Origin of the sequence: Hyalangium gracile (genome assembly GCF_020103725.1) — a bacterium.
Lineage (GTDB): Bacteria > Myxococcota > Myxococcia > Myxococcales > Myxococcaceae > Hyalangium > Hyalangium gracile.
Window position 1 is genome coordinate 115344 of record NZ_JAHXBG010000003.1, and the last position, 56450, is coordinate 171793.

43 protein-coding genes, 25 tRNA genes and 1 pseudogene (2 of these 69 cut by a window edge) are annotated in these 56450 nt (G+C 67.3%); 50 read left to right on the forward strand and 19 right to left on the reverse strand.

Translation table 11 applies throughout. The features are described from left to right. Nucleotides 1-534 carry the 3' portion of a murein transglycosylase A gene (mltA, locus tag KY572_RS07075; RefSeq protein ID WP_224241651.1) on the forward strand. Its footprint begins 663 nt before the window's first position, so the window shows 534 of its 1197 coding nt (coding positions 664-1197); the start codon falls outside the window, past its left edge; the stop codon is at nucleotides 532-534. Nucleotides 535-555: 21 nt separating this feature from the next. Here the strand turns inward: mltA and KY572_RS07080 are convergent, their stop codons facing one another. From KY572_RS07080 to KY572_RS07090, 3 genes are read right to left on the reverse strand one after another with little or no spacing between them, the layout of a single operon-like run. Beyond that, nucleotides 556-1443: an alpha/beta fold hydrolase gene (locus KY572_RS07080; protein WP_224241652.1), complete on the reverse strand. Its 888-nt coding sequence runs from the start codon at nucleotides 1441-1443 to the stop codon at nucleotides 556-558. A gap of 6 nt (nucleotides 1444-1449) precedes the next feature. Further along, the gene (locus KY572_RS07085) at nucleotides 1450-2571 is read right to left on the reverse strand and encodes an alpha/beta fold hydrolase (RefSeq protein ID WP_224241653.1); all 1122 of its coding nucleotides are present in this window, start codon (nucleotides 2569-2571) and stop codon (nucleotides 1450-1452) included. Nucleotides 2572-2589: 18 nt separating this feature from the next. Then, on the reverse strand, nucleotides 2590-3030 hold the full coding sequence (locus KY572_RS07090) for a hypothetical protein (RefSeq protein ID WP_224241654.1): 441 nt from the start codon (nucleotides 3028-3030) through the stop codon (nucleotides 2590-2592). Between the two features lie 174 nt (nucleotides 3031-3204). Here KY572_RS07090 and KY572_RS07095 point away from each other — a divergent pair, with 174 nt between their 5' ends. Further along, nucleotides 3205-9213, forward strand: a complete 6009-nt coding sequence (locus KY572_RS07095; protein ID WP_224241656.1) for an Ig-like domain-containing protein — start codon at nucleotides 3205-3207, stop codon at nucleotides 9211-9213. 50 nt (nucleotides 9214-9263) lie between these two features. On the opposite strand, the gene KY572_RS07100 is transcribed toward KY572_RS07095, so the two are convergent. Both KY572_RS07100 and add read right to left on the reverse strand, forming a co-directional pair. Then, nucleotides 9264-10043, reverse strand: coding sequence for an SDR family oxidoreductase (locus tag KY572_RS07100; protein ID WP_224241657.1), 780 nt, complete (start codon nucleotides 10041-10043; stop codon nucleotides 9264-9266). 72 nt (nucleotides 10044-10115) lie between these two features. Continuing rightward, nucleotides 10116-11276 carry an adenosine deaminase gene (add, locus tag KY572_RS07105; RefSeq protein WP_224241658.1) on the reverse strand — a complete coding sequence of 387 codons (1161 nt, stop codon included), beginning with the start codon at nucleotides 11274-11276 and terminating at the stop codon, nucleotides 10116-10118. Nucleotides 11277-11333: 57 nt separating this feature from the next. Between add and KY572_RS07110 the strand changes: the two genes are divergently transcribed. The 3 genes and pseudogenes from KY572_RS07110 to KY572_RS07120 all read left to right on the forward strand — a co-directional run bounded on the left by KY572_RS07110 (nucleotide 11334) and on the right by KY572_RS07120 (nucleotide 13589). Further along, nucleotides 11334-12407: an outer membrane protein assembly factor BamB family protein gene (locus tag KY572_RS07110; protein ID WP_224241659.1), complete on the forward strand. Its 1074-nt coding sequence runs from the start codon at nucleotides 11334-11336 to the stop codon at nucleotides 12405-12407. Between the two features lie 101 nt (nucleotides 12408-12508). Then, nucleotides 12509-13057: pseudogene (locus KY572_RS48080) on the forward strand (acyltransferase family protein); the annotation flags it as partial. Between the two features lie 43 nt (nucleotides 13058-13100). Next, nucleotides 13101-13589 (forward strand): acyltransferase family protein, encoded by a 489-nt coding sequence (locus KY572_RS07120; RefSeq protein ID WP_224242135.1) that lies wholly within the window; start codon nucleotides 13101-13103, stop codon nucleotides 13587-13589. A 28-nt stretch (nucleotides 13590-13617) separates the two neighbouring features. Here KY572_RS07120 and KY572_RS07125 read toward each other — a convergent pair whose 3' ends face one another. Further along, nucleotides 13618-15945 carry an ATP-dependent helicase gene (locus KY572_RS07125; RefSeq protein ID WP_224241660.1) on the reverse strand — a complete coding sequence of 776 codons (2328 nt, stop codon included), beginning with the start codon at nucleotides 15943-15945 and terminating at the stop codon, nucleotides 13618-13620. Between the two features lie 213 nt (nucleotides 15946-16158). Between KY572_RS07125 and KY572_RS07130 the strand changes: the two genes are divergently transcribed. The 4 genes from KY572_RS07130 (at nucleotide 16159) to KY572_RS07145 (ending at nucleotide 19119) form a co-directional block, all read left to right on the forward strand. Then, on the forward strand, nucleotides 16159-16629 hold the full coding sequence (locus tag KY572_RS07130; protein ID WP_224241661.1) for a PaaI family thioesterase: 471 nt from the start codon (nucleotides 16159-16161) through the stop codon (nucleotides 16627-16629). Nucleotides 16630-16749: 120 nt separating this feature from the next. Next, nucleotides 16750-17391, forward strand: a complete 642-nt coding sequence (locus KY572_RS07135; RefSeq protein WP_224241662.1) for an RNA polymerase sigma factor — start codon at nucleotides 16750-16752, stop codon at nucleotides 17389-17391. Then, nucleotides 17384-17914, forward strand: a complete 531-nt coding sequence (locus KY572_RS07140; RefSeq protein WP_224241664.1) for an anti-sigma factor — start codon at nucleotides 17384-17386, stop codon at nucleotides 17912-17914. Before KY572_RS07135 ends, KY572_RS07140 begins: the two co-directional genes overlap by 8 nt. 11 nt (nucleotides 17915-17925) lie before the next feature. Further along, nucleotides 17926-19119 (forward strand): AraC family transcriptional regulator, encoded by a 1194-nt coding sequence (locus tag KY572_RS07145; protein ID WP_224241666.1) that lies wholly within the window; start codon nucleotides 17926-17928, stop codon nucleotides 19117-19119. Here the strand turns inward: KY572_RS07145 and KY572_RS07150 are convergent. Then, complete coding sequence (locus KY572_RS07150; protein WP_224241668.1) at nucleotides 19113-19793, reverse strand: zf-HC2 domain-containing protein; 681 nt, start codon at nucleotides 19791-19793, stop codon at nucleotides 19113-19115. The genes KY572_RS07145 and KY572_RS07150 overlap by 7 nt on opposite strands. Before the next feature lie 535 nt (nucleotides 19794-20328). Then, entirely contained in the window at nucleotides 20329-20997 is a 669-nt protein-coding gene (locus KY572_RS07155; protein WP_224241669.1) for an RNA polymerase sigma factor, read from the reverse strand. Nucleotides 20998-21460: 463 nt separating this feature from the next. On the opposite strand from KY572_RS07155, the gene KY572_RS07160 reads away from it, so the two are divergent. Both KY572_RS07160 and KY572_RS07165 read left to right on the forward strand, forming a co-directional pair. After that, nucleotides 21461-22168, forward strand: coding sequence for a metallophosphoesterase (locus KY572_RS07160; RefSeq protein ID WP_224241671.1), 708 nt, complete (start codon nucleotides 21461-21463; stop codon nucleotides 22166-22168). Between the two features lie 260 nt (nucleotides 22169-22428). Then, a complete protein-coding gene (locus KY572_RS07165; protein WP_224241673.1) occupies nucleotides 22429-24192 on the forward strand; it encodes a vWA domain-containing protein in 1764 nt (587 codons plus the stop codon). A 205-nt stretch (nucleotides 24193-24397) separates the two neighbouring features. On the opposite strand, the gene KY572_RS07170 is transcribed toward KY572_RS07165, so the two are convergent. Next, nucleotides 24398-25111, reverse strand: a complete 714-nt coding sequence (locus tag KY572_RS07170) for an endonuclease V (protein WP_224241675.1) — start codon at nucleotides 25109-25111, stop codon at nucleotides 24398-24400. 596 nt (nucleotides 25112-25707) lie between these two features. Further along, entirely contained in the window at nucleotides 25708-27138 is a 1431-nt protein-coding gene (locus tag KY572_RS07175; protein ID WP_224241677.1) for an alpha/beta hydrolase-fold protein, read from the reverse strand. A 257-nt stretch (nucleotides 27139-27395) separates the two neighbouring features. Here KY572_RS07175 and KY572_RS07180 point away from each other — a divergent pair, with 257 nt between their 5' ends. The 35 genes from KY572_RS07180 to KY572_RS07350 all read left to right on the forward strand — a co-directional run bounded on the left by KY572_RS07180 (nucleotide 27396) and on the right by KY572_RS07350 (nucleotide 42747). After that, nucleotides 27396-27641 carry a hypothetical protein gene (locus KY572_RS07180; RefSeq protein WP_224241679.1) on the forward strand — a complete coding sequence of 82 codons (246 nt, stop codon included), beginning with the start codon at nucleotides 27396-27398 and terminating at the stop codon, nucleotides 27639-27641. Between the two features lie 14 nt (nucleotides 27642-27655). After that, entirely contained in the window at nucleotides 27656-28237 is a 582-nt protein-coding gene (locus KY572_RS07185; protein WP_224241681.1) for a HesA/MoeB/ThiF family protein, read from the forward strand. Between the two features lie 206 nt (nucleotides 28238-28443). After that, on the forward strand, nucleotides 28444-28653 hold the full coding sequence (locus tag KY572_RS07190; protein ID WP_224241683.1) for a hypothetical protein: 210 nt from the start codon (nucleotides 28444-28446) through the stop codon (nucleotides 28651-28653). A 96-nt stretch (nucleotides 28654-28749) separates the two neighbouring features. Next, a tRNA-Tyr gene (locus KY572_RS07195) sits at nucleotides 28750-28836 on the forward strand. Nucleotides 28837-28927: 91 nt separating this feature from the next. Next, a tRNA-Lys gene (locus tag KY572_RS07200) sits at nucleotides 28928-28998 on the forward strand. Nucleotides 28999-29008: 10 nt separating this feature from the next. Further along, nucleotides 29009-29079 (forward strand) — tRNA-Gly (locus KY572_RS07205). Nucleotides 29080-29086: 7 nt separating this feature from the next. Then, a tRNA-Gln gene (locus KY572_RS07210) sits at nucleotides 29087-29158 on the forward strand. A gap of 5 nt (nucleotides 29159-29163) precedes the next feature. After that, nucleotides 29164-29239 (forward strand) — tRNA-Asn (locus KY572_RS07215). A 3-nt stretch (nucleotides 29240-29242) separates the two neighbouring features. Beyond that, a tRNA-Cys gene (locus KY572_RS07220) sits at nucleotides 29243-29313 on the forward strand. Nucleotides 29314-29326: 13 nt separating this feature from the next. Continuing rightward, nucleotides 29327-29399 (forward strand) — tRNA-Glu (locus tag KY572_RS07225). Between the two features lie 15 nt (nucleotides 29400-29414). Beyond that, nucleotides 29415-29490, forward strand: a tRNA-Pro gene (locus KY572_RS07230). A 9-nt stretch (nucleotides 29491-29499) separates the two neighbouring features. Beyond that, nucleotides 29500-29573, forward strand: a tRNA-Pro gene (locus tag KY572_RS07235). A gap of 12 nt (nucleotides 29574-29585) precedes the next feature. Beyond that, nucleotides 29586-29656 (forward strand) — tRNA-Ile (locus KY572_RS07240). Between the two features lie 17 nt (nucleotides 29657-29673). After that, nucleotides 29674-29745, forward strand: a tRNA-His gene (locus tag KY572_RS07245). Between the two features lie 93 nt (nucleotides 29746-29838). Further along, nucleotides 29839-29911: transfer RNA gene (locus tag KY572_RS07250), tRNA-Phe, on the forward strand. An 18-nt stretch (nucleotides 29912-29929) separates the two neighbouring features. Further along, a tRNA-Trp gene (locus tag KY572_RS07255) sits at nucleotides 29930-30000 on the forward strand. A 1-nt stretch (nucleotide 30001) separates the two neighbouring features. Beyond that, nucleotides 30002-30074, forward strand: a tRNA-Thr gene (locus tag KY572_RS07260). A gap of 21 nt (nucleotides 30075-30095) precedes the next feature. Further along, nucleotides 30096-30167: transfer RNA gene (locus tag KY572_RS07265), tRNA-Gly, on the forward strand. 4 nt (nucleotides 30168-30171) lie between these two features. Next, a tRNA-Ala gene (locus tag KY572_RS07270) sits at nucleotides 30172-30243 on the forward strand. 15 nt (nucleotides 30244-30258) lie between these two features. Further along, nucleotides 30259-30329 (forward strand) — tRNA-Ala (locus tag KY572_RS07275). A gap of 15 nt (nucleotides 30330-30344) precedes the next feature. After that, nucleotides 30345-30419: transfer RNA gene (locus KY572_RS07280), tRNA-Arg, on the forward strand. Nucleotides 30420-30430: 11 nt separating this feature from the next. Next, nucleotides 30431-30505: transfer RNA gene (locus tag KY572_RS07285), tRNA-Arg, on the forward strand. A 6-nt stretch (nucleotides 30506-30511) separates the two neighbouring features. Beyond that, nucleotides 30512-30586, forward strand: a tRNA-Arg gene (locus KY572_RS07290). 96 nt (nucleotides 30587-30682) lie between these two features. Beyond that, a tRNA-Val gene (locus KY572_RS07295) sits at nucleotides 30683-30755 on the forward strand. Nucleotides 30756-30761: 6 nt separating this feature from the next. Beyond that, nucleotides 30762-30835 (forward strand) — tRNA-Leu (locus tag KY572_RS07300). Nucleotides 30836-30850: 15 nt separating this feature from the next. Further along, nucleotides 30851-30925: transfer RNA gene (locus KY572_RS07305), tRNA-Leu, on the forward strand. Nucleotides 30926-30948: 23 nt separating this feature from the next. Then, nucleotides 30949-31023 (forward strand) — tRNA-Leu (locus tag KY572_RS07310). 21 nt (nucleotides 31024-31044) lie between these two features. Beyond that, a complete protein-coding gene (locus KY572_RS07315) occupies nucleotides 31045-31587 on the forward strand; it encodes an HNH endonuclease (protein WP_224241685.1) in 543 nt (180 codons plus the stop codon). A gap of 253 nt (nucleotides 31588-31840) precedes the next feature. Further along, nucleotides 31841-31925, forward strand: a tRNA-Ser gene (locus KY572_RS07320). 162 nt (nucleotides 31926-32087) lie between these two features. Continuing rightward, nucleotides 32088-34901: an AAA family ATPase gene (locus KY572_RS07325; protein ID WP_224241687.1), complete on the forward strand. Its 2814-nt coding sequence runs from the start codon at nucleotides 32088-32090 to the stop codon at nucleotides 34899-34901. Nucleotides 34902-35014: 113 nt separating this feature from the next. After that, the gene (locus KY572_RS07330; RefSeq protein WP_224241689.1) at nucleotides 35015-36655 is read left to right on the forward strand and encodes a ribonuclease J; all 1641 of its coding nucleotides are present in this window, start codon (nucleotides 35015-35017) and stop codon (nucleotides 36653-36655) included. Nucleotides 36656-36672: 17 nt separating this feature from the next. Further along, on the forward strand, nucleotides 36673-37170 hold the full coding sequence (locus tag KY572_RS07335; protein WP_224241690.1) for a YajQ family cyclic di-GMP-binding protein: 498 nt from the start codon (nucleotides 36673-36675) through the stop codon (nucleotides 37168-37170). A gap of 2 nt (nucleotides 37171-37172) precedes the next feature. Next, a complete protein-coding gene (locus KY572_RS07340) occupies nucleotides 37173-38276 on the forward strand; it encodes a DOMON domain-containing protein (protein ID WP_224241692.1) in 1104 nt (367 codons plus the stop codon). A gap of 35 nt (nucleotides 38277-38311) precedes the next feature. After that, complete coding sequence (gene rimO, locus KY572_RS07345; RefSeq protein WP_224242126.1) at nucleotides 38312-39691, forward strand: 30S ribosomal protein S12 methylthiotransferase RimO; 1380 nt, start codon at nucleotides 38312-38314, stop codon at nucleotides 39689-39691. 773 nt (nucleotides 39692-40464) lie between these two features. Then, nucleotides 40465-42747, forward strand: a complete 2283-nt coding sequence (locus KY572_RS07350) for a pentapeptide repeat-containing protein (RefSeq protein ID WP_224241694.1) — start codon at nucleotides 40465-40467, stop codon at nucleotides 42745-42747. A 61-nt stretch (nucleotides 42748-42808) separates the two neighbouring features. Here KY572_RS07350 and KY572_RS07355 read toward each other — a convergent pair whose 3' ends face one another. The 6 genes from KY572_RS07355 to rplU all read right to left on the reverse strand — a co-directional run bounded on the left by KY572_RS07355 (nucleotide 42809) and on the right by rplU (nucleotide 47872). Beyond that, on the reverse strand, nucleotides 42809-44221 hold the full coding sequence (locus KY572_RS07355; protein ID WP_224241696.1) for a hypothetical protein: 1413 nt from the start codon (nucleotides 44219-44221) through the stop codon (nucleotides 42809-42811). Between the two features lie 6 nt (nucleotides 44222-44227). Then, on the reverse strand, nucleotides 44228-45013 hold the full coding sequence (locus KY572_RS07360) for a LolA family protein (protein WP_224241698.1): 786 nt from the start codon (nucleotides 45011-45013) through the stop codon (nucleotides 44228-44230). A gap of 78 nt (nucleotides 45014-45091) precedes the next feature. Further along, nucleotides 45092-45772 (reverse strand): TrmH family RNA methyltransferase, encoded by a 681-nt coding sequence (locus KY572_RS07365; RefSeq protein ID WP_224241699.1) that lies wholly within the window; start codon nucleotides 45770-45772, stop codon nucleotides 45092-45094. 4 nt (nucleotides 45773-45776) lie between these two features. Beyond that, nucleotides 45777-47087, reverse strand: coding sequence for a GTPase ObgE (gene obgE / locus KY572_RS07370; RefSeq protein WP_224241701.1), 1311 nt, complete (start codon nucleotides 47085-47087; stop codon nucleotides 45777-45779). A gap of 151 nt (nucleotides 47088-47238) precedes the next feature. After that, nucleotides 47239-47505 (reverse strand): 50S ribosomal protein L27, encoded by a 267-nt coding sequence (gene rpmA / locus KY572_RS07375; RefSeq protein ID WP_224241703.1) that lies wholly within the window; start codon nucleotides 47503-47505, stop codon nucleotides 47239-47241. Between the two features lie 58 nt (nucleotides 47506-47563). Then, nucleotides 47564-47872, reverse strand: coding sequence for a 50S ribosomal protein L21 (gene rplU / locus KY572_RS07380; RefSeq protein ID WP_224241705.1), 309 nt, complete (start codon nucleotides 47870-47872; stop codon nucleotides 47564-47566). Between the two features lie 259 nt (nucleotides 47873-48131). On the opposite strand from rplU, the gene KY572_RS07385 reads away from it, so the two are divergent. Next, nucleotides 48132-48521, forward strand: a complete 390-nt coding sequence (locus tag KY572_RS07385) for a hypothetical protein (RefSeq protein ID WP_224241707.1) — start codon at nucleotides 48132-48134, stop codon at nucleotides 48519-48521. Between the two features lie 10 nt (nucleotides 48522-48531). Here KY572_RS07385 and KY572_RS07390 read toward each other — a convergent pair whose 3' ends face one another. After that, nucleotides 48532-50475, reverse strand: a complete 1944-nt coding sequence (locus KY572_RS07390; protein ID WP_224241709.1) for a protein kinase domain-containing protein — start codon at nucleotides 50473-50475, stop codon at nucleotides 48532-48534. Nucleotides 50476-50724: 249 nt separating this feature from the next. On the opposite strand from KY572_RS07390, the gene KY572_RS07395 reads away from it, so the two are divergent. The 3 genes from KY572_RS07395 (at nucleotide 50725) to KY572_RS07405 (ending at nucleotide 54518) form a co-directional block, all read left to right on the forward strand. Then, entirely contained in the window at nucleotides 50725-51681 is a 957-nt protein-coding gene (locus KY572_RS07395) for an isopenicillin N synthase family dioxygenase (RefSeq protein WP_224241711.1), read from the forward strand. Between the two features lie 232 nt (nucleotides 51682-51913). Further along, nucleotides 51914-52312, forward strand: a complete 399-nt coding sequence (locus KY572_RS07400; protein ID WP_224241713.1) for a hypothetical protein — start codon at nucleotides 51914-51916, stop codon at nucleotides 52310-52312. 289 nt (nucleotides 52313-52601) lie between these two features. Continuing rightward, complete coding sequence (locus KY572_RS07405; protein WP_224241714.1) at nucleotides 52602-54518, forward strand: leukocidin family pore-forming toxin; 1917 nt, start codon at nucleotides 52602-52604, stop codon at nucleotides 54516-54518. 61 nt (nucleotides 54519-54579) lie between these two features. Here the strand turns inward: KY572_RS07405 and gatB are convergent, their stop codons facing one another. Then, nucleotides 54580-56025: an Asp-tRNA(Asn)/Glu-tRNA(Gln) amidotransferase subunit GatB gene (gene gatB / locus KY572_RS07410; RefSeq protein ID WP_224241716.1), complete on the reverse strand. Its 1446-nt coding sequence runs from the start codon at nucleotides 56023-56025 to the stop codon at nucleotides 54580-54582. A gap of 21 nt (nucleotides 56026-56046) precedes the next feature. Then, nucleotides 56047-56450: the 3' portion of an Asp-tRNA(Asn)/Glu-tRNA(Gln) amidotransferase subunit GatA gene (gene gatA, locus KY572_RS07415; protein ID WP_224241717.1), read on the reverse strand. The gene runs 1057 nt beyond the window's last position; 404 of the gene's 1461 nt are visible here — the last part of the coding sequence; its start codon lies off the right edge, out of view — the gene reads right to left on this strand; it ends in the stop codon at nucleotides 56047-56049.

A 56450-nucleotide genomic window follows, 5' to 3' on the forward strand; every position in this document is an offset into this window, starting at 1 on the left:
GGCACGCTCCGGCTGCCGGACGGCACGGAGCGGCGCATCGGCTATGCCAGCTCGAACGGGAGGCCCTACCGCAGCATCGGCTCGCTGCTCATCCAGGAGGGCGCCATCCCGCGCGAGGCCATGTCGATGCAGGCCCTGCGCGCGTGGCTCGCGGCGAACCCGCGGCAGTGCAACCGCGTGCTCGACTTCAACGAGTCCTACGTCTTCTTCCGCTTCCTGGAGAGCAGCGCGGTGGGCTCGCTGGGCAGGCCGGTGACCACGGGGCGCTCCATCGCCACGGACGCGAAGCTCTTCCCGCGCGGCGCGCTGGCGTTCCTGCAGACCGAGCGCCCCGTGCGGCAGCCCGACGGGACGGTGGCGTGGAGGCCCCTGTCCCGGTTCGTGCTCAACCAGGACACGGGCGGCGCCATCAAGGGCGCAGGACGGGTGGACGTCTTCTGGGGACGCGGGCCCGACGCCGAGCTGGCCGCAGGGATGATGAAGCAGAAGGGGCGACTGCTCTTCTTCGTCCCGCGCCGCACCGTGGCCCGGTAGCGGGTCATCGGAGCCCTGCTGTCACTCGGGCCGAGCGAGCGGCGTGAGGATCTCCTTCCAGTGGGTGAAGATCGAGAAGTGCCCCCCACCGGGGAGGAAGTGCTGCACCGTCCGAGGGATGCGAGAGGCCAGGTAGCGGCCCATCTGCGGCGGGACGATGCTGTCTGCCTCCCAGTACCAGAGGTGCACCTCCGGGCGGATCTCCTCCAGCCGGAAGCCCCAGGGCGAGACGAGGATGTGGGCCTCGCGCCGCATGCCCCGCACGCCCTGCCGGGTGGCCTCCATGCGCCAGCCCTGCACCTGGGCGGCGATGGCCGGATTCGACAGCGTGGCCCGGTCATCGGGCGAGCAGTGCGCCATGACTCCCGCGAGCGCGCGCCGGGGGTTGCTGCGCACCGATCGATCATGCAGGGCCATGATGGGGTGGAGCAGCCACTCGGGCCAGGCGGCCAGCGTGTACGCGTTGCGGTAGTCGCGGTTGACGCCCTTCATGGCTCCGGGCCTGTCGAACGGCGCCGCTCCCGAGACGATGGCCGCGCGAGTCACCCGCTCGCCCAGGCGCCAGGCACAGGCCGCGGCGTAGGGCCCCCCCGCGGACACGCCGAAGAGGGCGAAGCGCCCCAGCCCCAGCATGTTGGCGAGCTGCTCGAGGTCCGCGGGGCAGTCCAGCAGCGTGCGCTCGGGCTGGTAGTCGGAGAGGCCATACCCCGGCCGGTCCGGGGTGATGAGCCGCACGCCCAGGCGATACGTGAGGCTGTCATCCGGGTGCCGCATGTAGCGCGAGCCCGGGTTGCCATGGAGGAAGAAGATCGGCGCGCCCGAGGGATCTCCCGACTCGACGAAGGCGAGCCTGCGTCCGTCCTTGAGGCGGATGGAGCCTTCGCGCGGCGGCATCATCGGCATCTTCATATCGCGTCAGGACTCCATCGGCCGCGAGCGAGCGGCAATCCACTCCGAGATGGCGGGCCACACCTTGGTGGGGCTCTTGCTCGAGGCCGACAGGCCGATGTGGCCCACGGGGAAGCGCAGCGTCTGGGCGTCCTGGGAGCCCACCAGCCCGGGCAACGGCTCGCTCATGGGCGGCAGGGCGATGGTGTCCTGCTCGGCGATGACGTTGAGCAGTGAGGCGCGGATGCGGCGCAGGTCCACGCGCTCGCCCCCCACCTCCATGCGGCCCTGGCAGAAGAGGTTCTGCTGGTAGCAGTCCTTGATGTACTGGCGGTAGACCTCGCCCGGGAACGGGACGGCGTCGGCGCCCCAGCGCTCCATGGCGAGGAACGTGGTGACGTACTCGGGCTCGTCGATGTGGCGGCACACGTCCAGCCACCGCGTCATGCGCTGGACGGGGGCGGCCATGAGGAAGCCACTCTCCAGCACGCGCGAGGGCACGTTGCCGTAGGCATCCACGAGCGAGTCCACGTCGAAGTGGTCCGGCTGCGTCCACAGCGCGTACACACCGCCCTGGCTGAAGTCCACGGGGGTGGCCTGCGCCACGAAGTTGCGCACCCCCTGGGGGTAGAGGCTGGCGTAGGCCAGGGCGAGCGTGCCGCCCATGCAGTAGCCGTAGAGCGTCAGCTCCTCGCTGCCGCTGGCGCGCAGCGTCCACCGCACGGCCTGGCGGACGAGATCTCCCAGCAGGTCCGCCCAGGACAGGTGCTGCTCGTCCGGCCCGGGCACGCCCCAGTCGATGGCGTAGACGTCGAAGCCGGCGCGGGTGAGGTACTCGATGAGGCTGCGGCCGGGCAGGAAGTCCAGGATGTACCAGCGATTGATGAGCGAGTAGGCGAAGAGGATGGGGGTGCGCCAGCGGCGGTGGGGCGCGGAGTAGCGCAGCAGGCGCATGCTGCCGCGCGTATAGACGACCGAGTGCGGAGTGGGGCTGATGGGCGGCTCGCGCACGCCGGAGGCCTTCTCGATGATGGGCCGCAGGTACGGATAGGGGTTGAGGGGCCGCTCCTGGACGACCTGCGCGAGCGATCGGGACAGCTCGACCTGGCCCGAGACGAAGGAGCGGAAGCGCTGGAAGGTGCTCGACATGGGGCGATCTCGAGAGGCTCAGCTGCCGTGTCGGCGGGTGACGGGCTCGGGCGGAGGAGACTCCTGGAGCGAGTCGGAGCCCCGGGAGGTCCGCTCCTGGCGCTCGAGCAGCTCCACGGCCATCTCGAGCTGCGAGCCGAGCGCCTCCACCTGGTGGCTCAGGCGGCGCACCTGATCGCGCATGGTCTCCATGTCGGAGACCGCGGGCAGGCGCAGCGCCTGGAGCACCCGCTCCTGCAGGGCGTGGCGGCGGATGCGCAGGTTGAACCCCTGACGCATGACACCACCGCTGATGCGCAGCCAGGTGGGGCTCTCTCCCAGCTTCGAGGTCACCTTGGTGAGGCCGCGCTCGGCCTTGGAGAAGACCCGGCCGGAGCGGGTCTCCGGGCTGGTCAGGCGTCCGACGAGCTTGAGGCCACGGGCCAGGAGCCCCTTGCGAGGGCGGGAGGGGTTGCTCATGGCGCACAATCTAGCCAATTGGCGGCGAGGGCACTGCCCCCTCTCACCCAGCCTGCACGCCTGGTCACGCCTCCCGGCGATCCCCCTACCCCCCTCCCTCCTCAAGAGCCACTTACGCCCACCTGCTCTCGCGTGACATGGTCTGGCCCCCTCTCAGTCCCTGCCGAGCCTGTCTTGAGCCCCTCTCCGTCGACCCGATCCCTCCTGCTCGCAGCCCTCCTATCGCTCGGAGCCGCCTGCCGCGAGCCGGCCTCTCCTCCCGCCACCCGGACTCCGCCCCCCCGCGTCTCCTCCGATGCCACGGGCGCTCCGTTCGATCTCGGCTCGGTCCTCCACCGGGTCCACTTCGCCTATCGGCAGGAGGGCGACACCTGGACCGCCGGGCACAGCACGTGGTCCGCACGGGTCACCGAGGCAGGCCTCACCTTCACTCCCCGCCACGCCCCGCCGACCGGGCTCCTCACGGGGGCTCCGGTCACCTTTGGCGCGGCGGTCCTCTCGCGCGGCGGAGTCGGGTTGGACAGCACCGCCAAGGGTGGCTCCGTCTCGCGGGAAGGCGCGCTCACCCTGGCGCGAGGCGCGGTGGAGGAGCACCTCCAGAACGGCGAGGACGGCATCGAGCAGCGCTGGCGCTTCACCCGTCAGCCCCAGGGCCAGGGAGACCTGCTCCTCCGGGTGCCGGTCCGCGGGCTCCGTCTCGCGGGAGAGACGGTTCGGGGCGTGCACTTCGCGGACGCTTCGGGGCTGGGCGTCCGCTACAGCCATGCCACCTGGACGGATGCCTCCGGACAGCAGCGGGAGATCCGCGCTCGCGCGGTCGCGGAGGGCGTGGAGTTCCAGGTCCCGACCGAGGTGCTGGCCAGCGCGAGCTTCCCGGCCATGCTGGCGCCCACCATCTCTCCGGAGTTCGGGCTGGACACGCCGGTGACGGCTCCGGGCGGTGGAAGCCAGACCGCGCCCGCGGTGGCCTCCAACGGCACGGACTACCTCGTGGTCTGGACGGACGACCGCGGCGGTGACGTGGACATCTACGGCGCCCGCGTGAGCCAGGACGGAGCGGTCCTGGATGCGCTCGGCATCGCCATCAGCACGGCGATCAACGCGCAGCAGGCTCCGGCGGTGGCCTTCGACGGCACGAACTACCTGGTCGTCTGGAGCGACGGCCGGCGCGGCAGCGGCAATGACATCTACGGGGCCCGGGTGAGCCCCGCCGGCTCGGTGCTGGAACCCAGCGGTCTGCCGCTCGCCACCTCCACGGTCTTCACGCTGCAGATGCGCGCCCCGGCGGTGGCCTTCGACGGCATGAACTACCTCGTGGTCTGGGAGGAGAAGACCGGCTTCAACGGGCTCACCAACCTCAATGGCCTGCGCGTCAGCCCCGCGGGCACGCCCCTGGGCAGCCCGCTGCTCGTGTCGAGCGCGACCGGGAACCAGCTGGCGCCCGCGCTGGCCTTCGATGGCACGAACTTCCTGGCGGTCTGGCAGGACGAGCGCGCGGGACAGGGAGACATCTATGGAGCGCGCATCTCGTCGGCGGGCACCCTGCTCGACTCGACGGGCATCGCCATCAGCACGACGCCGCAGCTCCAGGCCAACCCCACGGTGGAGTTCAACGGCACCTCCTACCTCGTCGTCTGGGAGGACTACCGCAACGCCTCCACGGGCACCGACCTCTTCGGCGCTCGGGTGGCGCTCAACGGCACCGTGCTGGACTCCGCCGGGCTGCCGCTCTTCGCGCTCGCGTCCAACCAGACCCAGCCCGCGCTCACGCGCCAGGGCACCCAGTACCTGCTGGCCTGGCAGGATCTCCGCTCGGGCTCCAACGACGTCTACGCCGCCCGGCTCAATTCGGCGGGGGTGGTGCAGGATGCGGCGGGCCTGCCGCTGATGGTGGCGCCGGGCGAGCAGTCCACGGTGGCGGTGGCGAGCAACGGCACCACCCCCCTCGTCACCTGGGGCGACGCGCGGACGCTCGACATCGTCGGCACTCGCGTGAGCGCGGACGGCACGGTGCTGGACCCGAGCGGTGTCACGATCAGCCTCGCCACCAACAGCGAGACGAGCCCGGCGGTGGCCTTCGATGGCACCAACTACCTGGTCGTCTGGCAGGACAACCGCGGCAGCGGGTTCGATCTCTACGGCGTGCGAGTCAGCGCGAGCGGCACGGTGCTGGATGCCACGGGCCTGCTCATCTCCGGCTCGACCGGCCACCAGCGCAACCCGGCGGTGGCCTTCGATGGCAACAACTACCTGGTCGTCTGGGAGGACACGCGCAACGGCCCCTCGAGCGACATCTTCGCGGCGCGGGTGAGCCCGAGCGGAACGGTGCTGGATGCCAACGGCCTGCCGCTCTGCCAGCGCTTCAGCCCGCAGGAGCACCCGGCGGTGGCCTTCGATGGCAACAACTACCTGGTCGTCTGGGCCGACGCCGGCACCAGCGCCGCCCGAGACATCTACGGCACGCGGGTCAGCAGGACGGGCACGGTGCTCGACACGGCCTTCGTCGGGATCAGCACGGACGCGAGCGACCAGGCCACGCCGGCACTGGCCTTCGATGGCACCAACTACCTGGTGGTGTGGAACGACTGGAGGAACAACTCGACCGCGGACGTCTATGGCGCGCGGGTGACGCGAGCAGGCGCGGTGCTCGACGCGACGGGAGTGCTGCTCGCCGGAGGCACCGAGGCCCAGGCCGATCCGGCGGTGGCGTTCGACGGGACGAACTACCTGCTGGTCTGGTCTGACTACCAGTCCTTCCCCAGCTCGAACCTGTACGCGCGGCGGGTGCGGACGGCGGGGACACCGCTCGACTCCTCGCCCATCACGGTGTCCTCCGCGCCGGGCCATCAGCAGCGGCCCTCGGTCGTGTACGACGGAGCGAGCTTCCTCGTCGCGTGGCAGGACGAGCGCGGTGGCGCGGGCGTGGACCTGTACGCCGGGCGCGTCTCCCGTACCGGTGCGGTCCTGGACGGCGAGGGCTTCATCCTCTCGGCGGGCACCGCGGACGAGACCTCGGTCACGCTCGCTTCCGGAGGTACGCAAGGCCTGCTCGCGGTGTACCAGGTGACGGACGCGTCCCTGGGGAGCAACGTCCAGCGGCTGAAGGCACGGCGGCTGTCGCCGGGGGACTCGACCAACACCCCGCCCACCGCGCAGTCGCAGAGCATCTCCACGGAGGAGGACGTGGCGCTCGCGCTGGAGCTCACGGGCAGCGATCCCGAGGGCGCGACGCTCTCCTATACGGTGGTCACGCCGCCCTCGCGCGGCGCGCTCACGGGCACGGCCCCGAAGCTCACGTACGTGCCCGGGCAGAACTACAACGGCTCGGACAGCTTCACGTTCACGGTCTCCGACGGACAGGCCACCTCGGCTCCCGCCACCGTCTCCATCACCATCACCCCGGTGAACGACACCCCCGTGGCCTCCGCGCAGTCCGTCACCACCCCGGAGGAGACGGCGAAGGCGATCGTCCTGTCCGGCTCGGATCCAGAGAACGACCCCGTGACCTTCACGGTGGTGTCGGGCCCCAGCCACGGCACGCTGACGGGCACCCCGCCCAACGTCACCTACACGCCCGCGGCCAACTACTCCGGGCCGGACAGCTTCACCTTCGCGGTCTCCGACAGCACGGGGACGTCCGCTCCGGGGACGGTCTCCATCACGGTGACGCCGGTGAACGATCCGCCAACGGCCATGGCCCGCTCGCTGAATGGTCCGGAGGACACGCCCATCCCCATCACGCTGTCGGGCGCGGATGTGGACGGAGATCCGCTCACCTTCGCCATTGTCACGCCGCCCGCGCACGGCGCGCTGACGGGCACCCCGCCCAACGTCACCTACACTCCTGAGGCGAACTACTTCGGTCCCGACAGCTTCACCTTCACGGCCTCCGATGGCGTGGCGACCTCGGCCCCGGCCACCGTCTCGCTCTCCATCAGCCCGGTGAATGACGTCCCGGTGGCCTCGCCTGGCTCGCTGAGCACTCCGGAGGACACGCCGCTTCCCGTCACCTTGGTGGCCTCGGATGCGGAGGGAGAGCCGCTGACGTTCGCCATCGCCTCGCTGCCCGCGCACGGCGCGCTGACGGGCACCCCGCCCAACCTCACCTACACCCCCGCGCCGAACTACGTCGGGCCGGACAGCTTCACCTTCACGGCCTCCGATGGCACGAGGAGGTCCGCTCCGGCCACGGTCTCCATCACGGTCACGCCCGTGAACGACGCGCCCGTGGCGAACTCCCGCTCGCTGAACACGCCGGAGGACACGGCGCTCACGCTCACGCTCTCGGGCACGGACGCGGAGGGAGATGCGATCACCTTCGCCGTGGCCACGCAGCCCTCGCACGGCACGCTGACAGGCACTCCGCCCAACCTCACCTATATGCCCGAGCTGGGCTACCACGGCGCGGACAGCTTCACCTTCACCGCCTCGGACGGCATGGCGCCCTCCGCCCCGGGGACCATCTCCATCTTCGTAGCCTCGGTGAACGCCACCCCCACCTCCTCGAGCAGCTCGGTCACGACGGTGGAGGACACTCCCGTGGGCATCACGCTCAACGGCGCGGACGAGGACGGAGACATCCTCTTCTTCACGGTCACGGTTCCGCCCGCGCACGGCACGCTGAAGGGCACTCCGCCCAACCTGACGTACACGCCGGCGCTGAACTACTCCGGCTCGGACAGCCTCACCTTCACGGTGACGGACGGTCAGGCCACCGCGGCGCCCGCCACCGTCTCCATCACCATCACCCCGGTGAACGACGCGCCCGTCACCACGGCCCAGTCGCTCAGCACGAGGGAGGACACGGCCAAGGCCATCACCCTCACCGCCGTGGATCCGGAAGGAAGCCCGGTCACCTTCGCCCTGGTGTCCAGCCCCAGCCACGGCACGCTGACGGGCACCCCGCCCGACCTCACCTACACCCCCGCGCCGAACTACGCCGGGCCTGACAGCTTCACCTTCACGGCCTCGGACGGGCAGGCGACGTCGCCCGCCACCACCATCTCGCTGACCGTCACGGAGAACAATGACCTCCCGGTCGCGCTGGCGCAGACGCTCACCGTCGCGGCGGGCAGCCCGACGGCCATCGCGCTGGATGGAAGCGACGTGGACGGAGAGGAGCTCACCTTCGCCATCGTGTCCCACCCCGAGGCGGGCAAGCTCACCGGCACTCCGCCGGACATCCTCTATACGGCGCCTGCGAGCTTCCGTGGCACCACTCGGTTCACCTACTCGGTGAGCGACGGCAAGGCGATCTCCTCGGCCGAGGTGCAGCTCACCGTGGAGGAGCGCTCGCTCACGGTCAGCGCGGCGGTGGACACCCTGCGTCCGGCGCAGGGCCAGCAGGTGCGCTTCTACGCCAACGCCGTGGACGCGGCGGGGGCGGACATCGCGCTCCAGTGGGACTTCGGCGACGGCCAGACGTCCCAGGAGGATCTGCCGGTCCATGCCTTCGCGGCTCCGGGCACCTACGAGGTCAAGCTCAAGGCCTCCACGGCGACGGAGGAGGCCTCCACGGTGCTCCGCGTGCGGGTGCGCGCCGCTGCCCCCATCCTGCTCGCGGCGGACGCTCCCGCCACGGCCCCCATCGTCGGTGTCGAGGGCTCCGCCTTGTCCTTCGGCATCAGCGATCCGCAGTCCGGGACCACGTACACCTGGGACTTCGGAGACGGCACGCCCGCCGCCACCGGCGCCACCGCCTCGCACACCTGGGCCGATAATGGGAGCTTCACGCTGAAGGTGACGGCCACGGATGGAAGCAGCACCCGTCAGGTGGCCTCGCGGAGCGTGCTCGTCCACAACACGCTCCCCGTCCCGCTGCCGCAGGAGAAGCTGTCGGCCACCGCCGGCCAGCAGGTCTCGGTCCAGCTCTCGGGCTCGGATGCGGCGGGCGCCAGCGATCCGCTCCGCTGGGAGCTGGTCACCGGAGAGGGCTCGCTGACTCCCGATGGCGCCTTCACCTGGACGCCCTCGCAGGACGGGCTGGCCACCGTCATCACCAAGGTCATCGACGGGGACGGCGGCGAGTCACGCTTCGCCTTCCAGGTCTCCACGGGAGACGGCCCCTCCGAGCCGTCCGAGGGCTGCGGCTGCGGCGCGAGCTCTAGCGGTACCTCGGGAGCCCTCGCGCTGGGGATGCTGCTCCTGGCGCTCGTGGCCTCGGGGCGCAGGGCCCGGAGCTGAAGCGGCGCGGGGCTCGGAATCCCCCCTGGATTCCGAGCCCACCGCACGGCTCACACCACTCCGGACAGGCCTCCATCCACGTTGATGGCCGTGCCGGTGACATAGGACGCGCGCGCCGAGAGCAGGAAGGCCACTACATCGGCGAACTCCTCGCTCCGGCCAATGCGCCCGAGCGGCACGCCGGCCTCCCGGCTCCGCTCGGCATAGAACTCGTCCACGGGCTTGCCCGAGGCCTCGGCCCGGCGATTCCACTGCCCGCTCTGGATCATCCCCACGAGCACGGCGTTGACGCGGATGCCATCCGCGCCCAGCTCCTTGGAGAGCACCTTTGTCAGGGACATGCCGGCGGCCCGGGACACGGAGGAAGGCGTGGTGTTCTTCCCGGGCTCCTTGGCCTTGATGGAGAGCACGTTGACGATGGAGCCACCGCCGGCCGCGCGCAGGTGAGGCACCGTGAGGCGCACGGTGCGCATCGCGGCGAACACCTTGAGCTGGAAGTCCTCCTCCCACTCCTGCTCGGTGACGGAGAGGAAGGGCTTGGCGGAGGCGGAGCCGGCGTTGTTCACCAGGCCATCCACGCGGCCCCAGCGCTCGTGGGCGGCCTTGACGAAGCGCTCCAGGTCCTCGGCGCGAGACACATCCGCGGGCAGGGCGAGCACCTCACCGCCCTGGGCGCGCAGGGTGTCGGCGGTGGCCTCCAGCCGGCGCAGGTTCCGGGCGCACAGCGCGACGCGCGCACCCTCCCAGACGAGCCGATTGCACACGGCGGCTCCGAGTCCATCCGAGCCACCCGTCACGAGCACCACCTTGCCAGCGAGCTCCAGGTCCATATGAGCGCTCCCCCTCCTACGGTGAGAACCGCCTCCTTATATATGGACCCGCGAGCCCGCCGGGCGGGGAACTCAGGCCGGCTTCTTCACCGCGGTGGGACGCTTCTCGAAGGCGGCGAGCGTGGTGGCGATCTCCTGGTTCACGGCGCGCAGCATGTCCTGCTTCTCGCGGAACGGCAGGAAGGCGCTCTTGAAGCCGGAGACGATGACGGTGGTGAGATCCTCCAGCGCCAGACCCAGCTCCTTGTGAGCCAGCCACAGCTCCTTGGTCACCGTGGTGTCGGTGATGAGCCGGTTGTCGGTGTTGATGGTCACCCGGAGGCCGTAGTCGAAGTAGAACTTGAGCGGGTGGGCGGAGAGGCTCGTCACCGCGCCCGTCTGCACGTTGGAGCTGGGGCACACCTCCAGCGGGATGCGGTGATCGTTCACGTAGTTGAGCAGATCGCCGTCCTCGCGCAGCCGGGTGCCGTGGCCGATGCGGTGGGCGCCCAGGTAGTGGATGGCCTGGGAGATGGACTCGGGGCCGAAGGCCTCGCCCGCGTGCGCGGTGCAGTTGACGTTGTTCTTGAGGATGAGCTGGAAGGCGTCCTTGTGGTCCTTGGCGGGGAAGCTCGCCTCGGCGCCGGCGAGATCGAATCCGATGACGCCGCGGTTCTTGTACGCCACGCTCAGCTCGGCCAGGCGCATGGACGTCTGGGGGTTGATGTGGCGGATGCCGCAGACGATGACGCCGCACTTGATGCCCGTCTCGCGCTTGGCGGCGCGCAGGCCCTCGAGCACCGAGTCGATGACGGTGGTCATCTTCAGGCCCTTCTGCAGGTGCAGCGCGGGCGAGTAGCGGACCTCCAGGTAGCGCACGTTCTCGGCTGCGGCGTCCACGGCCAGCTCATAGGCGGAGCGGAAGAGCGCCTCGGCCGTCTGGAGCACGGAGAGGGTGACGTCGAACGCCACCAGGTACTCCTCGAGGTTCTTGCACATCTGCCCCATGTGGATGGCCTGGGCCAGACCGTCCACGGTGTCCGCGGGCAGCTTCACCTTCTGCTGCTCGGCCAGCTCGAGGATGGTCTTCAGCCGCATGGACCCATCCAGGTGGCAGTGGAGGTCCGTCTTGGGCAGAGCGTGGAGCAGCTCTTCCGTCACTTCGATGGCCGGGGGTGGGGAGATGTCGGTTCGCCGGGCCGCGGAGGGAATCCCGGTAGCGCTGGGGAGCTCGTCGTCTCGAATGGAGGCCATGATCGCGGTTCCTTGCTTGCCAACCCTCGTGCGGGTCGGAAGATGCGTCCCTAAACCATGCTGCCGCGCGCCTGTCCATGTACCCGCCTGCTGCTCGTGCTCCTGGTGACAGGGACGGCGGCATGCCAGCGGGCCACGGAGCCGGTGTTCACCTTCTCCACGGACGCATCCTCCCGAGCGGGGATGGTGGCGCTGGAGGACGGCGTCCTGGTGGGCAACGAGGCAGGCGCGCTGGTGCGGCTGAACCGGCGCGGAGAGCAGGTGTGGAGGGTGAAGTTCGGCCAGGAGGTGGCGGCGCGGCCCACGGTGGTGGGTGACAGCGTCATCGCCGGGACGGTGGGAGGGGAGCTGGCCCGGCTGGGGCTGGCGGACGGGGCGGACCGCTGGCGCCTCACTGGGGAGCCGCCGGTGCTCACGGCGCTCGTCTCTGACGAGGCCTCCGTGTACGTGCTGGGACAGGACGGGGCGGTGCGAGCGCACGCGCTGGACACGGGGCAGGTGCGCTGGAGGCGTCCCGCGCCGAAGGCCGAGGAGTCTCTCATCGACCCGAGCCAGCGGCTGCCGGCGCCGGTGTTGTCGGGAGGGGTGCTGGTGGTGCCGCAGGGGGAGGCGGGGCTCGTGGGGCTCTCCACGGAGGATGGCAAGCTCCGCTGGCGGCGACCGATGACGCAGGTGCTGGGCATGGCGCGGGAGGGAGACACGCTGTACGTGTCCATGCGCAACGGGCGAGTGGCCGCACTGGGCGTGGAGGACGGCTCGCCTCGGTGGGAGCAGACGCCGGCGCCTGTGCTGACCAGTCCGCCGACCTACGTCCAGGGAGTGCTCTGGGTGGGCACCGAGCCGCCGCAGCTGCTGGCGATCTCCCCGGCGGATGGAAGGCGCCTCTCGGGGATCGACCTGCCCTCCACGCTCGTGACGCAGGTGGCCGTGCACGGCGAGCACCTGATCGTGCCTACGAGCGGGCGTGAAGGTCTGCTGCTCGCCCTGCGGAGACAGGGAGGAGCGCCCGTCTTCTCGGTGCGTACGGACACGGCGCTGCGGTCGACGCCAGTGGTGCTCGGAGACCAGGTCTTCGCGCTGGGGCTGGACGGACGAGTGCTCTCCTGGAACATCCGAGCACCGGAGCGCTGAGGACTCCAGACGGGCTCTGTTCTATCCTCCGCGGCCGTCCTGGCCACGGCGAGGACGGAGCGTCCGGGCGAGCAGCCCCCGCATCCATCGGACGGGCAGAGATGAGTCAGCAGGAAGGGATCCAGAAGGAGCGAGTGGCCGGGCTGGACAGCCTGCGCTTCATCTGCGCGCTGCTCGTGGTGCTGGGCCACGGGGTGCATCCGCCGCTCATGGCGGGAGCGGATCCATCGTCGCACCGGCTGGTGTGGCTGGTGAACGGGCTGGTCAACAACCTCTACAACGGGCCCGCGGCGGTCATCGTCTTCTTCGTGCTCTCGGGCTTCTGCATCCACTGGCCCTACCGGGACGGCAGGCCGCTCAAGGTCGGAGAGTTCCTGGGCCGCCGACTGCTGCGCATCTGCCTACCGCTCTTCGTGGCGGTGGGAGGGAGCGTGGCGTTGGGGGTGCGGCTGCTCGACTTCAACGACTCGATCCTGTGGAGCCTGTTCGCGGAGATCATCTACTACGCGCTCTATCCGGTGATCCTGCCGCTGGCGCGGCGCTTCGGCTTCACGAGGCTGGTGGTGGCGGCGTTCGTGCTCGCGGCGGCGGTGGTGGTGACGCAGCCCAACGAGTACGGCAACTACGCGGTGTACGGGCTGAAGCTGAACTGGGCGCTGGGGCTGCCCTGCTGGCTGCTGGCTGGCGGCGCGGATGCACTCGGGAGCGGAAGCCCGGCCCGAGCCGTCGACCCGGGAGATCTGGCTCTGGCGCCTGGGCATCTACGGGCTGACCGTCCTCCTCAGTGGCCTGCGCTTCCACAGCCCGCTGAAGTACCAGTACACGCTGAACTTCTTCGCCATCGCGGTGGTCGCCTATCTGGCTCGGGAGATCGCCGCCTGCCAGCGCAACGCTCCCTCGGAGTGGCTCGAGCGAGCGGGAGCCTGGAGCTACTCCCTCTACCTGACGCACCCGCTGGCGCTGATGGTCTACGCACTCTTGCAGGTGCCAAACCTGGGCTACTTCTTCAGCTGGGCCGTGAGACTGGGCTCCGTCCTCGTGCAGGCCTACATCTTCTATCGGCTGGTGGAGCGCCCTGCCCACCTGCTGGCGCGCCGGATCGGCGGGGGGGCGTTGAGGCCTCGGTTGGCGGGAGCCTCGGCACTGGCGCCCGAGGTCTCCTCCTCGGCGCCACCGACCTGATCGCGGCTTCCACGACCAGACGAGGCGCTCAGCCCGGCATGAGGAAGCGGGCGATGACGCGCTTGAGGCCCACACTGCCGCCGAACTCGACCGTCACCTTGGCGTTGGGGCCAGTGCCGTCGGCGGAGATGACGCGACCCACACCGAACTGCTCGTGACGCACGCGCATCCCGCGCACATCTCCGCCCATGCCGTCCATGTCCGGGGCCTGGGAGTAGGAACGATCGATGCGAGGACCATCACCGTCGTCATGAGAAGGGCGGCGGCGAGGCGCCACGGGTGAGGGAGCGGGCCGCTGGACCTCCTGGGCCTCGGGCTCGATGCCAAAGAGAGTGGGCGGCACGTCGCGCAGGAAGCGCGAGGGAGGGTTGTAGCGCAGCTCTCCGAAGAGGGAACGGCACTGCGCGAAGCTGATGAAGAGCCGCTTCCGAGCGCGAGTGAAGCCCACGTAGCAGAGGCGTCGCTCCTCGGCCATCTCCTCGCCATCCTCGGGGTCCTCGACGGCGAGGGAGCGCGAGTGGGGGAAGACGTTGTCCTCCATGCCGGTGAGGAACACGGCATCGAACTCGAGACCCTTGGCCGCGTGCAGCGTCATCAGCGCCACACGGCCCTCCCCCACCTCGGCATCCGCCTCGCCCACGAGGCTGATCTGCTCCAGGAAGGCCTGGAGCGGGGGGACCTCGGCGGTGAGGGATGCCGCCTCCAGCTCGGGCGGCGGGGGCTCGGCACCTTCAGCTGGCGCCGCAGACGCGGCAGCCACCGCGGCGGCCACGCGATTCAGATCGAACTCCTGCGAGGCGCCGAGGAACTCGCGAAGGTTCTCCGCGCGGGTGAGGGACTCGTCACTGCCCTCGGCGGTGAGCGACTCCACGAGCTTGGTCTCCTGGAGCATCTGGTCCACGGCGCTCGCGGCATCCTTGGCCTCCTGGGCGAAGGAGTTCAGCGATGACACCAGCGCGTGGAAGCCCGCGAGGCGGCGAGCGGCGGCGGCATTGAGCGCGGGGATGCGCTCGGGGCGGGAGATGGCCTCGAAGAGGCTGATGCCCTGCTGGTCGGCGTAGTCCGAGAGGCGCTCCACGGTGGTGTCACCGATGCCGCGGGCCGGAGTGTTGATGACGCGCAGCAGGTCCGCATCGGAGCGCGGGTTGACCATCAGGCGCAGGTAGGCGGCGGCGTCGCGGACCTCGGCGCGATCATAGAAGCTGCGACCACTGACCAGCGTGTACGGCACGCGAGCCAGGCGCAGGGCCTCTTCGAGCACGCGGCTCTGGGCGTTGGCGCGATAGAAGACGGCCATCCCCGAGTACTTGATGAAGCCCTCGCGCTGCAGCGCATGGATCTGCCGGGCCACCTCCTGGGCCTCGGCGCGCTCGTCGCGGTTGATGAGAAGCTGGAGGTGCTGGCCCCGGGGCCGATCGCTCCAGAGCTTCTTGGGCATGCGCCGCCGGTTCTTCGAGATGACGGAGTGCGCGGCCTCGAGGATGTTCTGATCGGAGCGGTAGTTCTGCTCCAGCTTGACGACCCTGGCGCCGGGGTACTGCTCGGGGAAGCGGAGGATGTTGTCCACGCTGGCCCCGCGCCAGCGGTAGATGGACTGGTCATCATCGCCCACCACCACGAGGTTGGCGCTCGGGGGAGGCGCCAGCAGGCGCAGCAGCTCGTACTGGACGGGGTTGGTGTCCTGGAACTCGTCCACGAGCACGTGGGTGAAGCGGTGGCGGTACCGCTCCAGCACATCGGGGCGCTTGCGGAACAGGGTGACGAGCAGCAGCAGCAGGTCCCCGAAGTCCACGGCGTTGGCCGCGCGCAGCAGGCGCTGATAGGCCTGGTACACCTTCTTCACCACCATGCCGCGCAGGTCATCCACGTCCACCTGCATGTCCTCGGGCATGCGGGCGGCGTTCTTCTCCTGGTCGATGCGGTGGAGGATCTCACGCGGCTGCATGCTGGGCTCGACGCGAGCATCGCGCATGGCGCGCTTGACGAGTCCCAGCTGATCTCCATCGTCATAGATGACGAAGCTGCGAGTGAGGCCCACGGCCTCGGCCTCGCGGCGGAGGATCATCGCGGCGGACGAGTGGAAGGTGCTGACCACCAGCTCATTGGCCTGGGCGCCCAGCAGCTGGGTGAGGCGCTCGCGCATCTCGCGCGCGGCCTTGTTGGTGAAGGTGACGGCGAGGATGCGCCAGGGGAAGACGCGGCGGACCATGACGAGGTGGGCCACGCGGCGGGTGATGACGCGCGTCTTTCCACTCCCGGCCCCCGACAGGACGAGCAGGGGACCGTCCCCATGAAGGACGGCCTCCTTCTGGGGCGGGTTGAGGTCTTCGAGGAGGGCTTGTTCGTGCGGATTCACGGCGGCTCTGGAGGACGGAAACCCTCTCTTCTAACGCCTTTCCACGCTCCGGGAAGGAGGTTCTGCACGGCGTGCGGGCGATTGCCTCCTTGAAAGGGAGGCCCTCGTGCGTCGCCATCCCGCGAAGACTCTGACAGACTTGGGAACGCGGGGAGCACGCCCCTCTTCGCTCCAGGCGCCGGGCCACGAAGCTCTCGCATAGAGTGGTCGCCCATGTCCGACACCCCGTCCCGCCCCACCCAGGAGCAGCTCGATCGCTTCGCGGAGCTGTTCAACCAGAGCCTCACCCTGAGCCACCTCGGCATGCGCCTCTCGTTCTCCGAGGGCCGCAAGTGCATCGTCACCATCCCCAAGGTAGGCCCCGAGCACCGCGGCGGCCTGGGCACCTCGGCCATCAACGGCGGAGTCATCGCCGCCCTCTTCGATATCTCGATCGGCTGCACGGCGGCGCTGCTGGACCCCACGCGGCGCTGCGCCACCCTGCAGCTCTCCATGAGCTTCCAGCGCCCCCTCACGGGCCACGCCGTCCGAGCCGAGGCGGAGATCGACTCCTACGGCAAGAACACCCTGTTCGCCTCGGCCCGGGCGCTGGACGCCGAGGACCGCGTCTGTGCGCGGGCGCAGGGTGTCGTCCGTTTGTCTACAATCCCCTGGGCGTCGGGCGAGAGTCCCGCGGTCAACTGAGCCCACCTTGACCTACACCCTCTTCCACCGTGTCCGATATGCAGGGGCGGACCGGACGTTCTCGGAGGCGCCAGGGAGGAGTTGGAGCCTGGTAGACCACCGAAAACATAGGAAGAACCCATGGTGGGAGCGGCTGTGCAGGGCTTGCCGATGATTGGCCGACAGCGAGAGGACGCCGAGCAGCCTGCCGAGCGAGCCAAGGCGGGGGAGGAGGACCTCTCCCAGAAGGCCTTGGCAGGAGACCGGCGGGCCTGGGATGCGCTCATCGCGCGCCACCACCGTCGGGTCGTGGTATCGCTGCTGGCGAAGGGCATCCGGGTGGACCGGGCCCACGAGCTCGCCCAGGAGGCCTGGACGCGGCTCATCCAACAACAGCAGCGTGGACTGCTGACGGAGCTGCGCCTGCCCAACCTCGCGCTCACCCAGGCGGCCTTCCTGGCCGCGGACGATGCCCGGCGAGCCCGGCGCGAAGCCATTGCGGGCAACGTGGAGGAGCTGCCCGAGCGGCAGCACCCGGTGGATCCGTCCGTGTCGGCGGAGCGGCGCCTGTTGTCCGAGGAGCAGCTGTCGCGGGCGCATGAAGCCCTGGCGGGGTGCTCGCAGAGCGCCCGCAGTGTGTTCCTCCTGGCGTGTGATGGCCAGGAGCTTCCCCATGCCGAAGTCGCGGCGCGCGTCGGCCTGTCCGTCCAGCGCGTGCGACAGATCCTGTGCGAGGTGCGCAAGAAGCTGCGCTCCGCGCTCGAGGAGGAGAAACATGTCTGAACCGCACCTGACTCCGAGTGACGCGGAGCAGTACATCCTGGGTGCGCTGGACCCGGAACTTGAGCGCAAGCTCGAGGCGCACACCTTGGTATGCGACGCGTGCGCCCGGCTGCTGCAGCAAGAGGCGATGCTGGAGGAGCAGCTGCGCGAAGTAGCCAGCACGGCGCCTCGAGAGGACAACGTCATCCGTCCGGCGCGCTGGCAGGTCCGGCGCATGGCGGCGCTGGTGGTGGGACCGGCCCTCGCGGCGGCCGCGGCGCTCGCGCTCGTCGTGGCGCAGCCGAGACAGGTCTCCCGTCCGGCGCCCACGGGCCCGACGTCGCTCGTCCTGGAGCTGCCCGCGGAGCTGCCGAGCGCGGTGGTGGCCTGTCCGGATCTGACCACCCAGGAGTCGTGCGCCGAGGCGGCGGCGGCCCGCGGGCTGCTCGTGCAGTACCCGCTCGGGATGGGCGAGGTTCCTCGCTACGAGGGAAGCCTGGGGATTTCTTCGGGGGCGCTACCCTCCCGGCCCGCGTCGCTGTGAGGAGGCGCGCCATGACTTCCTGGATGAGACATCTCCGTGCGCTCCTGCCGCTGCTCGTCCTGAGCGCGGCGGTAGCCCGAGCGGACGAGGCCATCTCGCCCAAGGTGGGGGACTCCAAGAACCTGCCGGTGGGCTGGTTCGTGACGCAGAGCGCACCCAACCTGTACGAGGCGGGAGTGGACACGAAGTCGCCGTGCGAGGGCACGCGCAGCGCGTTCCTGCGCTCGCGCACGGACACGACGACGGGCTACGGCACCTTCATGCAGGCGTTCGGCGCCCAGGACTTCCGGGGCAAGCGGCTGCGTTTCTCGGCCACCCTGCGCGTCAAGGACGTGGATGGCTGGGCGGGGCTGTGGATGCGGGTGGAAGGCTCTGATCCGAAGAACCCGCTGGGCTTCGACAACATGCAGTCCCGAGCGTTGGCGGGGACCACGGGGTGCAAGCGTTACGACGTGGTGCTGGACGTGCCATCGGAGTCCTCCGCGATCATGGCGGGGCTGCTGCTGAGCGGAACGGGCCAGGCGTGGCTGGACGGGGTGCGCTTCGAGGTGGTGGATCGCTCGGTGCCGGTGACGGATCTGCTGGCCGCGCGTCCGCCGGCGCCGAAGGGTGGCCCTCACGGACTGGAGGACGCCGCGGCGGTGGTTCCGACGCCCCGCGAGAAACAGCTCGCCACGGGCAAGGTGGGAGAGATCTGGTTCAACCTGGGCCGCGTGAACATGGACAAGAGCTACACGCGGGGAGCGGACGGCGTCTGGAGGAACATCCTCGATGAGGAGGTCACCGAGAACGGCAACGAGGTGCGTGGCGAGTTCGAACACCGACCGCTGGCCCTGACGGTGAAGCGAGCAGGGACGCGAATGCTGATCGAGGGCACCTGGGGCATCGATCCGGTGCGCATCCAGCTGGATCCGGATCGGCTCACCATGAAGTGGGGCATCTACGAGCGCGACCTGCAGCGCGTCACGGACTACAAGGATGACCTCAACTGCTTCCGTTACGAGCGAGTCGAGGGCCTGCGGAAGACCGATCGGCTCGACGTGTGCGGAGCGGCGCTCAGCAGCGAACCACGGCCAACTCAGCTGGCCTTGGCCTTCCTGGGTAACGGCTTCCGCCGGGCGAAGCCACCGGGAGGACTACCGCCGCCGCTGCCTCCGATGACGCCCCGGGACGCGATGCGGGCGGGGACGAACATCTCTCAGTAGGAGAAGTCGCGCTCCAGGGTCTCGCCGCCCGCTTGAACGGTGAGGTGAGCCGAGCGCGCGCCGCCGGCCTCGGCACCGAGCTCGAAGGAGATGCCCTCGGGGCCCTGGCTGGGCTTGAGCGAAGGCTTGCCGGGAGTGAGGAACACCGCGGCGGTGACGGAGCGACCGGAGAGCGGCTGCACCAGGAGCCTCACACGCTGGCGCTCACGAACGAGGAGCACACGGAAGTCGCGCCGCTCCTCCAGAACCTCACGCTGCTCGGGGTGACGAGCACCGGGCCGACGTGGCACGGGAGCTCGGGAGGTGCGTGCCGCGGAGGCGCCAGCGCCCTCGGCCTCCATCTCCAGGGCCTCGTCGATGGCGGAGTCTCCCTCTTCGAGCGCCAGGACGGCCTGGGCACAGTCCGAGCAGCTCGCGGTATGCGCATCCACGCGGGCACGCTCGTCGGCGGACATGGTTCCGAGATCGAAGCTCCAGAGCTCCTCGGTGGTCAGGTGCCGGCGCGGCGGCTGATCGACGACCGCGGTGTCCGCGAGATCCGCGCGACATTCGGCACAGCTCTGAAGGTGGGGAGAGAGGGACCGGGGCTGCTGCGTCCAGGTGGCCACCAGGTCATCACAATCGGCCCGGGCTGAGAACCACCAGGCCTGCACTCGCTCGTTGGGATCGAGCATGTCGCGCTCTTCTCTGCGGTGCGGGTTCAAGGGGATGAACCAGCGGGCCCTCGCGCGGAGCGCGGCATCCATCTTCCCGAGAGCTTGGAGAAACTCGGTCCTGCGTTGCGCCGCCATTCCCTCGAGAGGTCCATGGAGCGCTTCCCACTGTCCGAGGGCGCGGGCCGCGGAGGCGGCGCGATCTCGAGCGCTCAATCCCTCCATGGCCGAACTGCGCCACAACTCGGACTCCTCCCCCCCCTCCCCTAGCGCGACTTCCACTGCTTCTTCGGCGGCCTTGAGGAGCGTGGCCCTCAGCTCCGCGGGTTTGAGGCTCTGGAGCCATGTCTCGATCTGAGGTCGAGTCAACGAGCGCAGTGCTGGCTCTACCCCTTCGGTTCCGACGCGAGAGCTCCGACGGAGGAGAGCTCCAGCCGCTTCGAGCGTACCTCCAACGGAGGAGGAGGAACCTGCGAGCTGATGCTGCCGGGACTGATAACGGGAGAGTGCGTCGCTCATCGAGAACCTCGCCAGAAACGGGGGGAAATTCGAGGGCTCACTCCACCTCCTCGGCTGCTACCTGCTTCAACTCGAGCAGGTACAGCCTGAGGTAGGCCTGCGCGCGACTGACGCGCTTGTAGGAGTTCACCACGGTTATCTGCAGGAGACGGGCGCATTCCTCGTGATCCTCCACGTCCTGGTGGTGGTACAGCTCCCACGCTCCAGCCTCCTTGGGGTGCTCCTTCTGGAGCCGGGCGAATGCAGCCCAGTAAAGCTCTTGAGCCTCCGTGCGCTCGGTGGTGCGACGAGCCGTCTCCACGGCGCGAGCCACCTCGGAAGGAGGCTCCTCCATGACGTCATCGGGGTCGCTGGGCGCAGGGGCCAGGTCCTCGCGCTGCCGCCGGTAGAAGTCGATGGCGACGTGCTTGACGATGCGCAGGAAGAACGTCTTGGGGGAAGCGGCCTTTCCGGGCATGTGCTCGGAGACGCCGCGGAACTGCTCCAGGCCTCGGTCGATGAACTTCCCCACCGCGTCCTGGAAGAGCTCGTCCGCATCCGCGGGCGAGCCACGGCCATAGCTGGCCTGGATCTTGCCGATGACGTATTTGGCTGGGCGGCTCCAGCGCTGAACGAGCGTACCGAGGGGGTTGCTGAAGGGCTCGCCAGCGGAGCGGCGCCGGGCCACTTCCGCGAACAATTCGTCATCCGTGAGCTGGTCGTACACCGGAGGAACCTGGTTGCGCCGAGGGGTTCAAGGCTTACCCACCTGAAGGGGTGGGCTCGCATCCACGGCTCGGCAAGGTACCACGATGGCATCCGCAGGCATCCTCCGATGACGCGCTCCCCCATCACCTCTGAACGGACAGGTAGGGGTGCGTCGGAAGGAGGGACGGGCCAATTCAGGCTTCCTGACAGAATCCGGGAGGCACCTCCAAGGTGTGCCTGGCAGCCTGCTCTGGGGAAAAGCGGGCGGAAAACCCGACGTCAGGAATGGGGTGAGGGGGCGTCCCTGCCGCCAACGATTTTCGAGTGCCTGGCCGAAGAGGCCTTACAAGCAAGGTGGTTCGACTCCACCCACCCGCTCTCCTCCAATGCGGGTGCCGTCGGGCGGTCCCGACACTGAACCGTAAATTCAGCGCATTCATGGCTTCCTCACTCGGGCGCTCATACCTTTGAGGTGTTGTCCCATGTCTCCCCGCACCATCGTCATTGGCGACCTCCATGGCTGTTACGACGAGGCCATCGAGCTGCTCGACAAGGTGGGCGCCACCTCCAGCGACCGCGTCATCTTCGCGGGCGACCTCGTCGACCGAGGCCCCAAGCGCCGCGAGTGCGTGGAGCTGGCCATGCGCTACGAAGCCATCCAGGGGAATCACGAGGAGAAGCACCTTCAGCAGCGCCGCCGCCCGGACGACCGCCTGTCGCCGGACCACCTGGAAACGCGTCGGGTTCTCGATCCGGAGCACCTGGACTACTTCTCCCGGCTGCCGCTCTACATCCGCCTGCCCGAGCACAACGCCATCGTGGTGCATGCCGGCGTGATGCCCGGAAAGCCCATCCAGGGCCAGGACCCGTACCACCTGCTTCACGCCCAGTGCATCCATCCACCGGAGACCAAGAGCTTCTGGCCCTCCAAGGCGCCAGCGACACACCGGTTCTGGACGCACTACTGGAAGGGCCCCGAGCGGGTGATCTTCGGCCACACGGTCTTCGACAAGCCGCTCGTCACCGAGCACGCGGTCGGCATCGACACGGGCTGTGTGTACGGCCGCTCACTGACGGCGGTGGTGCTCCCATCCTGGGAGCTCGTCTCGGTACCCGCGCGGCAGTCGTACCGGGGTGGCAAGGACGTGGCACTGTTCCCGATCCACGGGGACGTCTCCGTCTTCTCCTGAGCCGTACTCTTCATCGATCTCGCGCCCGTCCGGCGAGGCCCTACAAGCAATGCAGAGGTCGCGGGTTCAACTCCCGCCGGGGCCACTCCATGGCCCCGTAGCTCAGCCAGGTAGAGCACTGCCCTTCTCAGGGTCTCGAGGCTTCGCCACTCGGGCGCACCTTTCCCTTTCACCTCTTCACCTCACTTCAACCCGAGGCGGGTACTGCTCGCAGCGCCCGCTCCATCTGTCTCACCCGCAGCACGATCCCGGAGGGGACCATGACGACGCAGCAGAACACCCCGATGATTCCGGAGGCGCAGCGCGGGCCCGCCGAGCGACTGCTCGAGCTCGTGCTCAACGGCTCCGCGCACCTGTGGCACAACCGGCCCGGCCTGGATGTCAACGGCACCTGGCAGCCGGCGCCCCGCGGCAAGGCGGTGGTCTCGCCTCAGGCGAAGCGGGTGAGCCCGGGACTCTTCGTGCCGGCGGCGGTGAAGCTGTACCGGCAGATCCTGGACATCTACAAGCTCAACACGGACCTGATGGCGCACTTCGCGTCCTACGCGCTCACGCAGACGGACTGGCGTGACCTGAAGGTGGCCACCTGCGCGCTGATGCTGGTGCAGGGGCACGCGGGCCAGCCCGTGCGCGAGAACGACGGCAGCGTCGCCTTCTACGACGACGACCACCGGGCCATCGGTGAGGCGATGATCCTCCACTACGAGCGCAAGTCCACGCGCATGCTGACGCCCAAGGCGGTGCTGCGGGTGGCCGAGCTGCTCGAGACGCCGGAGATCGCACGCCTCAACCGGGAGGCCGGGTTCGGTGACCCGGGCTCGAAGCGGCCTCCGATGGGTCGGTGGAAGCGCGTGGCGCACAAGTGGCTCCAGGCGCGGGAGAAGAACCTGCCCATGCTCGAGGGTCTGGTGAAGGCCGGCTACAAGGAGACGCTGAAGAGGCTCGCCCGCAAGGCCGGCTACAAGCCGGAGTCGCAGGCGTTCTTCGAGGTGCTCGGCTGGAAGCAGAAGCAGTCCGCGGGGGGCCACCGAGCGGTGGGCCTCGAGGGGCTGCAGCTGATCAAGCGCGAGCGCTTCGACGGCCTCTCCGAGGCGGAGATCTGCGAGTGGATCGAGACCGATCGCCTCTCCTACAAGGAGGTGGTGGGTCGGCTGCCGAAGGACGTGGGGCTCACGCCGGCCATCATGGTGGCGCTGCTGCCGTCGCTGTCCGACCGTGACTTGCGGATGATGACGCCGACGCTGGAGGAGCTGGGCCTGCTGTCGGAGCCGACCATCCGGGCGCGCTGGGAGAAGGCCGTGCAGTCGGCGACCGACCAGCGGGCACTGCACATCGTGAAGAACGTGCGGAGCAAGGAGCTGCGCGAGAAGCTCGAGGAGGCGAGCGACAACGCGGCTCGGCAGGCCGTGGCGGAGGCAACCGCGGAGGCGGACGTGAGGGTGATGTTCCTCATCGACAAGTCCGGCTCCATGGAGGGCGCCATCGAGCAGTCCAAGGAGGCGCTGGCGCGCATCCTCGCGGGCTTCCCGATGGACAAGCTGCACATCGCGTCGTTCGACACGGTGGGCACGGTGCTCAAGCCGAAGGCGTCCAGCCGCATGGCGGTGCAGCACATGCTGCAGGGCATCAAGGCGTCGGGCGGTACGACGCACGCTGCCGCGGTGCACGCGTTGCACCGGGACGGCGTGAAGGTGCCGGCGGAGGCGAAGCTCATCGTCATCGTGGTGGGTGACGAGGCGGGCGAGGCGGGTGACCAGTTCGCCCGCGTCTTCCGCGACTGCGGCTACACGCCGGCGGCGATGGCGCTGTTGGTGAGCGTGGCGAGCACGCGGGGCAACACCGTGCGGACGTGCGCGGGGCAGCTCCGGGTGCCGTTCAGCGAGGTGTCGGTGGATCAGTTCGCGGACCCGTACCAGGTCCCGCGGGTGCTCAAGGCGCTGATGGACGCGCCGACGGCTCCTGGCGCCAGCCAGTCCGGCTGGGTCGAGCGGGTGATGCGGACGCCGCTGCTGAAGGTGGCTTGAGCCACAAAGGCGCCACCATTCCAGGGAAACCTGGAGTGGTGGCGCTCTTCATTTCTGGAGTCTCTTGGCGGTCGGCCCCTGCCCTGCACGACCGGCCGCAAGAGGTCGCGCGGATCGGCGGGAAGCTGCTCCATGACCTGCTCGACTTCCCCTTCGCTGATCTGCTCCCGGATGGCGTCGAGCACGGCGTGAGGGTGAACTTGGGTCAAGACAGGGCTGCCGCTGTGGAGAGCGGAGGTCCATGAGACTCTCTGCGCAGAGCATTGACGAGGCGATGGGCACGACGGGTCGTCTCCGGCTCGCGAAAGCGAGGACTCAAGCGCAGGACCCACTCCACGGCAGTTGGGAGGTCCATCAAGTGACCAGGGGAAACGTAGACCGGGCTGACGCCGCGTCGAGTCCTGACAGCCATACCGACCACCTCGCCTCGGTGCCGGATCTCGGCCGTCGCACCGCGCTCTTCCCCCAAGGGTCCATGAGTCCCCACCAGGAGCGACTTTGCGCACCCAATGGAGGGCACTCCAAAGAGCAGCCCGCCATGGCAGGCCAATCCCAGGCGGCGCGGATGGGCAATCCCCTGCCCATCGAAGACGATCAGATCCGGCGCCTGCGCCAACTTCCTCCAGGCAGCGGCAAGCACCGGCAGTTCCCGAAAGGAGAGCAGCCCAGGCACATAAGGGAATCGGAGCGGGACGGCGGCTCCTTCCTGGGCTACGGGAGCGAGTGATTCCGCGTCGAGAACGACGAAGCCCCCAAAGCCCATGTCGTTCCCACGCTCCGTGGAGATGTCCGCGCCGGTGACCCGAGATACCCGCCATCCCGCCGGCGGACGGAGCACCAACCGCTCACGAAGAGAGTTCTGAAGAGCCACGGCTTCCTGGGGCGTGACATCCCAGCCATGCAGAGGTTTGAGTTCCATGCACCACCCATCTGCACCCAATCTATACCCATCAGGTCACGCATGGCATGACCTACCTGGTGCGTAGTGCATGGACGGTCGCTCAGATGCCAGGCACGAAACCGGGCAGTTCAGGAAGCGAAGACTTCAGTGCGGAGCCGAGAGACGGTCCAGGATGAGCCCGAAGAAACTCCCGTCCCCGAGAAAGGCCCATCCGAGATGGGCATGGCAGGCACCGCAATGGGCGTACTCCCAGGCGTAGCCTGCAAACCAGGAGTCCTCGGAGGTAGGTGGGCCTGTCCGGATGCAGCCCTCTGCCTCGGCGAAGCATCCAAAGAGGAAGACGAAGCCGGAGGGGTTGACGCGGGTGTGGCTATGCCTTCCGTTGATGGTGGTGCGGTGACGCTCGCGGGTAATGACGTGACCACAGCGGGCGCAGCACAGCGGCGTCTCTGGAGACAAACTCTCAGGAGCGTCCGTGGGCCGTGCTGCTGGCTTTTGCTCCGGAGCAGCGTCCCCCTTGAGCCAGAGCGTCACCGGCATCAGAGGCTCGCACCAGCCAGCCTGCCAGGCGTGCGAGCCTCCGTCATGCCCTGCTTGTTCGATACCGCGCCAGCTCAAGGCACAGGCGGGTACAGGAACTCGAGGATCTGCTCGGTCCGAGCCGCCCAGGCCGCCTCATTGTGCCTGGCGCCCTCGGCCTCGACGTACTCGAGGTCGGTATCCAGCACCCAACCCTTGGAGACGAGTGCGTCCCGCAGCACTCGCGTATCTTCTACGGTCTTCTGGGACTCCGCTGCGGTGCCCTCTTCGTTGGTTCCAATGTCCAACCAGATGCGCAGCGCCAGCTTGTCCGCGAGGTTGTTGACGCGCGTGACGATGTCGCGATCCGCCCACCACACCGAGGGCGAGACGACGCCGAGCCGTGTAAAGGTGTCCGAGTGCTTCATTCCAAAGTACATGGACACGAGCCCTCCCAGCGACGAACCAGCAAGCCCTGTGAACTCAGGCCCCTCCTTCGTCCGGTAGGTGATGTCGATGAGTGGCTTGACCCTCTCCACGAGCAAGCGCCCGTAATCATCGGCCTTGCCACCCCCGTACTGAGCGGTGGGAACCTGCGTGTACTCAGGGATGCGATCGTCGGTGTTGTAGACGCCCACGATGATGATGGGTTCCATCTCCCCGGCCTCGATGAGCCGCTGAGCCGTCTCGTCCACGCCCCACTCGACGCCGAAGGAAGCCGTCCTGGCGTTCATCAGGTTCTGCCCATCGTGCATGTAAAGCACGGGGTACTCGCGGCTCGTATCGGTGTCGTAGTGAGGCGGCAGCCAGACGATGAGCTTGCGGTTCTTGAGTCCCAGGGAGGAGCCATCGATGTCGTGGTAGGCGACAGTGCCGGTGATCGTGTCCGGCTGCGGATTGACCGGGCCCTGGTCACGCCAGCTCCCGACCTGGACCTCAACCCTGGCGGGCGCGGCCACGGCATGGAGGTGGTTGTCGATCTCCCCACCCTTGGGATCCTTCTCCACCGTGTCCCAGGAACCGCGGGTGACCTTGAACTCCAGGTTGGCGCCCTTGGCGAAGTCCACACACGCGTAATAACGGTTACCGGAGGCAGCCTTCGCCAGCTTCACCCCGGCGCCGTTCCAGTTGCCCAGCTCCGGCTGGTTGCCCGAGATCCAGATCTCGGCCCCCGCAGGCGTACTGGCCGGAACAGCCACGTCGAAAGAGATGGGAGTCTCGGACTCGTCGGCGCCCACGGACCAGCGGCTGACGGTCCGCTGGAGCTCGACGCTCGCACGGTCCTCGACGGTGTAGGTGTGGGCCGAGACGGGCTCCTGCGCGTCGGGGCCTCTGAGCACGATGTTGTAGCGAAGGACCTTCCGAGCAGGCACCTCGGCGGTGCCCCGGAAGTGGCCGTCCACGTCACGCGTCAAGACGAGGCCCGGAGCCTTCCCGTCTCCCAGGGCGGGGGCGTTACCAACGACTGCGACCGTGGCGCCGCAGGGGGTATAGTCTGGAACGGTGATGTCGAACTTGACCGACACGCTCTCGTGCGAAGCTGGAGCCGGAGGAGGGTCCTCGCCGTAGCACCCCCCGAGCGCAATGCCGAGGAGAGCCATGAGGGATAGCGCTGCTCTGAAGCCAGGAAGGATCCATTTCATGGGCGCGGAGCATACCCGCCTGCTCGCCTCGAGTTCGACAAGCAGGCCCCAGATGTCAGGAAGTCAGGAGTCCTGCGTCCGCAGGCGCCTGGACCGACCGCGCTCCGTGGCTTCGCTCCAGGTGAAAGGATGCGATGGCGATGACGACCCTCAACATCACCTATGACGGAATGTCCGCGGACATGCCGGTGGAGCTGGACGGCCACGTGTCGGACGCGGACGTGCGGCGCATCGCGGTGGAGGTCGTGCGTTCCGGTGGTGTTCCGGGGATTCACCTGGCCCACCTGCGGGATGACGCCTTCCAGAACTACGTCGTGGACCGCTTCCGCGGGCCGCACGGCGCGGACCGCATCTACCTGCGTCCGAAGGTTCCCTTCGGCGCCTGACGGAGATGGCTCCCATGCGCATCATCTTCTGTGGAGTGGGAGCCATCGGCTCCACAGCGGCTGTGTTGTGCCGCAACCTGGAGGCCACGCTGGCCTTCATCGACTTCGACCGGGTGGAATCCAAGAACCTGCTCGCGCAGGCCTATGTGAAGCCCTCGGTGGGGAAGAACAAGGCGGAGGCGCTGAAGCTCCAGCTCCTCAACCTGCACGGCGTGAAGGCCGAGTCCTTCGGCGTGCGACTCACCCGAGACAATGTAGCGACGCTATGTGGCGGGGCGGACCTGCTCGTCGACTGCTTCGACAACCGGGAGAGTCGGCAGGTGCTCAGTGAGTATGCGCGTCAAGCAGGCAAGGCGCTCGTCCACGGAGCACTCTCAGGCGATGGCACGTTCGGACTGGTGCGCTGGGATGAGCGCTTCGTCCCGGACGCCGAGGATCAGGCCGGCCAGGCCACCTGCGAGGGTGGGCTCCACCTGCCACTCATCGGACTGCTTGGGGCCGCGCTGGCTCGTATCATCCAGGACTTCGTGAAGCACGGTGTCCGGCGCGACGTGATGGTGAATCTGAACTCGGTGACGCCCACGATGGGCACATGACAACGGCCTCGGAGCTTCTTGCTCCGGGGCCGTTTTCTTTTTCCCGGCAATGCATCCGCCGGCATCGCTCGACCCGGGAGGGGAGCATTCCTCCTTAAATATAGCTTGATGGGAAGCTGTGCTCTCCCGCTCGAGCCTGGTCCTCTGGAAGAGGGCTCCCGAAGAGCAGCTCGGGCTCGCACCCTGCGGGCGCGTGGAAACTCCACGTGCCTGTCAGGAAGGATTTATTGCCGCGTCATTTCTCGCTGAAAGGAGCGGTGACCATGGCGACGGTGACGATGCAGAGCGCGATGAACCCCAAGCACACTGATGATTTTGCCGGTCGCATTGATTCGCTCCCGTGCCCCAGCCTGGTCACCGCTCCGGTGTTGTCCGCCGGATTCGAGTGGTATCGCGGCAGACTACCCGGCTTCTGAATGTCGACGCCTCCTCCCCTCCCGAGGCGCCGTCGACTCAGAGGCCGGGCTCCCGAAAGGGAACCCGGCCTCTCTGTTTTCCGAGCTTCACCTCAAGGGGATGTAGAGCGTTAGGGAGACGCGCTGGCCTGTAGAGCCTTCGCCGCATCGACGGCCCACTGAGTTCAACTCTCAGCGTCCCCACTCCCAGCAGTTCCCAGGAAGTTCCTTGTTCTCTGACAACTGAATCGCAGTGGTGAAGTTCGTCCGCCCGCTCGCACGGGGGCGGTCAAACGCCTCCGTAGCTCATTGGTCGAGCATCCGCCTCTTAAGCGGACGGTGAGGGTTCGATTCCCTCCGGGGGTACTCGCAGCACGCGGGTGTCGTTTAGTGGCAAGACTCCGGTCTCCCATGCCGGCAACACGGGTTCGAATCCCGTCACCCGCTTCACCATACCGGGATTGTCTAATTGGCAGGATGGCGGGCTCTGACCCCGCAGGCGCAGGTTCGAACCCTGCTCCCGGTGCTCATTCGGCGATAGCTCAACTGGCAGAGCACGCGGCTGTTAACCGCGGGGTTGAGGGTTCGAGTCCCTCTCGCCGAGCCAACTGGCCTGTTCCACCCGGGGTGGCGGCGGTCTGCAAAACCGTCTGGCGGCGGGTTCAACTCCCGCACGGGCCTCTCAACAGTTTCTGCCTCGTTCGTCTATCGGCATAGGACTCCACACTCTCTATGTGGAAAGGCGGGTTCGACTCCCGCACGAGGTACTCGCAGTCGTTTCACGGGATGTAGCTCAGCTTGGACGAGAGCGCGCGCTTGGGGTGCGCGAGGTCGCTGGTTCGAATCCAGTCATCCCGACTTCCTTCTCTGGGTGTAGCTCAGCTTGGTAGAGCGCACGGTTCGGATCCGTGAGGTCGCAGGTTCAAGTCCTGTCACCCAGACTCGGTACTTCTCGGGGCATGGTCCAATGGTAGGACTCTCGTCTGATACGCGAGCGGTCCTGGTTCGATTCCAGGTGCCCCGACTGATGTGTGGTTGATGTTGGCTGATGACGAAGGGTGAGTCACCGGGTCGTGACCCCGGTTCGAGAGGGTTCGAGTCCCTCCAGCCGACCTCCTTGCTCTTGGACGCGATTGGATCGCGGCGTGGCCGTCTACCACGTGAACAGGGTTCGATTCCCTGCTGGAGCGCTCGCAGTAAGGTTTTGCCGTCCTGGCGTAGATGGTTCGCGCGCCTGTCTGAAAAGCAGGAGGACCCGGTTCGATTCCGGGGGTCGGCACTTCTTCTTCACCTTTGCAGGCCGCGCTCCGGGAGCAGCTTGGACTCCAAATCCGAGCGTGCAGGGTTCAACTCCTTGGCGGCCTGCCACGCCCTTGTAGCTCAATTGGTGGAGCGCCGGTTTCGTAAACCGGAGGTCGTCGGTTCGATTCCGACCGGGGGCACTCGCAGTACCGAAGGTTTCTGCTGCCGTGGCCGAGAGGTGAGGCACCTGAGCGCCACTCAGGACGATGCGGGTTCGAGTCCCGCCGGCAGCTTCATGGGGTCGTAGCTCAGCGGGAGAGCGCTCGGTTCGCATCCGAGAGGTCCCGGGTTCAATCCCCGGCGGCTCCACTCAGTCGAAGTCTTGGGCTCGTAGTTCAGCGGGAGAATGCTCGGTTTGCACCCGAGCGACCCGGGTTCGAATCCCGGCGGGTCCACTCCAGTGTCACCTTGGTTCCGTAGCTCAGTTGGATGAGAGCACACGGTTGCGAGCCGTGGGGTCGCAGGTTCGAGTCCTGCCGGAACCACTTCCTTGTTTGTCCCTGTAGCTCAGTGGATTCAGAGCGCACGGTTCCGACCCGTGAGGCCGCAGGTTCGAGTCCTGCCAGGGGCACTCGTTGCTTCCGTAGCTCAGAGGATGAAGAGCGGGCGCGTCCTAAGCGCACGGTCGCAGGTTCGAATCCTGCCGGGAGCACATGCAACGTCTTCATTGCGGAGAGGGGCCGGCCGCCCCACCGGGTCTCATACGCCTGAGCGACAGGGTTCGACTCCCTGCTCCGCAACTTCTCATGCACGCCGAGCCAGCTGGAGACGGCACCGGTCTCACATACCGGATTCGCTGGGTTCGATCCCCAGGGCGTGTACTTCAAGCCGGAGTAGCCCAATTGGTAGAGGCGCCAGATCGAGAGTCTGGAGGGTGAGGGTTCGAATCCCTCTTCCGGCACTTCCCCAGTTTCATGCCGCGGTAGCCCAACCTGGTAGAGGCGCTGCACTCAGAATGCAGAGGGTGCGGGTTCGAATCCCGCCCGCGGCACTTCAGAAGAAGCTCCCAACAACGTCCGCGTAGCCCAATCGGGAGAGGCGGCTGGCTCAAACCCAGCTCAGGTGCGAGTTCGAAGCTCGCCGCGGACATTCCCCGAAAGGACCCGTGTCATGGAGACGCTGGTATTGAGCCAGGCCTACGAGCCCGTCGCGCGGGTGCCCTGGCAACGCGCGATGATGCTCATCTGGCAGGGCAAGGTCGAGGTGGTCGAGGAGTACGAGGACCGCTTCGTCCGCTCTGTCACTCTCGAGCTGAAGATGCCGTCGATCATCCGCTTCGTGAGCTTCTTCCGGCAGCGGCAGCGCGGCATCAAGTTCAGCCGGGACAACGTGTACGTGCGTGACGGCTGCAAGTGCCAGTACTGCGGCAAGAAGGTGTCCCGTCCGGAGGCCACCTACGACCACGTGGTTCCGCGCGCCCAGGGCGGCAAGACGACCTGGGACAACGTGGTGATCGCGTGCGTGCCCTGCAACCAGAAGAAGGGCAACCGGACGCCCGCGCAGGCCGGGATGTTGCTGCGCACCACGCCGATGAAGCCCAAGCGGCTGCCGGAGTCGCTGCAGTTCACGTTCACCTACGAGAAGGGCATGCCCATCTCGTGGCGGAAGTTCCTCCGTGATGTCGCGTACTGGCACACGGAGTTGGAGGAGTGAGGCCCGGGAAATGGGGGTCACCAGAGGTGGTCCCCGCCACCGATCCGTCCCGGAACGGAGCACCCGGTGGAGCGGGGGTGCGCCAGAGGCGGCCCCCACCCGTAGAGCCTCCCCGCGCGCCGGCAGGCGGGTCCGCTGCTGCCGGCACCTTTTCCTGGAAGACCAACGCCGGAGGCCGGCGGCCCGTCTCGAAAGCGGTGCGAGCGCTCAGCGCTTGGGGTTCGAGTCCCCTGTCTTCCGCCGCGTAAAGTCTGGAGCGTGATTGCCGGGTGGCCGGCAGCCTGGCTGGAACCCAGGGGAGTCCTCTCGGGCTCGTGGTTCGACTCCACCTCGCTCCGTGCTTTCTGGAAGTGTGAACTGGTGATGGCACCAGGCCCCGTTGCTAGCGGGTGCGGACCGGCTCCCGGTCTGAGGTTCGAGTCCTCCGCCTTCCGTAGCGTATTGCTCCCTCACCACTGCGGTTCAGCAGGCTAGAGTGCCCCCGTCAGGGGCGGTTCAACATGGCGACCAGGAAGAGCGAGGACAACGAGCGACTCATCGACCGGGATCTCACGGCGCTTGCGCGCGAGGGGAAACTCTTGCCCGCGCATGGCGCCGACTCCGCCGTGGCGGAGGTGCTTGGGTTGCTGACCCGAGGCGGCAAGCACCCGCTGCTCTCGGGTGAGCCCGGCGTGGGAAAGAGTGCGCTCGTCCAGGAAGTGGCCCGCCGTATCGCCGAGGGCCGCGTGGACGCGGAGCTCGCCCAGGCCCGTATGGTCGAGGTGTCCGCCGCCAACATCCTGGCCCGCAGCACCCAGCGGCAGGCCGCCGAGAGCTTCGAGGAGCTGCTCGGCTACCTCAGCCGGCACCCGTGCCCCATCGTCTACATCCGGGATCTGCCCCTGGCGCTCGGCGGGCCGCTGGCCCCCGTGGCCATCCGCGCCCTGCGCACTGGAGGCGTTCGCTTCATCTTCGAGACCGAGCCCAAGCGCGTGCAGGAACTGCTGCGCGCGGACGAGGCTCTGGCCGAGCGGCTCCACCTCATTCCTCTGCAGGAGCCTCCGCTGGAGCGCTCCCGGTGGATCCTCGGCCGTGTGGCCGAGGAGCTGGAGCGCGAGATGCACCTGCCCATCGACCCGGCCGCGTGCGACCTGGCGCTGCGTCTGTCCGCCAAGTTCCTCCTGGCTCAGCGCATGCCGCGCAAGGCCATCGAGCTGCTCAAGGAGACAGCGGCCGAGGCCGCTGGCGCGGCCCGTGACCGGGTGGGCCCCGAGGATGTCCTCACCCGCTTCTGCGCCGCCACACGACTGCCGCGCTTCGTGGTGGATGACGCGATGCCGCTGGATCTGGACGAGACGGAGCGCTTCTTCGGGGAGCGGCTGCTCGGACAGACAGATGCGGTGGCCGCGGTCCTGCGCTCCGTGGCGCTGCTCAAGGCCGGCCTGAACGACCCGCGCCGCCCCCTGGGCGTGTTCCTCTTCGCAGGCCCCACGGGTGTGGGCAAGACCCAGCTCGCCAAGCTCCTGGCGGAGTACCTCTTCGGCTCCGCCGACAGGTTGGTGCGCCTCAACATGGCGGACTTCCCCAATGATGGCGACGAGAGCGTTCCCTTCGGCGCCTCCTGGGCGCCCGCCATGGAGACCAAGCGCGGCGAGCTGACCAACCTGCTCGATGGCAAGGTGTTCACCGTGCTGCTGCTCGACGAGTTCGAGAAGGCCGCGCGCAGCGTGCACGACCGCTTCCTCCAGCTCTTCGACGAGGGCACGTTCGTCAACGGCGCCGGCGAGCCGGTCTCCTGCAACAACACTCTCATCGTCGCTACGTCCAATGTGGGTGCCGAGGTGTACCGGGAGCCTGCTATCGGCTTCGCGGGCAATCGTCGTGAGGAGGAGCTCGTCTCCGAGGTGGACCGGCGTATCGCCGAGGCCTTCCGCCCGGAGTTCCTCAACCGCTTCGACGCCATCTGCCACTTCCGGCCGCTGACGAAGGTGGAGATCCGTAAGATCGCCCAGCGCGAGGTGGGTCGGGTGCTGGAGCGCGAGGGTATCCGCGCCCGCGCACTGGACGTGGAGGTGACACCGGAAGTCGTCGACCTGCTGGTAGAGCGCGGCTACTCGCCCCAGTTCGGGGCGCGCTACCTGCAGAGGGAGATCGAGAAGACGCTCACCGCCGCGCTCGCCGTGGAGATCGCCCGCCGTCCTCTGCGGCCTGGTACTCCCGTGCGCGTGGAGGCGCGCTCCGGAGGCAAAGTGGTCGCCGTGGCCGAGCCGCTGGCTCCTCCCCGCGAGGCCACGGCCCAGCTTTCCCTGCCGACCCCGAAGGCCGCGGCCGTCAAGCGGCGGCTCGACCGCAAGTCCCTGCTTCACGAGATGGATCGGCTCGTGGGCCGAGCCCGTGCGCTGTCGGTCTCCGCCGCTCGACCGCAGCTTGAGGAGAAGCGCAACCAGCTCCTGGCCGAGAGCCAGGCGCCCAACCTGTGGGACGACCCGGACCGCGCAGCCTCCACGCTGCGTGCCTTCCGCACCGTGGAGGCGCAGATCAACGAACTAGAGCGCCTGGAGCAGGCCGCCACCTTCGCTCGCCGGCTCGTGCGCGAGGCGAAGAATGAGGTGCAGCTCGCGTCCGCGGCGAAGCAGGTCGAGGACGTCGCTCGCGAGGTGCAGATGGCCGAGGCTCTGCACGCCTCGGGTGCCACTGCAGAGGACAACGAGGCGCTGGTGGACATCTGCGCCAGCGAGTCGATGGAGGCCCAGGACACGTGGGTGCAGGAGTTGGCCACCATGTACCTCGGCTGGGCGGAGAAGCGTGGCTATGAGGCCATGCTGGTAGCCGAGGCGGAGAACCCCTCGCGTGTCGTCGTGCGCATCGCAGGGCCAGGTGCCTATGGCTTCCTCGCGGGAGAGGCCGGCATGCACCGGCGCATCGAGGATGAGAAGCGCCAGCGCGCCTACGTCCGCGTGCACCGCGGCGGGCTGCCCGAAGACCGCCAGGAGCTGGAGGTGGAGGGCCGCCCGGTGAAGAAGCACGAGGGCACCTTCCTGGAGCGCGTGCGCACCGAGGTCACCGTGAAGGACTCCTCCACGGGCCGCGTACTCACCCTGACTGGCTCTGGCGAGTTGGAGGAGATGAAGGACATCGCGACACGCGTGGTGTCCGGACAGGGTGCCAGCACCGATGAGGCCCGGCGGTACTATGTCGCCCGCGGTGCTCGCGTGGAGGACCCGCGCACTGGCGCCGGAACCCCGCGCGTGAAGGATGTTCTGCGCGGCGACCTGGACCTCTTCATCGCCGCCTGGATCTCCCGCCCGCCGCCCGAGCCCCCCTCCGCGCCTTGAGCCTGCCCTTTCGCCCTTGCCTGGGTCGGTGGTACTCCCCCGCCAGGCAACAAGGCGAGCGCCTGCTCAAAACACTCGGGCGGCGTCGAGCCGCCGTCCATAATGAGTAAGGCATGCTCCATGTGATTCCCCTGGGAGGACTGGGCGAGATTGGCCTCAACGCCATGGTGCTCGCCTGCCGTGGGGAGATGCTCCTCATCGATGCCGGGCTGATGTTCCCCTCCGAAGCCGCCCCCGGTGTGGACATCATCGTCCCTGACTTCACCCACCTCCGGCAGAATGCCTCGCAGCTCAAGGGCATCGTCCTCACCCACGGCCACGAGGACCACACGGGCGCCCTCCCCTATCTGCTCAGCGAAGTGCCTGTTCCCGTCTATGGCACGCGCTTCACCCTCGCCATGGCCCGCCAACGTCTGGATGAGCTGGGTGTCGTCGCGGACCTGCGTGAGATCGAGCCTCGCACGCCCTTCTCCGTCGGCTCCGTCTTCTCCGTCGAGGCCAGCCGCGTCACCCACACCGTGCCCGATGCCGTCGGCTACATCTTCCGGACCCCCGAGGGCACCGTCATCCATACTGGCGATTTCAAGCTGGACCCTGATCCCATTGATGGCCTTCGCACGGACCTCGAGCGCTGGGGCGAGGCCGGCGAACAGGGCGTCCTCTGCCTCCTGTCCGACTCCACCAACTCCGAGTTCACCAACGAGACGGGCAGCGAGCGGGTCGTGGAGCAAACCTTCGACCGCCTCTTCCGCGAAGCCAAGGGCCGCATCGTCGTCGCCCTCTTCGCCTCCAACCTCCACCGCGTGCGCACCGTCCTGAAGCTCGCCGAACAGCTCGGGCGCAGAGTGGCCCTCCAGGGCCGCAGCATGACGCGCAACGTGGAGATGGCTCGGCAGCTCGGCTACCTCGATGTCCCTGATTCCCTCTTCGTCCCCCTGGAGTCCGCTCCCAGCCTGCCCCCCAACCGCCTGATGCTGCTCTCCACCGGCGCTCAGGGAGAGGCTCGCGCTGGCCTGGCCCAGCTCGCCGCCCGGAATGGGCCCGTGCGGCTGGAGCCCGGAGACATGGTCATCCTCAGCTCTCGCCCCATCCCCGGCAACGAACGCCCCGTGGGTGCCCTGCTGGATCAGCTCCACTGGACCGGTGCCCGCATCGTCTATGCCCAGGTGGAGCCCGGCGTCCATGTCTCCGGACACGCCAGCCAGCCGCAACAGCGACGCGTCCTCGACGTCGTCCGCCCTCGTCACTTCGTCCCCATCCATGGAGAGCTGCGTCACCTCCACCGCCACCTGGCCACCGCTCGCGAGGCCGGGCTCGCCCCCGAGCAGCTCCTCCTTGCCCAGGACGGAGACCTCATCACCTTCGAGGAGGGCCGCGGACGCTTCGCTGGCAGCGTCCCCGTCGGCCGGGTCCACAAGGACCTCTACAGCGGCGGCGTCGTGACTCCCGAGGCCCTCCAGGAACGCACCCGGCTGGCCGAGACGGGCCTCGTCGTCGCCGCCGTCGTCATCGACCGCTCCTCCCTCGCGCTCATGGCCGGGCCCCAGCTGTCCGGTCATGGACTGTCCCTGGATGAGCAGGTGCTCCTCAACCGCATCGCCGACGAGGCGCGGAGCCTCTTCCTCCAGCTCTCCCCACAGCTGCGCGGGGATGACGCCCTGGTGCGAGAGGAGCTGACCCGCTCCGTCCGCCGCGCCTTCAAGCTCTTCACCGCCAAGCGCCCCCTGGTGGTGCCCATGGTCGTCAAGGTGTGATAAGGGCCCTGGCGCCCATGCCTTCCTTCGACGTCGTCTCCAAGATCGATCTGGCCGAGCTCGACAACGCGGTCAACCAGACCAAGAAGGAGCTCAGCACCCGCTACGACTTCCAGGGCGCTCAGGCCGACATCGTCCTCTCCCCCGACAACACCGTGCTGACCGTCAAGGCCAACAGCGAGGACCGCGTCCAGGCCGCCAAGGAGGTCCTCCTCGCCAAGCTGGCCAAGCGCGGCATCTCCCTCCGTGCGCTCGAGTTCATGGAGATCGAAAAGACGGGCCTGCACAACGTCAAGCAGCCCATCAAGCTCCAGCAGGGCATCCCCGTCGACAAGGCCAAGGAGCTCATCAAGCTCCTCAAGGAGTCCAAGCTGAAGCTTCAGGGCTCCATCCAGGCAGACCAGCTCCGCGTCACCGGCAAGAACCGGGATGACCTGCAGGCCGCCATCGCCCTGTTCCGCCAGGAGCAGGACCGGCTGAAGCTCGACATGCAGTTCACCAACTTCCGGGACTAGTCATGCGCGCCCCTCTCCTCTCCCTGTGCCTTCTGCTCGCGCCCGCCATCTCCCACGGGCAGGAGCGCGCCAGCAAGGCCGTGCCGGCGCTCTCCAAGGCCCCCAAGCTGGACGGCAAGTTCAAGGACTTCGCCCCCTCCGTCACGTTCCGCCCCCCCGCCTCCACCGAGGACACCGCTTCCTTCACCGCTCGGGTGGCCTGGCGCAAGGACACGCTCTACGTAGGCGTCGAGGCCACCGATGACCGGCTCGTCGCTGGCGACCTCGTCACCCTCACCCTGTTCTTCCCCGGCGCTGGCCCCACCGCCATCGGCAACACTTTCCGCTTCGCCTTCGATGGCAAGCGCGCCTCGCCCCCGGACAGTGGCACCTCCGCCTTCGCCCAGGAGAAGGCCGAGGTCGGCGTGCTGCGCGAGGACGACAGGCTGAATCTGGAGATCGCCCTCCCCGTCACTGCCTTCCCGCGCTTCCCCTCCGTCGATCCGCTCGTCTTCGATCTCTGCGTCACCTTCGAGGATCAGGACGCGGTGGGCCAGAAGGCCGCCCCCGTCTCCAACTGCAAGGACGCGGGAATGATTGGCGAAGCCCTCAAGCTGCCCGACGACTTCCGCAAGGGCCTCAAGCTCAAGCCTCCAGAAGCCGCCAATGCCCTGGAAGCCATCAGCGGCGGCTGGCTGGGCTGGGGCGTGCTCCACTACCCGGTCTGGGTGGAGGCCGAGAAGCCCTTGTCCCCTGAGTCGCTGCGCTCCATGGTCGCCTCGGACTCCGTGGACCCCGAGAAGGTCAACGTGAATGTCCCGGAGACGCTCACCCTGCCCGGCGGTCGCACCCTGCTCACCGTCGTCTCCGGCAAGGATCCCTATGCCGTCGAGGGCAAGTGCGATTCGGAGCACGAGCTGCGCCTGGGGCTCTACCTCCTCACGGCCAAGGGCCGGACGGCCCAGATGGTGCTCGAGTGGCCGGCCGCTACCTGTGCGCTGGGTCGGGCCCTCTCGGTCAATCTGGAAGAAGACGGCGCGCTGAGCATCGGTTACTCGAACGGCGCAATCACCAACTTCGTTTGGAGTGGAGACCACTTCGAGCGGACGCAACTCGGAAAGCGGTAGACGCAGTGCGGCAAGACACCAAGAGCCTTTACATGATGACCCTCGGCTGCCCGAAGAACCGGGTGGACTCCGAGGTGATGCTCGGCACCCTCAAGCAGCGCGGCTACCACCTGGTGCAGGAGCCCTCCGAGGCCGAGGTCATCGTCGTCAATACCTGCGCCTTCATCGGCCCGGCCAAGCAGGAGTCCGTGGACTCCATCCTCGAGATGGCCGAGTACAAGAAGTCCGGCGCGTGCAGCACGCTCGTCGTCACCGGCTGCCTGTCCCAGCGCTACGGCGGCGAGCTCTCCAAGGAGATGCCCGAGGTCGACCACTTCCTCGGCACCGGTGCCTACGCCCAGATCGGCGACCTGCTCGCCGCAGAGGCCTCCCCGCGCCAGGTCATCCCCGATCCGGACTACATCCACGACTCGCACACGCCGCGCGAGAACTCGATGCCCTCGTACACCGCCTACCTCAAGGTGTCCGAGGGCTGCGACAACGCCTGCGCCTTCTGCATCATCCCCAAGCTCCGTGGCGGCCAGCGCTCGCGTCCCATCGCGGACATCATCGCCGAGGCCACCCGGCTGGCCGACCAGGGCGTGCAGGAGCTCAACCTGGTGGCCCAGGACCTCACCGCCTACGGGCATGACCTGCCCGGCAAGCCCAAGCTCCATGAGCTGCTCAAGGAGCTGGTCAAGGTGGACGTGCGCTGGATCCGCCTGCACTACGCCTACCCGCGCGTCTTCCCGGACGAGCTCATCGAGGTGATGGCCACCGAGAAGAAGATCGCCAAGTACCTGGACATGCCGCTGCAGCACGCCAGCGACAAGCTGCTCATGTCCATGAAGCGCGGCCGCAACACCCAGTTCCTCACCGACCTGCTCACCAAGCTGCGCACCCGCGTGCCGGGCCTGGTGATGCGCACGTCGATGATCGTCGGCCTGCCCGGCGAGACCGAGGAGGACTTCGAACTGCTCAAGGAGTTCGTCAAGACGCAGCGCTTCGAGCGGCTCGGCGTCTTCCAGTACTCGGACGAGGAGGACACCGCGGCGTTCGACATGCCGGACAAGGTGCCCCAGAAGACCATCGAGCGCCGGTGGCGCGAGGTCATGGCCATCCAGAAGCGCATCAACCGCGAGCAGAACAAGAAGCTCGTGGGCAAGCGCATCGAGGTGCTCGTCGAAGGGCCAAGCCCCGAGACCGAGCACCTGCTGATCGGCCGCCACGAGGGCCAGGCCCCCGAGATCGACGGTCAGGTCTACATCAATGATGGCCTGGCCTACCCGGGCGAGTTCGTCACCGTCGAGGTGACCGAGGCCCATGACTACGATCTCGTCGGCCGCGTGGTGGAGCGCCCGGATCCGAAGCAGCGCCAGCACAAGGTCCGCGACGCGGTGCCCGCGCCGATGGCCACCTGGACGTCGCCTCGTTGAGGCATACAAGCCCCATCCTTGAATTACTTCCGGCAAGATGAATATTCTAGTCGATTACGACAATATTCTAGACCAACACCGGCGGCATGGACTTGTAGATCTAGTCAGCCGTATATTCAGTGCACTTGGCGCAGACAGACTTCGCTCAGAAGCAAGCGCGCAGATTCGGCTATACGGGGGATGGTATGAAAACAACGTACCATCCCGCACAGCGCAACGGCTGATTCCTGAAATACAGAGCAACTTTCCAACAGAGTTCTACCTACCAGACCAGTCGTCAAGCCTGCGTATAAAAACACAAGTCGAACTGGCGTACAGTTTGATCATCGACCCATCCAAGCACTTGCTTCACACCGTACGAAAGCGATCTGGCTACCCACATGGCTTTCGTTGCGACAGCCCAAGCGCTCACGGCTGCGCAGACACTTCGTGCCCATTGATCGCTACACACTCTTTTCTACGAACGGGAAATTGTCCTTCGCCCAGTTGCGCCATCACATCCCGGCAGTTGCTTCACAAACTGGAGCAGAAACTGGTCGATACCATGCTAACGTCTGACATCATTCACATCGCGCAGCAGGGTTCCTCTCCGATAGCTCTCGTGTCATCTGATGATGATTTTTGGCCTGGAATTCGAACAGCTGAATTACTGGGCACCGAAATCTTTCATATCCACACAAGAAAACACCGAACTCCACTAACTTATCTCGGTTCAACACAGCCCTCAGCGAAGTACCATCAACTTCAACTCCCTATCTGAAGCCCCAACAGCTATGGACTTCGCTCGCTTCAAGACCATTCTCACAGCATTCGCTGACAATCCCGCCGAACTCAATATCAGCAAAGGCCAAGTCTTGGTCCAACTCCGAGATGATCTTATCTCCGCGAGAGTTCATCAAAAAAGCGGCACAATGTGGATCAGCGAGGATGGAGACGGCGAAATCGAGCAACCAGCAGAGCAGTGGCTGATTAATCGGATTGCTCGCCTACCGCAGCTTGCAGACAGAATCTTGACTTATATACCGGACGAGGCGTCTTTTGTCGCCCCCAGTGGCGTTCTTCTTGACCAACTTGAAAGCACCCCAACAGAAGAACTCGTGCAAGTTGATAATGCACTCAGCGCCATTCAGGGTGTACTGGACCGTAGGCCTGCCGGTACGTCATCCGTCCTTTACCTCACCTCAGACGCAGGCGAAGGCAAAACGACTGTAATCAATCATCTAGCAAGAATACAAGCACAGTCTTTCAAGAACAAGACCTCGGACTGGCTGTTATTGCCAGTGCCACTGGGAGGAAGACCTTTTCTACGTCTCGACGACGTTATCATCGCCTCTCTTGTCAACCGTCTTCGCTTCCCGCTCCTCTACTTCGAAGCATTCCTTGAACTCGTCAAGTTAGGTGTTCTTGTCCCTGCACTAGATGGCTTCGAAGAGATGTTTATCGAGAGCGCCACCGGTGAGGCCATATCCAACCTGGGCAGTCTCGTAGAGACGCTTCAGTCCCAGGGAAGTGCACTAATTGCCGCACGCAAAGCATACTTTGAGTATCGAAGCTTCCAGACCCAGGCTCGACTGTTTGATGCGCTTGGAGCAGGCAATGTCTCTTTTTCAAAGCTCGAATTGCGGCGTTGGGACAAGACGAACTTTCTAGCCTACTGCGACGCCAGGAAAGTATCGGACGGTCTCAGCATCTATCAAGATGTTGCCGCCAAGTTAGGTTCTGAACACCCGCTACTCACAAGAGCTGTGCTCGCCAGTCGTCTCCTCGACATAGCAACTGAGCAAGGAGGGAGAGCGAGTCTTCTATCCAAGATAGGCGGGGCACCCGACGACTATTTTGCTCAATTTGTTGGTGCCATTATTGAGCGTGAAGCCAACACCAAGTGGATCAGCAAGACCACCGACAAGGTCGGAGAAGCGCGCACCCCACTTTTGACAGTAGAAGAGCATCATGAACTACTTTCGATGATTGCTCTTGAGATGTGGGAGAACAAAGTTGATGCCCTCAAGACTGATACGCTTGATGTCATTGCAGAGATCTTCTGTGATCGAGCGAAAAAGCCGCCGCCAGTTGCTAGACAAGTCCAAGAGAGAGTCAAGCAACATGCGCTCATGATTGAGGCTGAAGCGGGAAAAAACTTCTACCGCTTCGACCATGAAGAGTTCCGAAACTATTTCCTCGGCGAAGCCATTGGTCGCGCGCTGGTTGGAGGGAACGCACTGGAACTTCGCAGAGCGCTCCGAATTGGCGCGTTACCATCAGCCACAATCGATACATGCAGCCACTGGATCCTCAAAGTCAACACCGACTGGCAAGCGTCCGTCAGAACAATCCAAGAAGTAGCGTCTTCTGATGGCCCGACCTCATTCACACGCGAAAACTGCGGTGGCATTTTCGTAAGAATCGCCAACAACAAAGTACCTTCTGAGCAGGTCTCACTTCGTCACTTTTCTTTCCCTCCAGACAGCCTTGAACAACGCGCACTCCAAAAGATTGACTTCTCTGAGTGCTACTTTCAACCGACTACTCTAGCAAATACTCATCTCTCAAACTGTCGCTTCACAAAATGCGAGTTCGAGAGACTCGACCTCTCAGCCACTCTGAGAATTGACTCCTGCTCTCTTGTTGAGGCAACTGTACGAGCAGTCACACCGATCGACTCGGATCTCGCCATCTTTGATCCTAAGCGAGTAGAAGCACTAATCTCCAGCGTAGGCTTTCAATTTCAGCAACAAGCGTCACTAACCGACCCCTCATCGGCAGTTGATTTTGACGAAGATGTTGAAGTCTGCCTAAGAGCATTCCGAGCTTTTCTGCGAGCAACTGAAATCAACGAGGACAGCCTCAAGGCCAAAGTAGGCAGGAAGGCCAATGACTTCACCAGCAGGATCGTCCCTATCCTCCTCAAGAGAGGAATTCTGACGACCGTGACCTATAGGGGTTCAGGCGGCCAACGACGCTTCAAACTCTCAGTGCAAATGAGTGCCGTACAACAGGCAGAAGCTTCTTATCCCGATAGCTTTGAGAAGTTTTTGGATGCGCTGGCCCCAAAATAATCGTCAAGTGAACCGAATCATTCGAGTTCTGCTTCAGCATCGTGAGCAGATTTCCAGATTTCTACTTCGGGTCCTCGGGCTCCAGCGGCCGCTCCTCGGGAGGTGGCGGCTGCGAGGCCGAGGACTTGCGGACGGCCGCGCTGATTCCTTCTCCCAGCGGCGTCTCCTGGCACTCGCAAACGGGTGGCCTCGTCGTCGTTTCCTGGACGAAGGCGCACGTCAGGGGGCACCCCGGCTGGGTGCCTTCCTCGAAGAGCGAGAGGGCATAGCCTCGCACCGACGAGAGCTTCGCGTAGCACTCCGGCATGGATTGGGAGAGAGAGGGCCAGGGGATGCGGTGTTGAGTCGTCGCGCCTCGGCTCGTTGCCATGAAGGTGATCCCGACACTGCAGCCGGGCTGAAGCGGCTTCCCATCCTCCCCCAGCGGCTCGACGTAGAGCCGGCCGCCCTCGGGCAGGTCCCGGTACACCGTCGCGGACAGGGAGAGCGATCCGTCCTGCTCCCGGCGCGTGTGCAGCGCGTAGCAGGACTCGTCATCGAAGATCTCCGTACCGGGCCTGGCGCAGCGCTGTCGCTCCCCTGACGCCAGCACTCGGGGCCTTCTCAACAGGAGCACTCCCGCCTGTGCATCGATGGTTGCTCGGAAGTGGCCCCAGACGTCCGGCCCCAGACGCCCGAGCGAGCTTGGCGAGTTCCATACTCCCGCCTCGAAGATGATGGGACGCACGCCGACGCCCTCTGTCACCTCCACTGAGTCTACTGGAATGGCTCGCACCGGCATGCCGGCTACCGTCTCCAGTGGGCGCATCCCCTGCGCCTCCGCAGGCTTCAGTGCGAGCCGGGAGAACGGGTCGCGCGTCGAGAGGACGAAGGGCCCCGTCAGTCGCGCTCCTCCCTGCGTCACCCGAGCCGCCAGCAGAGGCCAGTCTCCCGTCGGCTCACGGCTCAGTTCCAACAGGTGCGTCTCCTGCGAAGGGTCCGCACCGGCGGCAGAGAGCTCCGCCGTGTACGCCTCTCGAGAGCGCGACTCGGTGAACGTCACCTCGCGACGCAGCGGCTCCACCGTGAGCGCGTACGGCGCCAGCACGTCCGCTCCCAGGGTGACGGCACAGACCTTCTCGCCCGTGAGCCCCGCCGAGAGCCCCGGCAGCGAGACGTCCCCAACCCGGAGCCCCGTCAGCGGCACCATGGCCCAGTCCTTCATGCCATTGGGCTCGGGGGCTCGCACCTTGCCCTCGGCCCTCGGGGGCTTTCCTTCGAAGCACGCCGTGGCCACCAGCGAGAGCGGCCGGTCCACATCCAGCAGGACCGGCACCGGCTTCGCCCCCAGGCTGCCCTCGACCGAGAGCCGCAAGGCCGGCGCCGACAGCAGCGGGAAGGTCCGCCCCGCGAAGCTGCCCGCCTCGGGCGCAGGCGTCGCGCTCCGGTGACAGCCGGCCAGCAACCCCAGGGCCACGAGGAGCGCGCCGCGCAAGTGGAGTTACTTCTTCTGCTTGGTGAAGTCGTCGACGCGCGTGCCCTCGGGCGGGTTGATCTTGAAGCTGTCCGCCGCGATGCCCACGTTCGTCTTCAGGTCCAGGAAGGCAATCGCGTTCTCGCTACCGTCCGGGTCCACCACGGTGCTCTTGAGGACCTGAGCCGTCTTGGGGTCCACCTCCAGGCGCACCTGCCTGAAGCGCGGGTCCGGGCTCACCGGGTCGAGCACCATCAGCGTGCCCTTGCAGTCAGCGCACGTGCCCTGCTTGATGTTGAACTCGTCCGCCAGCCGGCCCTGGCCGAAGAGGAACGTCACCGACGCGGACAGCTTGCTGGTGTCCACGCTCGCCACCGAGAGGCTCTGCGCCTCCGGGTCGTACGCGTACACCTTGCTCCCCGCCAGCACGAAGGTGCGCGTCGAGGGCTTCTCGTACTCCCACCGCATCAGGCCCGGCTTCTTGTACGTCACCGTCCCCGTCGAGGTCTGCGTCCGGCGGAAGGTCTTGTACTTGTAGTCCTGCTTGAATGCCGCCTTGAAGTCCTCGGTCTTCTCGTAGAAGGCCTGCATCCGCTCCACCAGCGCCTTCACCTCCGGAGCCACGCTCCCCTTGGGCGCCGCGGGAGTCGCCGGCTTCGCCTCGGGAGCAGCGGCGGTGGCGGGCTTCGTCTCCTTCTTCTCGGCGGCCGGCGCGGGCTTGGACTCGGCGGCCACCGCGGGCTTCTGGGCCGGAGGCGCCGCGGGCGCCGTCTGCGCGGTCAGCAGGGACACGAGGAAGGTCTCGATGAGCATGGCGGTGCGATCTCCGAGCGGGCCCCGAAGGCCCGTGATGGCTTCTATCGCTTCAGACGAGCCCCCAGGCTCGCTGATTCACGGCTGCTTTCCCTTGAAAATCCGCTTCCTTTGCTTGACAGCCAGCACATAGAAGCGCTCGCGGAGGGCTTGCGCCTCCTCGGCCGTCAGGTCTCCGACCTTCCCCAGGTGCTCCTCCCGCCAGGCAATCGCCCGGCTCACGCACGCCGAGGCCGCCGCCGAGATGTTGATGCTCTGGCTGAAGCCGCGCATGGGGATCCAGAACGTCCCGTCCACCCCCGCCAGCACCTCCTCGCTCACCCCGAAGCGCTCGTTGCCGAAGATGATCGCCATCTTCGAGTCGAACTTCAGCGAGTAGAGGCTCGTAGCCCCCTCCCGGATGGCCGAGGCGTACAGCGAGAAGCCACGCCCCTTCAGGTGCTCCCGGCACTCGGCGAAGCTCTTGTACAGCTTCACGTCCAGCCACTTGTCACAGCCCTGCGCCACCCTCGAGTTTGGCAGGAAGGGCGCGTCCGGGTTGATGACGACGTGCACCTCCTGCACGCCCATGGCCTCGCAGGTGCGCAGCACCGCCGCCATGTTGAAGCTGTCCTCCAGCCGGTCCAGCACCACCGTGAAGGTCCGCGTCCGCTGCTCCACCACGCGGTCGATCTTCTCCTTGCGCACCTCGAGCAGCAGCGACTCCGGCTCGACCGGCTTCTGCTCGAAGGGCTCGTAGCGAGGGCCGCCTCCACTCATCGCGCTACGACCTCCGCCCCTTCGCGCGGGCCACCTTCTTCGTCGCCGCCTTCGCCCCCGCTCGTGCCGGCGCCTTCAGGCCCGCCCCCGACTTCTTCCTCGCCGGAGCCTTCTTCGCGGCCACCTTCTTCGCCGCCGCCTTCTTCGCTGCCGCCTTCTTCGTCGCCGGCTTCTTCAGCGGCACCTTCCGAGCCGCCGCCTTCTTCGCCGGGGCCTTCTTCGCCGGAGCCTTGACAGCCGCCGCGGCCTTCTTCGGCGGGGCCGCCTTCCTCGCGGGCTTCTCGGGCGGCTCCACGTGGAGCTTGTCCGACCGGCCCGTGAAGAGCACCTCGGCGGTGACGTCCAGCAGCGCCTGGAGGCCCTCACCCGTGGCGCAGGACACCGGGAACACCGCCAGCCCTCGCTTGCGCAGGGCCGTCGTGAACGCCTCCAGCTTCTCCCGCCCGTGGGTCAGGTCCAGCTTGTTCGCCGCCACCACCTGCGGCTTCTTCGACAGCTCCTCGCTGTACTTCTCCAGCTCGCGGTTGAGGATGTCGAAGTCCTTCAGCGGATCGCGGCCCTCGCCCTCCGCCCCCATGTCGATGAGGTGGATCAGCACCTTGCACCGCTCCACGTGCCGCAGGAACTGGTGCCCCAATCCCACGCCCTCGCTGGCTCCCTCGATCAGCCCGGGGATGTCCGCCATCACGAAGGACAGGTTGTCCTTGTACTGGACCATGCCCAGGTTCGGCACCAGCGTGGTGAACGGGTAGTCCGCGATCTTCGGCCGCGCCCGGCTCACCCGAGAGATCAGCGTGCTCTTGCCCGCGTTCGGGAAGCCCAGCAGCCCCACGTCCGCCAGCAGCTTCAGCTCCAGGATCAGCGTGCGCTCCTCGCCCTTCGTCCCGTCCTGGGCGAAGCGCGGCGTCTGCCGCGTGGAGGTGGCGAAGTTCATGTTCCCCAACCCTCCGCGCCCACCCTGCGCCGCCACGAAGCGCTGGCCCGGATCGCTCAGGTCCGCCAGCAGCTCGCCCGAGTTCGCGTCCCGGATCAGCGTGCCCGCCGGCACCTTGAGGACCAGGTCCTCCGAGGCGCGACCGTTGCAGTCGCTCCCCATCCCGTTCTCGCCGTTCCTCGCGCGGTGGTGCTGCTGGTAGCGGAAGTCCAGGAGCGTGGTGAGCTGCGGATCCGCCACGAACACCACCGAGCCCCCGTTCCCGCCGTCCCCTCCGCTGGGGCCGCCGCGCTCGATGAACTTCTCCCGGCGGAAGGCAACCGCGCCGTTGCCGCCGTCACCGGCCTTCACGAAGATGCGAACCTCGTCGACGAATTTCATGGCGATGCCCCTCCCCGCTCACGCGGAACCCGGGTTCGGAAAACGCAGAACGGGCCGCCCTCGTGTCCAGCCGCCGTCAGGCGCCTGAACCGGGAGCGACCCGCTCGCTTGCAGCAAGGCCCGCCCGCAGGCAGGCCCGTGGGAGAGCCGACTAGGCGCTCGCCTGGGCCGGGTAGACCGAGACCTTCTTCCGGTCGCGCCCGAGCCGCTCGTACTTCACCACCCCGTCCACCGTGGAATAGAGCGTGAAGTCACGCCCCAGCTTCACGTTGGTGCCCGGATGGATGACCGTGCCGAGCTGCCGCACGAGGATGCTCCCCGCCGACACCTCTTCGCCGCCGAACACCTTCACTCCGCGGCGCTGCGCGTTCGAGTCGCGACCGTTCCGAGACGAACCCTGTCCCTTTTTATGAGCCATGACACCTGTCCTGCGAGAACCGTGCGCCGTGAGGCGCTCGGGAAGTGTTGAACCGGCGTTAGCCGGAGATGGAGGTGACCTTGACCTCGGTGTAAGGCTGACGGTGGCCCCGGCGACGCGTCCAGCCCTCCTTCTCCTTGCGGAAGTGGAGGACGCGGCGGTGCTTGTCCTGCGCGAGGATCTTCCCCACCACCTTGGCCCCGCCGACGGTCGGCTGCCCGATCTTCGGGGAGTCCGAGCCACCCAGCATGAGGACATCGTTGAAGGTCACCTCGGTGCCAACATCGCCCGCAACCTTCTCGATGCGGAGGACATCACCCTCGGCAACGCGGTACTGCTTACCGCCCGTGCGAATGACTGCGTACATCGTAGAACCCTCTGTCGAGTCGGGTTGGGTCAACCCGTGAAAGCCACCGCGCATTTCGGACGGCTGGCCGCCCGAACACGCAAAGGACGGCCGATCTACGAGAGATGATCGGGCGAGTCAAGGGTATGGAGGGCCGCAGCCCACATCTATACGCTCTCAGACGCCCCCGCCCGCCCGCCCGGTCGGCTGTCCAGGGAGCATGGACCGACTAGGATGGGCCCCCGCTGTCCCTCTTTCGCACGGTGCAAGGAGTGTCCGGATGAAGCAGTGGGCCTTGGCTGTGGCGATGGTGTCCGTGGCGCTCACGGGGTGTGGTGGCTCCGAGTGCGAGGACGCCGTGGACACCGGCAAGAGCGTGGCGAAGAAGGCCGAGGCCTGCAGCGAGTACTCTGAGCTCATCTCCGAGGACTACACCGTCGCCCAATGTGAGGAAGAGATCGAAGGCTGCTCGGACGACGATCAGGAGAAGTTCGAGAAGTGGCTCGACTGCATGAACGCTCTTCCCACCTGTACCTCCGGCAGCTCGGAGGACTTCGGCGACGCCGTCTTCCTCTGTTTCTCCAACATGGGAGAGCTGAGCCCGTCGTGCAGGGTGGTGGAGGCCGAGAGCGCTCAGCGCGCCATCGCGTCCTACCCCGTCTCCCAGTGACTCCCGCCGCTCAGGTGCGCTGAGCCAGCGTCCGGCGCACCGCGCGGTACCGCTGCAGGAGCGCGAGATCCAGCGGATCCACGGCCAGCCCCCGCTCGTAGGCCTCCACGGCCCGGGCCAGCTGGCCGTTCTTCTCGAAGGCATTGCCCGTAAGGATGTGGACGCGCGCCGTCCCCGCCGCCGTCGGGCGCCGCAGGAGGAAGTCCCGGCGCAGCCCCTCGAGCTGCGTCACCGTGAGGCCCGCGCTCAGGCAGCTCTCCACGCCCCGGAAGTTGCCCAGCAGCGCGTCGTACATCGCCCGGCGCGTGACGTTCGTCAGCGTCTCCCCCGCATCCCGGACTCGGGTGAGCACCGACTCCAGCAGCGAGCGCTGAGCGTTGGAGAGCGGGCGCCCCCGCAGCCCCTCCAGCTCCGCCAGCACCGCCCGCAGCCGCGACCGGACGGTCTCGAAGCTCGCGTCCAGCGGGAGCGAGAGCAGCGAGTAATGGTCCTTCTGGAGGTTGGTCCGGTAGCCCTCCAGCAGGGCGTTGGCCTCCGCGTCCCCCGAGGGCCCGGGCACCGCCATCGGCGTGTTGCCCGTGCCGCCCTTGAGGAGCTGCGCCACGGCCGCCTTGAAGTCCGGTGGAGGCTCCAGGAACTGCACGCCAAAGCCCGGGGCCATGCCCCAGAGCCGGGCCTGCTCGGGCGTCACCAGGCGCACCACCTCGCAGGTGGACGTCAGCGGCCCGCGCGACAGCTCCAGAGTGACCTGGATCCGCGAGAAGAGCTGAGGCAGCTCGCCCTGCGTGCGGAGGAACAGCCCACCCCGGGCGATGTCCGAGCACACGAGCCGCTCCGGCGCCGCCCCCGGCCGCAGCACCACCCGGGCCGAGAGCTCCACGGCTCGTGCGTTGCGACGCGAGGGCGTGTCGCGCCCCACTCCCGGTACCGGAGGAGGCGCATGGACCGGTCCAGCCACCGGAGGCGCAGGCGCGGCCACAGGCGCGGGCGCGGCCACAGGCGGCGGAGGCGCGGCCACGGGCGCGGGAACATAGGCCGGCACGGGAGGCTCGGCGTACGGCCCGCCCTTGAGCTCCTCCACCAGCGCCGCCTCCAGGGCGGCCTTCAAGGCCAGCGCATTCTCGTAGCGGTCCGCCAGGGACTTGGCGAGCGCGCGCAGGATCACCGCCTCGATGGGCGGAGATACCCCTCCATAGATGGAACGGGGCGGCGGAGGCGGCAGCGTCTGGTGCGCCACGAGCTGGGCCGCGGTGCCTTCCTCGGTGAAGGGCAGCTGCCCCGTGGCCAGCTGGTAGGCAATCACTCCCAGTGAATAGACGTCCGCGCGCCCATCCAGCCGCAGGCTCCGGGACTGCTCGGGGCTCATGTACTCGGGCGTGCCCACGATGATGCCCGCCTGCGTCTGCGGCCCCGCCCCGTCGATGAGCTTGGCGATGCCGAAGTCCAGCACCTTCACGAAGGGCGGCGCCCCCTTGGCCCGCTGGACCAGGAAGATGTTGTCCGGCTTCAGATCGCGGTGGACGATGCCTCGCTGGTGGGCGGCGTGCAGCGCCTCGCAGGCCTGCGCCAGCACGGGCACCCATATCTCCGCCCGCACCGGCACCCCCACCATCGAGGACAGGGGCACCCCCTCCAGGTACTCCATGATGAGGTAGGGGCGCGGGGGCGCGGCGTTCAGATCGAAGATGCTGACGATGTTCTCGTGGCCGATCAGGTTCACCGCCCGCGCCTCGGCGTGGAAGCGCTGGACGAGTTCCGGATAGGCGGCCAGGTGCTCGTGGAGCACCTTCACCGCCATGCGGCTGCCGATGGAGACGTGCTCCCCGAGGTACACGGTCCCCATTCCGCCACGCCCCAGCCTCCGCACGAGGCGGAAGCTGCCGAGCTGCGTCCCCAGCAACGGATCGTCATCCTCCGCCGCGTTCATCTCTGGGGAGTTGCGCTCATCCTCCATTACCGGTGCGCCATCCTCACTGACCTTCGGCACAGGCTCCATCGCCTGATTGCCGTCATACCGCTCCCGTGCAGGGTTTTGGAGCGACGTAGGGTTTTAGAGCGACCAGGGTCCCCAGCGCCACTCCCGGGATGGGCGGCTGTGTTGGAAGTGATAGCTCTACCTCCCCGCCAGGGTAGCGGACGGGCGCGCTCGATGCACGGAAGGTTTGGTTCAAGCGATCCTAGGGCCTGGGTAGAGTCGGCGGCCATGTCCACCTCGGCTCGTCGCATCCCGCTCGTCAACCTCTCCCACTACCGCTCAGGCACGCCCCAGGAGCGCGCCCGCTTCGTCCAGGTGTTCGGCGACGCCCTCAAGGAGTTCGGCTTCGTCTCCGTCGAAGGCCATGGCGTCGATGACGCACTGATCCGTCGCACCTACTCGGACGTCGAGCGTTTCTTCCAACTTCCTGAGAACGTGAAGCGCCACTACACCGTCCCAGGGGGCGCGGGGCAGCGCGGCTACACGGGCTACGGCCAGGAACACGCGAAGAATCGCACCGTGGGCGACCTCAAGGAGTTCTGGCACGTGGGGCGGGAGCTGCCCCCCACCCACCCGCACTTCTCGCCGCACTATGGGCCCAACCTCTGGCCCCAGGAGGTGCCCTCCTTCCAGACGAACACGCTGGCGCTGTTCGGCGCGCTCGACTCGGCGGCGGCGGTGATGCTGCACGCGCTCGCCGAGTACTTCGGCGTGGCGCGCGACACCTTCAGCGCCATGGCCCAGGACGGCAACTCCATCCTGCGGCTCATCCACTACCCGCCCCTGCGCGAGCGCTTCATCCCCGGCGGAGTGCGCGCCGCCGAGCACGAGGACATCAACCTCATCACCCTGCTCTGCGAGGGCACGGCGTCCGGGCTGGAGCTGCTCACCCGTGACGGAGAGTGGATCCCCGTAGACACCCTGCGTGGACAGATCGTCGTGGACTCGGGCGACATGCTCAGCCGAGTGACCAACGGGGTGATTCCCGCCACGACGCACCGCGTGGTGAACCCGAAGAGCTCCGAGGAGGACACCACGCGCTACTCGATGCCCTTCTTCGTGCACCCCTATCCGAACTGCATGCTGGAGACGCTGCCCGTCACCGCCACCGGCACCAGCCTGCCTCCCATCACCGCCGACGCCTTCCTCCAGCAGCGCCTGCGGGAGATCGGCCTCATCAAGTAGCCCGTCGCAGCGGAGCCGAGCGTCTCCTTTTCTCACCCTCCGAGAACGAGACGCTCGCTCCTCCCGGGCGCCGGTGACATCCTCCGCGCGTTGGACGCCACGCCTACCTCTACACACGTCGAGCTCTTCGCCGTCCAGCCCCGCGTCTCCTTGGAGGACTACGCCTCCGAGGAGGCCTTCGTCGCGCGGCATCGCGCCCTCGCCCGCCAGGTCGAGCAGCTCCGCGAGAGGGATGCCTCGGGACGGCCCCTGCACCCCGCCCTGGCAGTGTGGCCGGAGATGGTCGGCGCTCCCCTGGGCGTCATGGGCAAATGCGTGGCCGTGGGATGCGCCCTGTGCCTTCAACGCCCCCGGCGAGCACCAGCTCCGGCGCGAGCAGTGGTTCAACGAGGGGCTGTACTCCCAGCTCGCCGCGCTCCGCCACGTGCGCTACGCGGTCAATCCGCAGCTCGTCGGCGGCTTCTTCGAGAACGTCTTCGAGGCGCCCTCCCTCATCCTGGAGCGAGTGCGCCCTGGTGTGGCGCGAGTCCTCGCCCAGGCGGAGGACCCGCGCGCGGAGAGCGTCCTGCACGCCCGCGTCCCGCTGGTGACTCCGCTCTCCTCCGAAGCGATGAGCAGGTCGCTCCGGTAACTGTGTAGCAGCACCGCGTCTTCTCAAATCCTGGTGAAGCACGAAGCGCCTCCGTGCACCGCATGCGCATGCGGCGTGCGTTCCGGACGCGCGTGCGTGCGTCTCGGAAGCAGCTTCACGGGGTTTTCGCTCGGCAACGGCGCGCTTCCAGAGCGACTCCCTCTGAGACGCATCGAAGCGGGGTGCTGGTACACGCCTTGCTCATGCCCGCTGCCCGTGGACGCTCGAGTCGATGACCGAGCGAACCCTTTCTTCGTGCTCGATCAACGAGCACGCCATGGAGCGTGTCATGTCTGAGAAGAAGATGTGGATGAGCAAGTTCCTGCCGTCTGTCCCCGCCCTCACGATGGCGCTGGCGCTCGGAGGATGTCTCGGCCCCGAGGCGCAGGAAGGTGAGCAGCAGCAGCAGGAGCAGCAGCAGCCCGCGGCGAACCTCGTCGAGTACGGCTCGCGCACTCCGTTCGCCACGGAGTTGCTGGCGCGCGGCATCGACAGCGACGTCATCTACGTGAACGCGGCCGAGGTGACCGAAGAGGACACCCAGGAGCTGCGCTTCGCGTTCGCCTCCGGCAGCAGCGTGCTGCTCGACGGCACCACGCTCCAGGAGCCCAGCGCCATCGAGAAGCTGAGCGCGTCCATTGGCGGGCTCGGCATCCAGGGCCAGGCGGTGCTGCTGCGGCACGGCGAGCAGGGCATCGCGTACGAGCAGTTCCAGGCGGTGGACGCGGAGCGCGTCTCCACGCAGCAGGAGGCCCAGGCCCTGGCGGCCTACGCCCACCAGGTGCTCTCCGCGCCCGAGCTGAAGACGCGCGTCTCCAAGCTCACCGCGGGTGAGCGGTACCAGCCGATCTACACGTACACGGTCGGCTCCCACCGCACCAACTTCAGCTGCTGGCTCCACAAGGGGCTGAATGGCCTTACCTGGAACGGAAACACCGTCGACGCCTGCAACGGCCAGGGCAGCGTCAACCTCATCTACACCGTCGACATGATCCGCTCGGTGCCCGGGGCCGCCGGCAACGTGATCAGCGAGGACGCCAAGTACCTGCGCATCAGCATCAACAAGAACACGGGCGGCGCGGGCTGGCACCTGGCGAACAACCTCACGCAGGAGCACACCTGGTTCGAGTCCTGGGCCCACCGCGACGACTGGACCGGCCCGTTCGCCAACAAGTACAGCTTCAGCATCGACCCGCAGGGTGACACCGGCGTCGAGATCTACGGACACCTGCCCTCGCAGACCAACCCCCAGCAGACGATCAACACCTCGAGCAGCGTCAACGTCGGCATCTCCGTGGGAGGCAACGCCGAGGTGAACACCGAGGGGCCCAAGGTGGGCGGGCAGATCGGCGCCCAGGGCTCCATCACCAACTCGCGTGAGATCTCGTACACGACGAACGAGTACACGGTGGAGAACCACACGGGCGGCCGCACGGCCCGGTGGGTGTGGGACCGCAAGTATGACGCGTACCACTGCGACTGGCTCTCGCGCCGGTTCGGCCTGGAGTGCTTCTTCTACGGCGCCTACTGGGACGGGTACTTCGTCTTCCGCGGGGATGCCTTCAGCCCCATCAGCTACGCCAACTTCGTGCCCAGCTTCGCCGCCATCTACCGGGCGCCTCCGACGCGGACCGGCGTGACGAACTTCCGGCTCGACTCCACGGTCGAGGTCATGGCGCTGGCGGGCAAGGTCGCCCCCACCGCCTTCATGTCGGCCTACGCCGAGGTGGGCCGCACGTGGAACACCGTCACCACCTCGACGCAGCTCTCCGTGGACTGGGGCCACCCCTTCTTCGAGCCCGAGGCGAACGTGCGGCTGCAGTCGCTGGATGCGAACGACGAGTGCCTGGACGTGCTCGGCTTCTCGCAGGCCGATGGGGCGCCCGTCGTCGGCTATGACTGCCACGGCCGCAACAACCAGCTCTGGGGGCTCAATGCCCAGGAGCAGTACCGCTCCCGCGTCGCCCCGGACCGCTGCCTGACGGTGGAGCCGAACCTCACGCTCTCCGTGCGCAGCTGCACCAACGGCCTCAACCAGAAGTGGTACTGGAACACCGCCGAGCAGGCCCTCATGAGCCGCTACGCGGATGGCACCGGCACGCGGTATCGCCTGGCCTTCACCGGCCGGCTCAACACGGCGAAGGTCGCTCCGGTGGCCGGCCCCGGCACGCACGCGAACAACTACCTGAGCAACCCGCAGCTCTAGTCTGATGTCCGGGCGCCGGGGGAGCACGCTTCCCTCGGCGCCTTCCCGCTGGAGAGGACGCTCAGTCTCCGAGCTTCTTCTTCAGCAGCTCGTTGACGAGGGCCGGGTTGCCCTTGCCCTTCATGGCCTTCATCACCTGGCCCACGAAGAAGCCGTAGATCTGCTTCTTGCCGCCCCGGTACTTCTCCACCTCGCCCGCGTTCTTGGCGAGCACGTCGTCGACGATGGCCTCCACGGCGCCCGCGTCACTCACCTGCGCCAGGCCCTTCTCCGAGATGATGGCGTCCGGCGCCTTGCCCGTACGGAACATCTCTCCCAGCACGTCCTTGGCCGCGTTGTTGGACAGCGTGCCCTTCTCCACCGCCGTGAGCAGCTCGCCGAGCTGCGCCGGAGTGAACTTCAGCGTGGAGATGCCCACCGTGCCGCCGCTCTCGTTCAGCAGGCGCGCCAGCTCGCCCTGGAACCAGTTGGAGAGCTTCTTGTAGTCCTTGTAGTGCTGCGCGCAGGCCTCGAAGAACTCCGCCAGCGGACGCTCGGCGCACAGCAGCTTCGCGTCATACGCTGGCAGCCCGTACTGGCTCATGAAGCGCTGCAGCTTGGGGCGCGGCAGCTCCGGCAGCCCCTGCGCCATCTGGTCGATCAGCGCGTCCGAGACGTGCAGCGGCGGCAGGTCCGGCTCCGGGAAGTAGCGGTAGTCGTGCGCGTCCTCCTTCGAGCGCATGGAGCGCGACTCGCCCCGCTGCGTGTCCCAGAGCCGCGTCTCCTGGTCGATCTTCCCGCCCGACTCGATCACCTCCACGTGCCGGCCGATCTCGAACTCGATGGCCTGCTTGATGAACCGGAACGAGTTGATGTTCTTCAGCTCCACCCTCTGGCCGTACTGCGTGGCCCCCTTGCGCATCACCGACACGTTGGCGTCGCAGCGGAACGAGCCCTCCTCCATGTTCCCGTCGTTCACCCCGAGGTACACCAGCACGTCCCGCAGCGCCTTGAGGTACTCCACCGCCTCGTCCGCGCTGCGCAGGTCCGGCTCGCTGACGATCTCCAGCAGCGGCACGCCCGCGCGGTTCAGGTCCACCAGGCTCTCGCCCACCGCCGCGTCGTGCACGTTCTTGCCCGCGTCCTCCTCCATGTGGATGCGGCGGACGCGGATGACCTTCTCGCCCTCGGGCATGTCGATGGTGAGCTTGCCCCACTCGCAGATGGGCTGGTCGTACTGGGTGATCTGATAGCCCTTGGGCAGGTCCGGATAGAAGTAGTTCTTCCGGCTCCAGATGCTCGTCTTCTTGATGGTGCAGCCCAGCGCCAGGCCCGTGCGGACGGCGAACTCCACCACCCGCTGGTTGAGCACCGGCAGCACCCCGGGCATGCCCAGGCACACCGGGCACGTGTTGCGGTTGGGCTCCGCGCCGAACTCCGTGGAGCAGCCGCAGAAGATCTTCGACTTCGTCAGCAGCTGGGCGTGGACCTCGAGGCCGATGACGGGCTGGAAATCGCTCAGGGGCATGGCGGTACCTGGGGCGCTCCTCTAGAGCGGGGCAAGGCGGCGGGTGAAGTCGTGCTCGCGCTCGAAGGCCCGGGCGATGCGCAGCAGGCGCGCCTCGTCGAAGGGCTTGCCGAGGATCTGCAGGCCGATGGGCAGGTTCGACTTCGTGAAGCCGCACGGCAGCGACAGCCCGGGCAGCCCCGCCAGGTTGCACGGCAGCGTGAACACGTCCATGAGGTACATGGACAGCGGATCGTCCACCTTCTCGCCCAGCTTGAACGGCGGCACCGGCGAGATGGGCGAGAGGATGGCGTCCACCTGCTCGTAGGCCTTCGTGAAGTCCCGCGAGATCAACGTGCGGACCTTCTGGGCCCGCAGGTAGTAGGCGTCGTAGTAGCCGGCCGACAGGGCGTAGGTGCCCAGCATGATGCGGCGCTTCACCTCGG

Bases quoted from the DNA above. Each gene is read 5' to 3' on its own strand.
- KY572_RS07080 (WP_224241652.1), bottom strand. From the start codon at position 1,443: ATGAAGATGCCGATGATGCCGCCGCGCGAAGGCTCCATCCGCCTCAAG.
- KY572_RS07085 (WP_224241653.1), bottom strand. From the start codon at position 2,571: ATGTCGAGCACCTTCCAGCGCTTCCGCTCCTTCGTCTCGGGCCAGGTC.
- KY572_RS07090 (WP_224241654.1), bottom strand. From the start codon at position 3,030: ATGAGCAACCCCTCCCGCCCTCGCAAGGGGCTCCTGGCCCGTGGCCTC.
- KY572_RS07100 (WP_224241657.1), bottom strand. From the start codon at position 10,043: ATGGACCTGGAGCTCGCTGGCAAGGTGGTGCTCGTGACGGGTGGCTCG.
- add (WP_224241658.1), bottom strand. From the start codon at position 11,276: ATGGCCTCCATTCGAGACGACGAGCTCCCCAGCGCTACCGGGATTCCC.
- KY572_RS07110 (WP_224241659.1), top strand. From the start codon at position 11,334: ATGCTGCCGCGCGCCTGTCCATGTACCCGCCTGCTGCTCGTGCTCCTG.
- KY572_RS07120 (WP_224242135.1), top strand. From the start codon at position 13,101: ATGCACTCGGGAGCGGAAGCCCGGCCCGAGCCGTCGACCCGGGAGATC.
- KY572_RS07130 (WP_224241661.1), top strand. From the start codon at position 16,159: ATGTCCGACACCCCGTCCCGCCCCACCCAGGAGCAGCTCGATCGCTTC.
- KY572_RS07135 (WP_224241662.1), top strand. From the start codon at position 16,750: ATGGTGGGAGCGGCTGTGCAGGGCTTGCCGATGATTGGCCGACAGCGA.
- KY572_RS07140 (WP_224241664.1), top strand. From the start codon at position 17,384: ATGTCTGAACCGCACCTGACTCCGAGTGACGCGGAGCAGTACATCCTG.
- KY572_RS07145 (WP_224241666.1), top strand. From the start codon at position 17,926: ATGACTTCCTGGATGAGACATCTCCGTGCGCTCCTGCCGCTGCTCGTC.
- KY572_RS07150 (WP_224241668.1), bottom strand. From the start codon at position 19,793: ATGCTCGATCCCAACGAGCGAGTGCAGGCCTGGTGGTTCTCAGCCCGG.
- KY572_RS07160 (WP_224241671.1), top strand. From the start codon at position 21,461: ATGTCTCCCCGCACCATCGTCATTGGCGACCTCCATGGCTGTTACGAC.
- KY572_RS07165 (WP_224241673.1), top strand. From the start codon at position 22,429: ATGACGACGCAGCAGAACACCCCGATGATTCCGGAGGCGCAGCGCGGG.
- KY572_RS07170 (WP_224241675.1), bottom strand. From the start codon at position 25,111: ATGGAACTCAAACCTCTGCATGGCTGGGATGTCACGCCCCAGGAAGCC.
- KY572_RS07180 (WP_224241679.1), top strand. From the start codon at position 27,396: ATGACGACCCTCAACATCACCTATGACGGAATGTCCGCGGACATGCCG.
- KY572_RS07185 (WP_224241681.1), top strand. From the start codon at position 27,656: ATGCGCATCATCTTCTGTGGAGTGGGAGCCATCGGCTCCACAGCGGCT.
- KY572_RS07315 (WP_224241685.1), top strand. From the start codon at position 31,045: ATGGAGACGCTGGTATTGAGCCAGGCCTACGAGCCCGTCGCGCGGGTG.
- KY572_RS07325 (WP_224241687.1), top strand. From the start codon at position 32,088: ATGGCGACCAGGAAGAGCGAGGACAACGAGCGACTCATCGACCGGGAT.
- KY572_RS07330 (WP_224241689.1), top strand. From the start codon at position 35,015: ATGCTCCATGTGATTCCCCTGGGAGGACTGGGCGAGATTGGCCTCAAC.
- KY572_RS07335 (WP_224241690.1), top strand. From the start codon at position 36,673: ATGCCTTCCTTCGACGTCGTCTCCAAGATCGATCTGGCCGAGCTCGAC.
- KY572_RS07340 (WP_224241692.1), top strand. From the start codon at position 37,173: ATGCGCGCCCCTCTCCTCTCCCTGTGCCTTCTGCTCGCGCCCGCCATC.
- rimO (WP_224242126.1), top strand. From the start codon at position 38,312: ATGACCCTCGGCTGCCCGAAGAACCGGGTGGACTCCGAGGTGATGCTC.
- KY572_RS07350 (WP_224241694.1), top strand. From the start codon at position 40,465: ATGGACTTCGCTCGCTTCAAGACCATTCTCACAGCATTCGCTGACAAT.
- KY572_RS07360 (WP_224241698.1), bottom strand. From the start codon at position 45,013: ATGCTCATCGAGACCTTCCTCGTGTCCCTGCTGACCGCGCAGACGGCG.
- KY572_RS07365 (WP_224241699.1), bottom strand. From the start codon at position 45,772: ATGAGTGGAGGCGGCCCTCGCTACGAGCCCTTCGAGCAGAAGCCGGTC.
- obgE (WP_224241701.1), bottom strand. From the start codon at position 47,087: ATGAAATTCGTCGACGAGGTTCGCATCTTCGTGAAGGCCGGTGACGGC.
- rpmA (WP_224241703.1), bottom strand. From the start codon at position 47,505: ATGGCTCATAAAAAGGGACAGGGTTCGTCTCGGAACGGTCGCGACTCG.
- rplU (WP_224241705.1), bottom strand. From the start codon at position 47,872: ATGTACGCAGTCATTCGCACGGGCGGTAAGCAGTACCGCGTTGCCGAG.
- KY572_RS07385 (WP_224241707.1), top strand. From the start codon at position 48,132: ATGAAGCAGTGGGCCTTGGCTGTGGCGATGGTGTCCGTGGCGCTCACG.
- KY572_RS07390 (WP_224241709.1), bottom strand. From the start codon at position 50,475: ATGGAGGATGAGCGCAACTCCCCAGAGATGAACGCGGCGGAGGATGAC.
- KY572_RS07395 (WP_224241711.1), top strand. From the start codon at position 50,725: ATGTCCACCTCGGCTCGTCGCATCCCGCTCGTCAACCTCTCCCACTAC.
- KY572_RS07400 (WP_224241713.1), top strand. From the start codon at position 51,914: ATGCCTCGGGACGGCCCCTGCACCCCGCCCTGGCAGTGTGGCCGGAGA.
- KY572_RS07405 (WP_224241714.1), top strand. From the start codon at position 52,602: ATGTCTGAGAAGAAGATGTGGATGAGCAAGTTCCTGCCGTCTGTCCCC.
- gatB (WP_224241716.1), bottom strand. From the start codon at position 56,025: ATGCCCCTGAGCGATTTCCAGCCCGTCATCGGCCTCGAGGTCCACGCC.